The following is a 57,671-nucleotide window of genomic DNA, read 5'->3' on the forward strand; positions in this document are numbered from 1 at the left end:
GAAGAAAAGTGAACCATCTTCAGATTTTGTACCTAATTTTTTGCTTTGTTCTGTGTACCAAGCAGAATTCTCGGGTTTAGATTTTTGTACTCCAAAAACAGGGAAAGTTCTGAAATATCCCATCATGAAAGCACCATTGTGATGAAAATCGTCAAACCAAAAATCAGAAATTGGAGCTTGAGGAGAAGAAACTTTCAATGCGGGATGATTTGCTAAAGCGCCAACTGCAGCGTAAAAACCTGGATAAGAAGTTCCGTATTGACCTACATTTCCGTTATTATTTTCAATATTTTTGATGAGCCAATCAATCGTGTCATAAGTATCAGTACTTTCGTCTACATCTTTTTTGGTTTTATGGTCTACTTGAGGCGTCATGTTGGTAAAGGTACCTTCGCTCATATATCTTCCGCGAACGTCTTGATAGACGAAAATATATTTATCGTTTTGTAAAAATTTATTCGGACCAAGGCTTCTTTTATACTGATCTTCACCATAAGGCGCTACAGAATAGCAGGTTCTCTGCATTAAAAAAGGATATTTGTTTTTAGAAGAAATATCTTTTGGAATGTAGATGGAGGTGAATAATTTTACACCATCTCTCATGGTGATGTACACTTCTTTTTTGGTGTAATTGTCTTTTACAAAAGTGTTTTGAGCAGAAAGCCAAACAATACTAAAAATTGCTAAAAGCGCAAGTATTTTCTTCATAAGTCAAATAAATTTTAACAAAAATAATAATTAATCGTTATTATGATTGCTAAAACTGAATTTTATTTTAAAAAGATAAATTCTTTAATCTGCAAAATGAAAAATAGTAAGAAAATCTAGATTTTTTCCCAAATTATGACGTCTTTCTGTAATTCCAAACCGCCCAAGAGTTAAAGAAAACGGCCATTCCTAAAATGGAGATAAACTGTGGAATTAAATCTTTGAATCCAGAATTTTTGAGCATAATTAATCGAATGACTTCTATTAAATACGTAAGCGGATTAAGAAGCGTCAGTTTTTGAGACCATTCTGGCATGCTTTCAATGGGCGTGTATAAGCCGCTCATCATTATAAAAATCATCATGAAGAAAAATATAGTAAACATCGCCTGTTGCTGCGTTTCACTATAGGTGGAAATCAATAAGCCGAATCCTAAAATGGCTAAAAGATAAACTCCTACAAAGAAATAAAGCAGTGGCAAACTCCCGTAAATTTCTATCCCATAGACAAATCTGGAAACCAAAAGTCCCATGGTAAAAGCTACATTTGCCAAAATCCAAAAGGGAATAAGTTTCCCGAGGATGAAGGTAGATTTTTTGATGGGTGAAACATTAATTTGTTCAATTGTGCCAATTTCTTTCTCAGAGACAATGTTTAGCGCCGAAAGCATTCCGCCAACTAGCGTCACTAGAAATGCCAAAATACCTGGAACCAGAGCCAATCTGTAGTTGTAAAATCTATTGAACCAAAGGGTAACATTGAGTTCTAGACCTGCATTTTTTTGAAATTCTACCAATTGTGGGGAGAGTTTCGTTTGGATATTTTGGTTGTAATCTTGTAAAATTTGTGCTAGATAACTTCCTCCCAAACCTGCTTTAGTGCCGTTTATTGCATTAATAGCAACCAATACTTTTTGTTGATTTTCCCTCACCAAATTTTGTTCAAATTTTGGTGGAATTTCTAGAATAATATCTGATTTTTCGCTTTCTATAGTTTCAAAAGCTTTTTGGTAGTCTTCACCGTAATATTGTAATTTGAAATAGTTACTTGCGGTAATTTTTTGAATTAATTCCCTTGAAAAACTAGAGTGGTCATGGTCTACAACAGATAGATTGATGTTTTTTATCTCATAACTTGCTGCTAAAGGCAAGATGATGAGCTGCATCATCGGTGTAACAAAAATAATGGCCAATATAGATTTGTTCCGAAAAATTTGTCGGAATTCTTTACGAAGTAAGAAGAGTAGCTGTTTCATTTTAAATTTTAGCGTTTTGTCATTCTGAATGGAGCGTAGCGTAATGAAGAATCTATTCTATTTCTTTATTTAAAAATTTCCAATCAGGATTAACATCTTTTATCAAATTTTCTTTTTTAATCTTGTCCAACCTTTGAGTTGTTTTTCTCTTGCTATTGCAATTTCAACATTTTGATTCGTTCCTCATTTCGTTCAGAATGACAAAATGTAATTTTTTGCATCATTCTAATCTTATTTTAAATTTTTTCACAGCAATCGTGAAAAGAACCATCATCATTCCTGTTAAAATTAAAAGAGATTTCCAGATTACGGCGAGTCCTGTTCCTTTGATCATAATATTTTTAATCATGATATAATACCATTTTGCAGGGATAATATTAGACATCACTTGTATTGGAATGGGCATATTTTCGATAGGAAACATAAATCCGCTTAGCAAAATTGTAGGAAGCATGGTTCCCATCAACGAAAAAAGCATAGCTTGTTGTTGAGTTTTTGAAAAAATAGAAATTAAAATCCCGATAAGTAAATTGGTGATAATGAAAATAGTGCTCACAAAAAATAGTAAAATAATGCTTCCTTTTATGGGTAAATCCAGTAAAAAATAACTTAAAATCAAAATCACACTTAAAATTCCCATCGCTAAAATAAAGTAAGGAATTGCCTTAGAAATAATGATAAATTGAGGTTTCATAGGTGAAACCAATAGAATTTCCATCGTTCCTGTTTCTTTTTCTTTTACGATGGCAATTGCGGTCATCATCACGCAAACAATCAATAAAACGAGTGCAACAACTCCCGGAACGAAATTAGGCGCTCCTTTCAGTTGAGGATTATAGAGCATTCTAATTTCTGGAGAAACAGAAAACGTTTGCAGCGTTTCCTTTTGTTGACTTTGATAGAAATCTAGGACAATATTTTGGAAATAATTCGCGATTTGATTTCCGAGGTTTACATCTGTTCCATCCACTAAAATCTGCAATTTTGCTTTTTTTCCTTGCGTTAAATTTTCTGAGAAATCAGAAGGAATAACGAGAAGTAGCTTTGTTTTTCCGTCTTTAAAAGCGTTTTCAAAGTCCTTGTTAGAAGTCAGATTTTTTTCAATGTCAAAATATTGATTTTCATGAATTTTAGAAACCAATTGTGCTGAAAAGATGCTTTTATCTTGATCAAAAACAGCTACTTTGGTGTTTTTAATCTCCGTAGAAAGTGCAAAACCGAACAGCAATACCTGTATAATTGGCATTGCAAGAAGAATGAATAAAGTTCTTCTATCACGCAGAAGGTGATAAAATTCTTTTCGGATAAATGGGAATAACTGTTTCATTTTTTATTTTGTCATTCTGAATGAAGCGAAGCGTAATGAAGAATCTCTTATTTAAACAGATTCTTCACTTCATTACATTACGTTCAGAATGACAAGTGTTTATTTTATTTATTAATTTTCAATTCTTCATTAATCAGCACTTCTTTTTGCGCCTCTGGCTAATTGATAAAATACTTCGTCCATGGTTTTGGCTTGAAAACTTTTTTTCAAATTTTCAGGAGAATCAATTGCCGCAATTTTTCCGTCAACCATGATGGAAACTCGGTTGCAATATTCGGCTTCGTCCATATAATGCGTAGTGACAAAAATGGTAATTCCTTGTTCTGAAGCATCATAAATTAAGTCCCAAAATTGTCTTCTGGTAATAGGGTCTACACCACCAGTTGGTTCGTCTAGAAATACAATTTCTGGCTGATGAAAAATAGCGACGGAAAATGCCAGTTTCTGTTTCCAACCTAATGGAAGTTCGGAAACCATTTTGTTTTTTTCTTGTTCTAAACCTAATTTCTCAATGAGTTCTTTGCTTTTTTGTTTGATCTCCCTCATGCTTAATCCATAGATTCCGCCAAAGAATTCTAAATTTTCTAAAATGGATAAGTTTTCATACAAAGAAAACTTTTGACTCATGTAACCAATATTTTTTTTGATTTCTTCAGCGTTTTTATAGACATCAAATCCAGCAACCATCGCTTTGCCAGAAGTAGGAATAGAGAGGCCACAAAACATACGCATTGCAGTAGTTTTTCCAGCGCCATTTGCGCCTAGAAACCCGAAAATTTCACCTTTTTTTACTTCAAAGGAAATGTGATCTACCGCAGTGAAATCTCCAAATGTTTTGGTGATTTGTTCGGCTTGTATGGCGATGGTATTGTTCATTTTTTAATTAATTGAAAATTGAAAATGGAGAATTGAAAATTTTATTAAATGGAAATCTTATTTAATTTAAGATTGATAATTGAAAGTGATAAAAATAATTTTCAATTTTCAACTTTCAATTCTCCATTGTTAGAAAGCAATAAAATAAAACTATCTTCTATGGTAGCTTCTATTTTGTTGATTTCAATTTTGTTAAATCTTTTTTCTTGTAAAAATTTCTCCAAAGTTTCCTTTTTAAAATCTTTTTCTTTTTTAATCACCACATGTACAAATTCGCCAAAGGCATATGTATTTTTAGTGGTTTCGTATTCTTTAAGGATTTTGATGAGAGCAGGAATATTTTCAGTTTTTACTTCGTATAAATCTTCAGGGAAGCTATTGCAAATGTTTTGAGGAGTGTCAATTTTTAAAATTTTCCCGTTTTGCATGAGCGCAACTCTGTCACAGAGTGTGGCTTCATCCATGTAAGGAGTTGCTACCACGATGGTGATGCCTTGTTGTTTTAAGCGTTTCAGCATCTCCCAAAATTCTTTTCTCGAAACAGGATCTACTCCAGTAGTGGGTTCGTCTAGAAATAGAACTTTTGGTTTGTGAATCAGAGCGCAAGAAAGGGCTAATTTTTGTTTCATTCCGCCAGAAAGTTTCCCTGCTTTTCTGTCTTTAAATGGTTCAATCTGCTGATAAATATCTTTGATTAAATCATAATTTTCTTGAATACTTGTATTGAACACACTAGCAAAAAATTCTAGATTTTCTTCTACAGTTAAATCTTGATACAGAGAAAATTTTCCTGGCATATAACCAAGAATTTGACGAATTTTCTTGTAGTCTTTAACCACATCAAGTCCTTCAATTTCTGCAGAACCAGAATCTGGATGAAGAAGGGTAGTCAGCATTCGGAAAATAGAGGTTTTGCCACTTCCATCGGGACCAATCAACCCGAAAATTTCTCCATTTTCTACCGAAAAGGAAATGTTATCTACCGCCAGAATTTTCTGTTTTTTTTCGCCGTAAGATTTTGATATGTTTTTAACTTCTATCATTTGATTTCGCCACTTCGTGGCTTCATAAATTGTTGATTACTCATTTCATAGCGCTTCGCACTATGCTATTGATTTCGCCACTTCGTGGCTCGCTAATTTTGAAATATTTTCTATTTCTTTTTAATTATATTAGAGTAGATTCCCCTCTTTCAGAGGGGTGTCAAAATCTTTGATTTTGACGGGGTGTTAAAAAACATCAGACTTAAAGTTTCACTTCTCCGTACATTCCAATTTTTAGAAAGCCATCATTTTTAACATGTATTTTGGTAGCGTATACTAGATTGGCTCTTTCGTCTTTGGTTTGAATAGTTTTGGGAGTGAATTCAGATTTTTGTGAAATCCAGTAGATTTTTCCGTTCATTTCTTTGGTTTCGCCATTTCCTGCGTCAACCAAAATTTTTACATTTTGACCAACTTTTACTTTTGCCAATTGGTCTCCTGTAATGTAAGCTCTGAGAGTCATTTCATCTAAATTTGCCATTTTATAAATTGGTTTTCCGATGGTGGCAAACTCGCCTTTATTCATGTATTTTGTAAGTACAATTCCTTTAATGGGCGAAGAAATAACATTATGTTTCAATTGTTCATCTATTTGCAAAACTTTCTTCTCGGTAGGATTTTTTTCACTTAAAATAGCTCTATTCTGGATTTTCACTTGTTCTAGAGTAGAAGAAATCTGTTGTTTCAAAATTTCTGATTGTGATTTTGCCGATGCAATTTGTTTTTGAATTACCACAACATTTCCGTTTAAATCATCTAATTGCTTGCGCGTTGCAGCATCTGATTTTACGAGATTGGCGGTTCTGTTTCTTTCTCTCACTGCATTGTTTAATTGCTCTTGAAGCACAGTAATTTGAGAATTTTGTGTAGCTAACTGAGATTGCAGAACTGCAATTTGAGGTGCTGCATCATTGGTTTTTTGTTCGATGGCATTGATAGAAGCCAAAACTTGTTCTTTTTGTAATTCTACGCCTTTTCCGTCGATTAAACCTATGTTTTGATTGGCTTTTAATGCATCTCCTTCATTGAGATTGAGTTCAAGGATTTTTCCTGTAGCTTCCGCCGTAACGATGATTTCATCTGCTTCGAAAGTTCCAGAAGCATCATAATCTTGGTCTGCTCTTTTGCAAGAGAAAATGGTCAAAACTAGGAGAGGAAGAATATATTTTTTCATTTTTTATTTTTTGTAAAGTTGTACAATCGTGAAGTTGTTAAGAAGTTTAATTTCCCCTTTCCATTTTCAATTATTTAGTTGAGCTTTCAAATTATATTGGGTCAATAAATATTGAATTTCGTGGGTAATTTTTGTGAGAATTGCTTGTTCTTCGGCGGTTACTTCTCGCAGATAATCATTAGTATTGATAACGCCATTTTCTAATTGGGCAAGACTAGCTGTTTTGATGTTTTTTCTTAGTTCAATCAGTTCATTGTCTTTGTCAATTAAATTTTGAATCTTTTCAAGGTCATTTCTTTGTTGGATTTCAATAAAATTTTGGTTAAACAAGAAGTTTTCTCTTTGGATTTCTATTTCTTGTGACTGATTTTCTAACAAAGCCAAATCGTTTTTCTGAGTGTAAAATCCAGAAATTGGGATATTAAGTCTAATTCCGCCAATATAGAAAATGTCAAACTCATTTTTCAGCATATTGAAGCCCGGTTTTCCGTATCCACCTTGGAAAAATGCTCCTAATTTTGGAGTGTTTTTAGTATTGATGATTTTTCTTTGCGTTTCTAGAAGTTGTTTCTGTGAATCAAAAAGTTTTAGTTCTGAGCGATTATTATTATTCGTTAATAGAATTTTTTCAGGAGTTTCAAGCTGAGTGTTTTCGTCGATATTTTTCTTGATGAAGTAAGAAAGCATTTGCACGAAATTTTGCTTTATGGCTTGGAGTTCAATTTCTTTTTGTTCAATTTTTACCAATTCTGCTTTTAAAACATCTAGATTACTTCTGAAAATAACCCCATTTTTCAATTGAGCTTCTGCTTTTTTGATGCCTTCTTTGATATCAAGTTTTGTGAATTGTAGTTGAGTCCATTGTTTATTGGTTTGAAGAATCCCAAAATAGAGTTGATTAATTCGCTCTTTCAGTTTGTCTAATTCCACTTCAGTTTGTATGGTTTGAACTTCGGACTGGATTTTTGCTAAATTTTTCTGATTTCTAATGTTTCCGCCATCGTAAATGGTTTGAGAAACGTCTGCAAAAACTTTGTATTGGTCTTTACTGAGTGGTTCTACATTCACGTTTGGTAATTTCACGGGAAATTGAGTAACATCATTTTGGTAAGTAGCTTGCGCAGTAATGTTTACTTGAGGAAGCCAGCCTTTCAGTGCATTTTCTGTGGTGAATTGCTCTGCTTTTTTAATCAATTCTTGCTTTTTGATTAAAGGATAATTTTCTCGTGACCATTGGTAACATTGTTCAAGGGTAATGGTTTCTTGGGCATTGATGAGCCCTATGAATAAGAGGAAAATGTATTTAAGTTTTTCCATCGTGTTAAAGATTTTCAGTTTTTATTTCTAAAAGTTGTTTTATCCAAATTGGAACTAGTTTTCTTCTTTCGCTAATGAATTGGTGGTATTCTTCTTCATTAGTCAGTTCAAAAGCATTAAAAACAGGTTTTGCTACGAAAGGAAAAATGGTCATCGCTAAGAAATTGACTGAATAATGCAATGGATTGATTTCTGGTCTTTTTTCTTTGATTTGTTTGATGATGATAGAGTTTTCAAAAATTTTATTGATAGGAATAATCTTAGAAATGTTAGAATTTTTTTTCTGAATTTCACTGATTACAAAAAGAGGAAGATTAGGATTTTTAGACAAAATTTCGAAATATTTTTCTGAAGCTAAGTCTATTTTTTCTTCTAAAGATGTTTTCTCGTTGCTTAAAATAGGGAAAATCTTCCCGAAGAGTAGCACTACTTTTATCTTCATCACTTGTTCAAAAAGTTTTTCTTTACTTCGGAAATAGTAATTAAGTAGCGCCAGATTTATTCCTGCTTTTTCGGCAATATCTCTGGTTCTGGTTCCTGCAAATCCCTTTTCTGTAAAAACTTCTGAAGCTGCTTCTAGAATTTTTTCTTCGGTAGATTGTTCTTGTTCATTCATCTGTTTTTCACTTTTCATGAAGCAAATGTACAATTAAAAATTTGATTTAAACAAATTATTTAATCAAATGATTAAAATTTGAAAAAACAAAAACACAACCCATTTCTGAATTGTGTTTATTTTATGATTAAGACTTGCCAATTAAAGTCCAAATTGTACTTTGAAAAGGTCTGGATAAATACCAATTGCAAGAATTGCTACAATGATGAAAACTGCAATAATATTATACGTAATGCTTACTTTTTCTGAACTTTTAAATGTAGTTTCTGTATGGAAAAACATAGATATAATCAGATTTAAATAATAAGCGATACTTAGTGCAGAACCAATTACAGCAATCAAAACTAGGAAAGCAGCTCCGTTCATCGCTTGAGCAAAAATATTAAATTTCGCTACAAATCCTGCTGTTAATGGAATTCCTGCCATTGATAATAATGAAACTGCTGTTACAACTGCTAATAAAGGTTCTGATTTTGCCAAACCTTTGAAGGCTTCGAATGAGGTTTCTCTTTTTAGTTTTTCTACCCAAATTAAAGTCATAAATACTCCAACTGTAGCTAATGAATATGCGAATAAGTAAAATGCTAAATTATATACAGATAAGCTGTTTGCTCCGAAGAAAATTAAACCTAAATAACCTGCATGAGAAACAGAAGAATAAGCAAGCATTCTCTTAGCATTGGTTTGCGCTAATCCCATTGCATTGGCTAATAAAAGCGTGATGATGACTAAGACGCCTAGAATGTTAATCCATTCTTTAATGCTTCCTGCAAAAGCAAGATTCATAACCTTGAAGAAGGCAAAGAATGCAGCAATTTTTACTACAGAAGCCATGAATGCTGTAATTAATGATGGAGCACCTTGGTAAACATCTGGACTCCACATGTGGAAAGGAGCTAGAGAAACCTTAAATGCCATTGCTACCAACATTAACATGATTCCCATTACAAACATTAAATCTTTAGGATTTGCTACGCTGAAAGTATTGATTACATGAACATCAAAACTACCTGTGCTTCCATAAATTAATGCAATTCCAAAAAGAAGGAATCCTGTAGCAAATGCTCCCATTAAGAAATACTTAATTGAAGCTTCGTTTGAGCGTAAATCAGTCTTGTTGCTTCCAGCCATTACATATAGCGGAATAGATAAGATTTCGATTCCTAAGAATAGTGTAACTAAATTTGTAAAACTGAAAAGAATTACTGCTCCGATTAATGAAAATAACATTAACGAATATAATTCTGATTGGTGACTACGGTGATTGTTAAATGCAAAACCTCCTAAGAAGAAAATTAACAATGTAACCACTAAAGAAATTTTGGTAAATAAAGCCGCATTTTCATTAAAATCAAACATAGATTTGTATTGATTAAAAAATGCTAACTCAGGAGAGAAGCTTACACAAAGTGCAACCAAAAGTCCCAAAATTCCGATATATCTTGCAAATTTTCCTTGATTATAAACTCCAGAAAATAATGCTAATACTGCCGTAAGGAATAAAACTACTAAAACACTCATTATTTATAGATTTGAGATTTAAGATTTGAGATTTGAGATTCTCAAAAAACAAATTCTAAAATTTATTATTTTTTTAACCCTTAATAGAAGAGTAGATAAACTTCAACGAACTATTCACCATTTCTAAAACACCGCTTGGGAAAACTCCTAATACGATTACCACAACAGCTAAACTTGCCAATACTACAAATTCTACATTAGAAATGTCTTTTAAGGTACTTACCACTCTTTCGTCACCGGTTCCAAACATGGCTTTTCCATACATTCTTAGTAGATAAACTGCGGCTAGAATAATAGTAAGACCTGCAAAAACGACTACCACTTTATCATAATCAAAAATAGATTTTAATAAAATAAATTCGCCGATGAATCCATTCGTTAATGGAACTCCCATAGAACCAAGTAATAAAATCATGAAAAGCGTCGCAAATTTAGGAGCCGCTTTAGCGTAACCTCCCATTTGTCTGATGTCTCTTGTTTTGAATTGTTTGATTAAAATATCAGCACAGTAGAACAAACCTACTACATTAATACCGTGTGCAAAAGTTTGAACCAAAGCTCCTTGTGCTCCTTCGAAAGTGAAATTTCCTTGAGCGGTAAGAATAGCAGAAGCAAAAATACCTGCCACCATTAATCCTACGTGTGAAAGCGATGAGTAAGCGATAATTTTCTTAATATCATGGTGTACAATTGCAATAAGCGCTCCGTAAACCACTCCTAGAATAGAAAGAATCATCACGACTTGTCCAGAAGTTCCGAGTAAAGCAGTTGGCGCAATTGGTAATAAATATCTTAAAACACCATAAATAGCCATTTTAAGCATGATACCAGAAAGCAACATCGTTCCTTGAGTAGGAGAGAAGGTGTAAGTGTCTGGTTGCCAATTGTGAAGTGGGAAAATCGGTAATTTTACAGCAAAAGCTAAGAAAATTAACCAGAAAACCACTACTTGTTGTACTTCGTTTAAGTTAGCGTTGTATAAATCTGTGAGTTCAAAAGATGCAGCATGGTTGTATACATAAATTAAACCAATGAACATAAATAATGAACCTACAAAAGTATATACGAAAAACTTGGTGGTAACTTTAATTCTTTTTTCTTCGTCTCCCCAAAGTCCTGCGATGAACCAAATTGGGATAAGCGTTACTTCCCAGAAAACGTAGAATAATAATCCGTCTAGAGCAGTGAAAACACCTACTAAACCAAACTGCATTAATAGGATTAACGCGTAGAAATTATTATTGTATTTCTTGTTTTCATTGAAAGAAGAAAGAATAATTAATGGAACTAAAATGTTTGTTAATAATAACAAAAGCATACTCATTCCGTCTACACCGAAGTGTAATGTGCTTTTAATATAGGATGACCACGGTTTGATAATCTCAAATTGTAATGGAGAGTCTACCGTAGGTACATTATTAAATTGTGATAGCATGTAGAATGTTAAAAACATCTGCACGAAAGCAATTCCTACTGCTAAATATTTGCTATTAGAGTTTCTAAACGCAAAAACCAATCCTGAACCAATTAAAGGTAAAAGTAACAGTGCTTCTAACATTTGCTATTGTAATAAAAAGTTAACAATTAAAATTAAACCGATTGCCAAAGACATAATGAGAACATAATTTTCTACATTACCGTTTTGGAATTTTTTAAACGCTCTTCCAGAATCTACTGCTCCGAAACCTACAAAATTGAAGAATCTATCCATCAGTTTATCAAACATTCTGGTGCCTTTTCCAAGACCTTCTACAGGTTTCACAACCGTAGCATTATAAAGTTCGTCTATTAATAATTTTTTAGCTGAAAGTCTTTCCCAGCCTTTATAATTTTCTTCTGGTTGAGCCATTTTGTTTTTAGTAACATAAATGTTTCTTACGATGAAGAATACCGCTGCTACCATTACTAAGGTAATCGCCAAAAGAATCATTTCAATATTAAATGGAACTTCTGCATGTTTAGCTCCATATACGTAAAGTGGTTCTAGCCAATGTGCTAAATTTTGGTATTCACCATGACCTATAAAATGAGGTAAATTAATGAAACCTCCTACCACTGATAATACAGCTAATACTACTAATGGTAAAGTCATAGAGATAGGACTTTCGTGTAAATGATGTTTTTGTTCTTCTGTTCCTCTGAAATTTCCAAAGAAGGTTAAGAATAACAATCTAAACATGTAAATTCCAGTTAATGCAGCACTGAACAATGTTAAGCCCCAAATTATTGGAGATTTTGCCCAAAGTGCCACTAAAATTTCGTCTTTAGAAATCATACCAGACAATGGCGGAATTCCAGCGATTGCAAGTGTTCCGATTAAGAACGTCCAATAGGTTACAGGAATTTTAGATTTTAAGCCTCCCATAAATCTCATATCTTGTTCTCCACTCATGGCGTGAATTACTGAACCAGCACCTAAGAATAACAATGCTTTGAAGAAAGCGTGCGTCATTAAGTGGAACATAGCAGAAGTATAAGCTTCTACACCTAGTGCTATAAACATAAGACCTAACTGAGAAACAGTAGAGTAAGCTAACACTTTTTTGATATCATTTTGTCTTAAACCGATGAATGCTGCAATTAATGAAGTTGCAAGACCTATTACAAGAATAAAGTCTAAAGTACTCGGTGAAAGATGATATAAGAAATTAGAACGTACTACTAAATAAATACCAGCCGTAACCATGGTAGCCGCGTGAATTAACGCAGAAACTGGGGTAGGACCAGCCATCGCATCTGGTAGCCAAGTAAATAAAGGAATCTGTGCAGATTTACCCATAGCTCCAATGAATAAACTTAGCGTGATAAACATAATCACTACTCCGTCAAATTCAAATTTTGAAGCGTTTTGTGCTACAGAAAGATAATCTAGTGCATTGGTTTGTGAAGCGATTAGGAAAATACCAATCAATAAACCAAGGTCACCAATTCTGTTCATAATGAAAGCTTTTCTAGCAGCTTTACCATATTCTGTATTTTCGTACCAGAAACCAATCAGTAAGTAAGAACAAAGACCTACACCTTCCCAACCGATGAAAAGAATAAGGTAATTGCTTCCCATTACCAAAAGAAGCATGGAGAAAATAAATAAATTCAGATAAGTAAAAAACTTGTAGAAACCTTTGTCATGGCTCATATAACCAATAGAGTACAAGTGAATTAAAGAACCAATTCCCGTAACAATCATCATCATCATTAATGATAATTGGTCTATTTGGAACCCGAAATTCACCTGAATTCCACCAATGGTGAACCATTCAAATGCTTTTACAATAACTGGTGTTCCGTTTGCAGGAAAACCTATAAAAATACTTACAGAAATTAGAAAAGCCGCGAATACTACTAAAGTAGCTAATCCGCCAACTAAAGCTTTTGGTAAGCGCTTTCCGAATAATCCGTTGATTACAAATCCAATTAAAGGAAGTAAAACGATTGCGTATACTAAATTTTCCATCTGCATTATCCTTTTAATTTGTTAAAAATACTTACATCTACATTTCTGGTATTTCTATACATCATAGTGATAATCGCTAGACCTACCGCAACTTCTGCAGCAGCCACTACCATGATAAAGAATACCAAAATTTGTCCGTGTCCATCTCCTTTATAAGCAGAAAATGCAGCCAAAAGTAGATTTACAGAATTAAGCATTAATTCTACACATCCTAAAATGATGATGGCATTTTTACGAACGAGAACTCCTAAAACTCCTAAACAAAACAATGTAGTACTTAAAATGATGTACCAATTGAGCGGTATGTTTTGTAAAAATGAATTGACTTCCATAATTCTATAAATCTTTTTTACCAATTAATACTGCGCTTACAATACCTGCTAAAATCAGGATAGAAGCGAGTTCGAATGGTAATACATATTCGTTAAACAATAATTTTCCAAGGTTTTTAGTCAAACCGATGCTGCTATCAATATTTTGAACAACATTCGATTGAGAAAGACCTTTATAAGCTCCTAACATTCCACGAAAAGGATTCCGGCAGAAAAAATACCGATAAATTTCGTAAGGTTTTGTTTTTTGCTTTCGTCTTTAGCATTAAGATTAAGCATCATTAATACATAAAGGAATAACACCATGATGGCTCCTGTATACACGATAATTTGTACAATTCCTAAGAACTGCGCATTCAGTAAAACATATAATGCGGCAATGCTAAAAAAAGTAACAATTAATGATAAAATTGCATACAAAGGATTTCTTGCAAATACAAAGTAAACAGCACTTGCAACCGCTACTAAAGCGATAAAAAAGAATAAGAACTGTTCCATTTATTTAAGAGCTTTTTTTTGTGATTCTGTTTGTCTTTCAGAAATATCTATTCTATTTTCCATGCTTTCTACCAAAAGATCTTTGCCGTAGATAAATGAGCCTCTGTTTTGTTCTGGTTTTACAATTCTATCGGTAAGATAAATTGCAGATTTAGGACAAGCTTCTTCGCATAATCCACAGAAGATACATCTTAGCATATTGATTTCATATACTTCGGCATATTTTTCTTCTCTGTAAAGATGTTTTTGCTCTTTGGTACGTTCTCCCGCAGTCATGGTAATGGCTTCAGCTGGACAAGCTACCGCACATAATCCACAAGCCGTACATCTTTCTCTGCCTTCATCATCACGCTTCAGAACGTGTAATCCACGATAAATTTTAGAAAATTCTCTTTGCTCTTCAGGATAGCTTACCGTAGGTAGTTTCCCAGTAAGAGTCATTATCGCATGTTTTCCGGTAATTCCCATTCCTTTGATGATTGCAGGGAGATAAATTTTCTCTGCAAAAGTCATCTTTTTGTTAGAAGCTACCTTTGATCTATTGGTTAGTTTCATATAAATTAGATTTGAGATGTGAGATTTGAGATGAGATTTTTCTCTACTCAAACTTTATCTTAAATTTTTAATTTTTTTTAATTTCAAATTTCAAATAATCAATTTCAAATGATTAAATCCATTGATAATGTTGGTTCAAAAGAACTAAAGCTCCAGTTACCAACAAGTTTACTAATGCAAGCGGAATTAATGATTTCCAGCCAAGGTGCATTAATTGGTCATATCTAAATCTTGGTAAAGTCCATCTAATCCACATAAAGGTAAGGATTACGGCAATGGTTTTAGCCAAGAATGCTAAAATACTTGCAATTCCAGCAGCATTTTCTCCCCAGTTTTCACCAATCCATGCTAATCCTGGGAAATTGTAACTTCCTAAGAAAAGGGTAGTGATTAATGCCGAAGAAATGAACATATTTACATATTCTCCAAACATATATAATCCTAATTTCATTGCAGAATATTCTGTATGGAAACCTCCTACTAATTCGGTTTCACATTCTGGCAAATCAAAAGGATGTCGGTTACATTCTGCTAATGCAGCTACAAAGAAGATGATAAATGCTAATGGTTGGAAGAAAATATTCCATTTCATACCATACCATCCACTTTGAGATTCTGCAATTACCTTAAGGTCTAGAGAACTGTTCATCATGATAATAGCCAATAGAGATAGCCCCATTGCTAATTCGTAAGAAATCATTTGAGATGAAGCTCTAATTGCTCCGATTAATGAATATTTATTGTTAGAAGCCCAGCCTCCAATCATAATTCCGTAAACACCGATAGAAACCATTCCCATTAAATAGAGAACACCTACATCTAGATTGGCTACTTGTAAATCAAAAGATTGTCCGCCAATATTTAGAGATTTTCCCCAAGGAATTACAGCTCCGGTAATAAGTGAAATAAACATTACTAAACCAGGCCCGAAGAAAAATAAGAATTTTTCTGCTTTTTCTGGGATAAAGTCTTCTTTGAAGAAGAATTTTCCACCGTCAGCTAATGGCTGAAGTAAACCGAATTTCCAGGTTCTGTTGGGACCAATTCTGTCTTGCATAATGGCAGCCACCTTTCTCTCTGCCCAAGTAGAATAGGCTGCTACAGCCATAGATAGGGCGAAAAGTGATACTACAAGTATTGTTTTGAAAAGTATTAAATCCATTTCTTTATGAGATTTTAGATTTTAGATTTTAGATTTTAGATTTTGAGAATCTTTAACCATTCATCTTTCTCCAAATTATTCTAAATTATCTTTTTTGCTAATTTCTTTAGCGGTTTCATATTCTAATTTTTCCACTTCAGCATCTTCTGGTTTCTGATAGTGGTTTAGAGAAATTACAGAATGTCTGCTGATGTGTCTTGGTCCTTCTATGTTCCAGTGTTTTACGTCTTTTTTCTCGAATCTACATTCGTTGCAGATAAATTCTTCTACTTCTCCGTATTGGTCTTTTCTGGCAGTTACTCTTACGATTTCGTCTCCTTTCATCCAAAGAACTGCTTTACCAGAACATTTAGAACAAGTACAAGTAGCGTCTACTGGTTTTGTAAACCAAACTCTGCTTGCAAATCTTGCTGTTCTATCTGTTAATGCTCCTACTGGACAAACGTCTATTACGTTCCCAATAAAATCATTATCTAAAGCTTTATTAAGATAAGTAGAGATTTCTGCATGCTCACCTCTGAAAAGAATTCCGTGTTCACGAGTATTCGTCAATTGGTTAGCTACCAAAACGCATCTTGCACACAAGATACATCTGTTCATGTTCAGCTTAATGTTTGGTCCTAAATCATCAGCATCATACGTATTTTTTTCAAAATCATTTCTGGTTTGCTGAAGACCATGTTCGTAACCTAAATCTTGAAGGTGACATTCACCAGCTTGGTCACAAATAGGGCAATCTAGTGGGTGATTGAGTAAAAGGAATTCTGTAACGGCTTTTCTTGCTTCTTGCGTTTTTTCAGAAGTAAGGTTTTTCACTTCCATACCGTCCATTACTGTGGTTCTACAGCTTGCCACTAATTTTGGCATAGGACGAGGATCTGCTTCAGAACCTTTAGAAACTTCTACTAAACAAGTTCTGCATCTACCACCACTGTTTTCTAATTTGCTGTAATAACACATTGCCGGAGGAACAGATTTTCCACCAATCTGGCGCGCTGCGTTTAGAATGGTAGTACCTGGTTCTACTTCCGTAGTTTGTCCGTCAATGGTTACTTTAAATTTTTTAATTTCTTCGCTCATTTCTATGTATTATGAATTAAGCTTTAGCTTTATTAATGTCTAATATTATTGTTTTTCAACTACCGGAAGTGGATCTGCATAATGTGCAATTCCATAATTTCTGGTTAAGCATTCTGGATTATTGATATGCCATTCGAATTCATCTCTAAAATGACGAATTGCTGCTGCTACAGGCCAAGCTGCTGCATCTCCTAATGGACAAATGGTATTTCCTTCAATTTTTCTCTGAATATCCCATAGCAAGTCGATATCTTTCATTTCGCCTTGTCCTGATTCTATTTTTTTCAGAATTTTATACATCCATCCAGTTCCTTCACGGCAAGGTGTACATTGTCCGCAACTTTCGTGGTTGTAGAAATGAGCTAAGGTCATGGTGTGTTTTACCACACATTGGTCTTCATCTAAAACAATGAAACCACCAGAACCCATCATGGTTCCTGTAGCGAAACCACCATCAGAAAGAGATTCGTAGTTCATGTATCTTGGTTCGCCTGAAGCTGTTTTAAGCAATAAATTTGCTGGAACAATTGGAACTGAAGAACCTCCAGGAATACATGCTTTTAATTTTTTACCATTCGGAATTCCTCCACAATATTCATCAGAGTAGATAAATTCTTCTACGGTGATGGTCATATCTATTTCGTAAACTCCTGGTTTATTGATGTTTCCGCAAGCGGAAATTAATTTAGTACCTGTAGAACGACCTACGCCAATTTTAGCGTATTCTGCTCCTGTAATATCTATAATTGGAACTACTGCAGCGATGGTTTCTACGTTATTTACCACAGTTGGACATTGCCAAAGACCTTTTACCGCAGGGAAAGGTGGTTTTAATCTAGGATTTCCACGTTTTCCTTCTAGTGATTCTAGAAGTGCAGTTTCTTCTCCACAGATATAAGCACCAGCTCCTCTCTGAACATAGATTTCTAAATCGAAACCACTGCCTAAAATATTTTTCCCTAGGAAACCTGCTTTTTTAGCTTCGTCAATTGCTTGTTCTAAAATATCTGGAATCCATGCATATTCTCCTCTGGTGTAGATGTAAGAAGTATTAGAACCTAATGCATAAGATGCGATAATCATTCCTTCAATCAAAAGATGAGGAATAAACTCCATCAAATATCTGTCTTTGAAAGTTCCAGGTTCTGATTCGTCTGCATTTACAACCAAATATCTAGGCACACCTTCTGGTTTTGCTAGGAAGCTCCATTTCATTCCTGTAGGGAAACCAGCACCACCACGACCTCTAAGACCAGAAGTTTTTACTTCTTCTACAATTTGGTCTGGAGTCATTTTCAATGCTTTTTCTACAGACTGGTAACCTCCATGTTCTCTGTAAGTATCAAAATATCTGATACCTTCTATGTGTGCGTTTTTAAGTAAAAGTTTTTTACTCATTTTTCTATACTTTTGGCAATTCGCTTTTAGCTTATTGCTTTATTAATTAATTTACTTTTAAATATTTATCTAAAAACTCTTTCAAATTTTTGAGGTATAAATTATTTTCACAATCTAAATCCCAAAGTTTACTATCCTTAAAATCTCTACCAGAATCTTTACAATTATCTTTGTTTTCGATTAATGCTTCATGGTAAAGATATACTTTAGATTTTTTTGCAGGAATCATGTAACTTTTATTCTTGTCTAACAAACATTTTTCGAAACTGTTCCAACAATCAAAAATATCTGAATTTTCTTTGTTTATAATTTTTTCAAAAAAATCTTCAACTTCTCCTTTTTCTTCTATATTATTTGGGAAAATATATTTATCATAATTTTTCCAATTCCATTCCAACATTAAATCATCAATAAATTTTTCAGTTTTTTCTTTACCAGCTTTTTCAGCTGTTTTTTCATCATCTGCATCAAGAAAAATTAATGAGGTGAATTCAAATAATTCTTCTGTTATTTTATTTTTCAAATTTTTAAGATTTGTCCAACCTCCTAAATTATGTATAATTTCATTTTTTTTCAATTGCTTATCAGAAATTTCTATATCATAGTTTAGAAAAATGAAATCTCTTAAAAATCTTTGGTCAGAAACTCCCTCACAAAATATCCTAATATTTTCCATTTTATCGGGTTTCAGTTTCTGATTCAACTAAATATTGAAATTCATTATATGGATAAGTAATTGCCTTTATACTTTTATCTTTATTTTCTTGTAATTTTATAAGTTTTATAAGTTTTTTTATAGAGATTGATTCTTGCTCAATTGAAGTAATTAAAGCTTTTTGAAAATCTAAACTATGAGTTGTTGCAAAAATTTGAATATCAAATTTTTTACATAAGTAGATTATGTTTTTACAAAATTCTTTCATTTTTGAATAATGAATACCTGTATCTATCTCGTCAATCATTAATCTTTTTTCATTGCTACTACTTATATATAAAATCTCAACAATGTATCTGAAAATTTTTTGAAATCCATCTCCAAATTGAGTTATGGCAGAATATTCATTGTCTGATTTTGAAGCAAAACTAATCATCCCATTATAACCATGTTCTGTTGTGTGAAAATCAACCAATTCATAGTTGAAAATTTTATTTAAAATCTTGATAATCTCTTGCTTATGATTATAATTAAGATCATTTGTTTTCTGTATAAATTCTTCTCTTTTTTTATCCAGTGTTCTTAAAAAATCTTCTAAATCATTACTATATGATAAGTTAAATGTTATAAAAGGCCAATAAAAATCATTAATTTCTATATCATCTAAATACATAAATTGTATTTCTTCAAATTTAGAATTTTTATAAAATTTCAACCAATGACGTAAATTATTGAATTGATAATTATCCTTTCTTTTTAAATAATCTTTACTATTTAATTCTAATATATTCTTATATTCAATAGAAAGTTTTTCAATTTGATTATCTCCCTTTTGATAAGAAATATTTAAAGGACTATTTTTTTTAACTAAATATTTAAAATAACTTTTTTCAGGAAATTCAAATAAATTGGAATTCAAATCACCTTTGAGAAATGTTCTATAATTAATACCTCTAATATTTAAAGTCTGATGAAGGTTATGTATCCATTTAATAAAATTATCATCGAATAGTAATGCCTCAAGTAAACAAGTTTTCCCAACATTATTATCTCCAACAATTAGATTAAATTGTCCAATATCTTTTACTTCCAAAAAATCAAATTTTTTGAAATTTTCTATTTTTAGATATTTTAGGTGATTATTTTTCATTTATTTTCTTAATCCAAAGCGATTTGTCCTTGTCTGCAAAGCTCAAGGATTTCGTCTACTTTTTCTTTAGTTAAATTTTCGTGATAGAATTTTCCAAGTTGCATCATTGGTGCATAACCGCAAGCTCCAAGACATTCTGCAGGTTTTAGAGTAAATAAACCATCTGCAGTAGTTTCGCCAGCTTTGATGCCTAATTTTTCTTTGATATAATTTACGATATCATCACTTCCTCTTAACATACAAGGTCCTGTAACGCAAACTTCTAAAACGTATTTTCCTACAGGTTGCATATTAAACATGGTGTAGAAAGTAGCTACTTCATACACTTCTATTGGAGTAATTTCTAAAACACTTGCTACATAATCCATCACAGGAACGTCTAACCAACCTCCAAATTCTTTCTGCGCTATGTGAAGCACAGGAATTAATGCAGATTTTTGTTTTCCTTCTGGATATCTTGCAATGATTTGTTTTACTTTTTCTAAAGTTTCTGGTTTAAAAGCAATTGTTTCGCTCACTTCTTTAAAATTTTAAATTTTAAATTCTGAATTTTAGATTTTAAATATCTTTAATTCAAATAATTAACTATGGATTTTTTAGATTAATAATTTAAAATTTATAATCTAAAATTTATATCTTTTTATCCGTCTAATTCTCCAGCAATCACGTTCATGCTACTCATCGTAACGATTGCATCAGAGATTACGGCACCTTTAATCATTTCTGGATACGCTTGATAATAGATAAAACAAGGTCTTCTAAAGTGCAATCTGTATGGAGTTCTGCCGCCATCACTTACTAAATAGAAACCAAGTTCACCGTTTCCACCCTCTACAGAATGATAAACTTCTCCAGCAGGAATATCAGTTTCGCCCATCACGATTTTGAAGTGATAGATTAATGCTTCCATGTTATTGTATACTTCTGCTTTTTCTGGTAAGAAAAATTCTGGTACATCTGCATGGAAATCTCCTTCTGGTAAATTATTATAAGCTTGGTTAATGATTTTCAAACTTTCCCAAATTTCCTGTTGACGAACCATGAATCTATCATAAGTATCACCCGCAGTACCAATAGGAATATTGAAATCAAAATCTTGGTATGATGAATAAGGACTTGCGACTCTTACGTCATAATCTACACCAGCAGCTCTTAAGTTAGGGCCTACAAAACTGTAGTTTAATGCACGTTCTGCACTGATAGGACCAGCACCGATGGTTCTGTCCATGAAGATTCTGTTTCTTTCTACTAAATTTGAAAATTCTTGGAATCTTGCAGGGAAAGTTTTTAAGAAATCTTTTAATAATTCGTGGAATTTAGGAGTGAAATCTCTGTCGAAACCACCAATTCTACCCATGTTTGTAGTCATTCTAGCGCCACAAACTTGTTCGTAGATATCGTAAATTTTTTCTCTGTCTTGGAAAACGTAGGTGAAACCAGTTAAAGCTCCTGTATCTACAGCAATTACGGAGTTACAAACCAAGTGGTCTGCAATACGAGCCAATTCCATCATGATAACACGCATGTAATCTACTCTTTTTGGCATTTCTATACCAAGAAGTTTTTCTACTGTCATGTGCCAACCAATGTTATTGATAGGTGCAGAGCAATAATTTAAACGGTCTGTAAGAGTGGTAATTTGCGTGAAATTTCTACGTTCAGCAATTTTTTCAAAAGCTCTGTGAATATAACCTACGGTTTGTTCAGAATGAAGAATTCTCTCACCATCCATGGTTAAGACATTTTGGAAAATTCCGTGTGTAGCAGGGTGAGTAGGACCGAGGTTCAGTGTATATAATTGACCATCTACTTGCTCTTGAGCATCGTATTGGTTAAGTATATTTGATAATTGATTGTCTTTCATAATAATTTAGATTTCAGAATTTTTATCTACCGAACATAGAGTCGTCTTTGTCAGTTCTGGTTCCATCTTCTAGCGCATATTCTTTTAGAAGAGGGTGATAACCTAGTTCTTCCATGTTTAGAATAACTCTTAAATCTGGGTGACCTTTAAACGTAATTCCGTAGAAATCATATGTTTCTCTTTCCATCCAATTGGCTCCTGAATACAAGTCTGTAATAGAATCTACCTCGGCGTTATCCTTAGGGAAAAAGCTTTTGATTCTTATTCTAAAATTTTCTTGTAAATTATGAAGGTGATAGATTACTCCAAGTTCCTTCTCCTTATGGTCTGGATAATGAATACCACAAATATCTGTAAGGAACATAAAATTAAGAGAAGACTCTTTAAGGTGATGAATCACTTTTTTAAGCTCTTCTTTTTTTACTTCTACAGTAAGAAATCCATAAGGTTCAGACGAAGAAATCACTGCTTCTGGAAATTCTCTATTGATGGCTTCTAAAACAAATTCGCTTGTCATATTATTAATTTGAAAATTTGAAATCGAGGTAAATTACATCGCCTTCAAAAATTTGTTTCTATTATTGTTTCAAATTTATTTTTGATAAACGCAAGACTTGAAATTCAAATCTTTACATTTTCAAATTACTTAATTCCGTAGCTTTCTAATAAAGCTTTGTATTCTGGTAAGTCTCTTCTTCTTAAGCTTTCGTTTTCTGCCAAAGCTTGTACTTGCATGTAGCCTTCTAGAATTTGTTCTGGTCTTGGTGGGCATCCTGGAACATATACATCTACAGGAATAATTTTATCAATTCCTTGTAAAACAGAATAAGTATCAAAAATACCACCGCTACTTGCACAAGCACCTACAGCAACTACCCATCTTGGTTCTGCCATCTGTGTATAAACTTGTTTAAGAACTGGAGCTAATTTTTTAGAAATAGTACCACAAACCAGTAGGATATCTGCTTGTCTTGGCGAGAAACTCATTCTCTCTGCCCCGAATCTAGATAAATCATAGTTAGGAGCCATAGTTGCCATAAATTCGATACCACAACAAGAAGTAGCAAATGGTAATGGCCAAAGCGAAAACTTACGCGCCATACCAATAATATCGCTTAATTTTCCTGCGAAAAAACCTTCACCTTCTATTCCTGGAGGCGCAGGTGCATTAGTATTGATTACAGGTTTATTATCTGACATTTTTAATTTTTTTAAAGTTTTTTTTGAAAAATCTTACTCTAATGTGTAAAACACTTTAGCGGTATAAATTTACTTATTCCAATCTAAAGCTCCACGTTTTAGTACATAGAAAAATCCTATGAAGAAGATTGCTATAAAAGTAGTTACCGCAAGGAATCCTTCAAATCCTAATTCTTTAAAATTTACAGCGTAAGGATAGAAAAAAACAATTTCTATGTCGAATAAAACGAATAAAATAGCGGTAAGAAAATATTTTACAGAAAACGGAGTTCTTGCATTTCCTTCTACTTCAATTCCACACTCGAAAGTGTCATCTTTAGTAGCTCCAGAAGTGTGTCTTTTAGGACCCCAATTGTGTGATGCGTATAAAGTAAATAACACAAAACCTAAACCTACTGCCGCCTGAATAAGAACAGGGATATAATTATCAGGTAAATTCATCTCTATTAAGTATTTCTAACTGGCAAATTTACGAAATATAAATAGAAATGAGAAGTATTTTTAAACACTTTTCTTTCTAAAAAAGGGTTTTCTCTAATTTAGAATCAATAAAAACAACTACTTGTTCTTGAGGTTTTTTAAAACCTTAAACGCAATGAATGCAATGTACCCAAAAAGAAAACTCGCAAACAAAATATTAATAATAGCATTAGTTTTCTCATCTTTTACTTGGAAAAACTGATTGTACATCACGTACATGATGATAATGCCAATGTAATAATAAAGTTGAGTTTTCATTTTTAAATTTTTAAAATTCTAAAGTGTAAGTTCTACGTCTCTTGTGGTTTACAGGATTATAATCTTGCCAAAGTAATTGGATGTTTTTGTTCTCTTCTAATTCTGGATTGGTCTCTAAAAATTTCACCCCTTTTTTCTTGAAAGTTTTCCAAATTTCTTTGAAAATAATTGCAGTTACTCCTCTTCTTTGGTATTCTGGATGAATCCCGATTAAATAAAAGTTCGCTCTTTCGTTTTTTCTGCCTGCGTTTAGTAAATGATACCACCCGAATGGTAATAAACTTCCATTGGCTTTTTGCAAAGCTCTAGAATATGAAGGCATGGTAATCGCAAAAGAAATCAACTTGTCATCCTTATCCGTGATGCAGATAATGTAATCTTTGTCTATAAAACCGAAGTATTTTTCTTTGTAATGCAAGATTTGCTCATCGGTAATAGGGGTGTAAGTAGAAAGATTTTTGTATGTTTCGTCTAGTAACTTAAACATCGGTTCTACTAAAGGAAGAATTTCTTCTTTAGAATTGAATTTTATAGTTTTTAGTTGATATTTTTCTGCGATGAGTTGGCTAAATTTTTCAACTTTATCTGGTAAAACATCAGGAAACATAATTTCGAATTCTACCCATTCTTTTTCTTTCACCAATCCCAATTTTTCTAAATGTTTTGGATAATAGTTGAAATTGTAAATGCCAATCATCGTTGCCAATCTGTCAAACCCGAAAGTGAGCATTCCTGCCTTGTCTAGATTGGTAAAACCCATCGGTCCTTCTATTTTTTTGATATTTTTTTCTTTAGCATAAGCTATAGCAGTATCAATGAGAGCTTTAGAAACGGCTTCATCATCTATAAAATCTAACCACCCGAATCTTACTTTTTCTATGCCAAGTTCTTGTGCTTCTTTGTGATTAATCATCACCGCAATTCTTCCTACGATTTCATCATCTCTGTAAGCCAAAAATTGCTTAGCTTCAGAATAAGCAAGAGCAGGGTTTTCTTCTTTGTTCCAAATGCTTTTCTCATCTTTGATTAAAGATGGTACATAATTTTGATTATTTTTGTACAGATTCATCGGAAATTTGATAAAATCTGATAATTGTTTTTCGGTAGTAACTTGAATGATTTTTACTTCAGACATGTTGATAAAAATTAGAAAAACAAAGATAGCGTAAAAGATGACAATGCCCAAGTTTGGCACAGTTTTTACTTCAAAAAGGGTAAATAAAATAAAAAAGAAAATAAAAATATGACAGGTTATTATTTAATTTTAGGAGCGTTAATGCTCGTGAGTTGGTTGGTTTCGGCCAGATTGAAGTCGAAATTTCAACATTATTCCAAAGTCCATCTCAGAAATGGTATGTCTGGTAAAGAAATTGCCGAAAAAATGCTTCGCGATAATGGAATTCATGATGTGCAAGTGATTTCGGTTCCTGGTCAATTAACGGATCATTATAATCCAGTAAATAAAACAGTAAATCTTTCTGAAGGAGTTTACATGCAGAGAAATGCAGCAGCAGCAGCAGTTGCCGCTCACGAATGTGGTCATGCTGTACAACATGCAGTTGGTTACTCTATGTTGCAACTTCGGTCTAAATTGGTTCCGTTGGTAAATATTAGTTCTACGCTTTCTCAGTTTGTAATTTTTGCGGGGATTTCTGTGATGATTGCTTCTAGAAGTATTCAGAATCCGCAAGGGAATACTACAGTTTTGGCAATTGGTGTTTTACTTTTTGCGGTAACTACACTTTTTGCGTTCATCACTTTACCAGTAGAGTATGACGCGAGTAAAAGAGCGCTAGCTTGGTTAGAAAATTCAGGAACATTAGGTAGAGAAGAGCATGCTGCGGCTGAAGATTCACTAAAATGGGCGGCGAGAACTTATGTAGTAGCAGCACTTGGTTCATTAGCACAATTGCTTTATTGGGCATCAATGCTTTTCGGAGGAAGAAGAGATTAATTTAATCTAAAAAATTAAATGTTACATATTGAATCTCGGACAAAAGTTCCGAGATTTTTTCTTTTTCGGACAAATTGAATCTTGCTGTTATCATACAATCTTCCTGTGCATCAAAATTCAAAACTTTTGCATCAAATTTATTGAGAAGAGAAAAAATGATGTTTTGTTGAGAAAATTTAAAATGGATTTCTAGTTCGGTTTCTAATTCTTTGGTGATAATTTCTGCGTGTTCCAAAGTATATTTGGTGCTTTCTTTATACGTTTTTACTAAACCAGAAACGCCTAATTTGGTTCCGCCATAATAACGAATGATTACCACTAAAACATTGGTAAGATTGTGAGCGAGAAGTTGATTGTAAATAGGTAAACCAGCACTTCCTGAAGGTTCGCCGTCATCATTTGCGCGGTAATTTTCACCATTAATTCCTATTCTGAAAGCATAACAATGATGAGTAGCTTTTGGATGTTCTTCTTTTAAATTTTCTAGAGCAGTTTTGAGTTCCTTTTCGTTATTGACAGGAAATGCAAAACCGATAAATTTGCTCCCTTTTTCTTTGAGCAAAATATCTCGAACTTCAGATTTTATGGTGGTGTAATTGTATTGCATAAAAAACACCTCAAAAGTATGAGATGTTTTTTGTTTTATAAAATTTAATTTTAGTTTTTAATCAATTTTAATGTTTCTGAGTTGGTTTTTAGTAAATAAATTCCAGTATTAAGGCTAGAAACATCAAAGTTGTTTTGTCCTTTTTTAAGGTTAAACTTTTTAACTAATTTTCCTTGAGAATCAAATAACTCAGCATCTTGATTAAGAGGAGAAAGAATATCAAGAGAATTTTTTACCGGATTAGAAGTCAGTAAAAGTTTATTTTTTGATAATTCTTCTATGCTCAGATTGGTGCTTTGTACTGCTCCGGTAAGTGTTCCGTTTCCTGAAGTGAGATTCCCTCCACAATTTCCTTCTGTAACAGCGATGTTTTCTGTCCAAACTCCTAATGTTAAATTTGGTGGATTGGGTATAGAAGCAGAAGTATTATGATAAATGAGATATGGATTAATAAAATCTCCATTTCCAGTATCCGCTAAAAATTCCCATCTGTTATCATTGTTGTTCCAAGAAATTTGGAATTCGCAAGTTCCTAACCCGCCACATTCCTGTGCACCATCTATTGGAGTGGTTTGGTAAACGTTTCGCCCGTGAACATCAGTGCTTATTTTATTGAAAACATAAGTTTGGGTTTCAAATAAGTTAGTACAACCCGAAAATGTTATCGTTTGTGAATAAGCTAATGATGTAAAAAAAAATAAAAATAATAACTTTTTCATACTCAATTAATTTCTTGATGGATAAATGCCTTCTAAAGCAATGTAATAGCCTATTGATAGATAAGGTTGCATATTATTTACAGGAGTTCCGTTTCCTGTATTACCTACCATTGTTGGGTTCATTGTAGTGTTTGCGGTAGCACTAGAATATTCTTTGTCTAATGTTTTAGTATCTGCAGGAAGATTGTTGGTTGGCGAATTTTGATTTCCTTCAGAAGTAACAGCTTTAATGGCATGATTGTGAGGAGGTAGATTAGTAACTAATAAAGTATTAGTTTCTGTACCAGACATTTCTCCTAAAGTTTTAGGGGTTAAACCAGGTCCATTACCAATACCTACTACTATTCTTCCTCTTAAATCTGGTAAAGCAAAAGTAGTTCTTCCATCACCACCATAGGTTGTGCCTAAAAGTGAAAATAATGCAGTGTTCTGAGCTATAGGTAATAGTCTTCCATCGCATAAAGCCCAACCTCTAGGTTCAAAGTTGTAAGGGAAAATAGTTATTTGCCCGATATAAGGCTCCACTTGTGCTTTCATTGTAGATGTACTGCTAAAAAATACAAATACAAAAAATAATAGAATTTTTTTCATGAGTAAAAAAGTTTTTGGTTACTCAACAAAAATAACTCATTTTTATTAAAGTTTTTTAAAAATAATGTTAATTCTATTATTAATTTTGAAATATTAGTGTGGATTCCGTTTCTATTAGAGCTTGTAAAGAGATTAACAATACAGTTGTTGAAATAGGTAATTAATAGTTTTTTCTCAATATTAAATTATGAAAAAAAAGAAACTACATTATCTCTCATTGTCTTTTTTTGAGTCAGTTTTCCATTAAATTTAGGAGCTTTTGTGCCATTTTCTAATAGGAGATTTTCGTTTTTAATGATAATGATTTCATCCCAAAGATTTTGGTCAATAAAAGTTTGTAAAGTTCTGCTTCCTCCTTCTACTAAAACCGATTGAATCTGATTTTCGTAAAGTTTCTGCATGAGTTCTTCCATGAAATTTTCTTTAGAAATTTTGATGAATTTTACATTTCCTTCTTCTACTTCTTTTTCTTGATTGAAAACCAAAGTAGGCGCTTCATCATTATAAATTTTAAAATTTCTAGGAACTTTTAAATCAAAATCAATCAAAATTCTCACAGGGTTTCTACCTTCCACTAATCGAGTAGTTAAGCTAGGGTTGTCATTCAAAGCGGTTTGAGTTCCCACCAAAATAGCATGCTCCTCGCTTCTGATTTGATGTACAAATTGAGAAGCCAATTCGTTGGAAATTTTTGTAGGTTTAAAATCTTGGTCGATAAAACCGTCTTTGCTTTCTGCCCATTTTAGAATCAGATAAGGACGTTTTTTCTCATGGAAAGTGAAAAATCTTTTGTTTAAATCTCTGCATTCTTCTTCCAAAATTCCAGAAATGGTTTCTATTCCTGCATCCATAAGGATTTTTTTGCCTTTTCCGTTTACTTTATCATGGCTGTCCATTGCACCAATTACCACTTTTTTAAAACCAATTTCTTTTAATTTCAATGAACACGGAGGTGTTTTCCCGAAATGTGCACAAGGTTCAAGTGAGACATAAATCGTAGACTCGGGTAAAAGTTCTGGATTTTGTACAGAATTAATCGCATTGATTTCTGCATGAGCTTCACCTGCTTTTTGGTGAAAACCTTCGCCGATGATGACATCGTTATGAACAATTACTGCGCCAACTAAAGGATTTGGATAGGTTTTTCCAGTCGCTTTTTTGGCAAGTTCTATGCAGCGTTTTATGTAAGTTTCGTGATTCATTTTATTTGAAAAAAAATTCCGAAAAAAATTCCGGAATTAGTTAGTTTTTAGAGTTACAGAAGGAATGGTCATGGTAATAATTCCTTCTAAAAGTTTATTTCTTTTTTTGCCTATTGATTTTTGAAAACCTTTAGCATCTTCAGTAGATTTTTCTTTGTAGGCAATAATCATAAATGTACTTTCTTCGCCTAACAGTGTATTTCTGAATCTGTAGATGTTATAATCAGCAAATTCTTCTTCTGGTGCTTCCGCTTTTTTGTCTTTTGGAACATTGGTGGTAATAAAATCTACTACGAATTCGGTTCCATTAGGATTTTCGGTAACATTGTAAGTGCAATACTTGTCAGTTTCGGCTCTTCGGTCGAGTTCTTCTGTTTTTTGATAAGTAGCTTCTTTAGCGTCTATATTTTTATTGAAAAAATAAATGGTAATGACCGCTGAAGCAACTTCTATTCTTTCGTCTTCTAAAATATATTCCTGTACAAATTGGACTTTAGATTTTTGTTGTGCAGAAACCAAAACATATTTACTTTCGTTAAAGGTAAGTTCTGGCACACCAATTAAGTCTTCGGTGTTTTGTGAATAAAAAATCCCCGAAAATAGTAAAAGTACAACGATCGAAAACAGTTTACGAATCATCTTATTCTCCCGAAATAATATGGTGAAGGCTTTGTTTTAACATTTCTAACTGAGCTTTTTTGTCATCAATTTTATCAAAAGTATCTTTCAATAAAGGATTATCACGAGATACTTTGCCAAAGAAGCCTAAGTTGTTTTCTAATTTTACAATTTCTGCTTCTAAATCAGCCACTTGATTTTTGATTTTTCTAGCTTTATCAGTCAATTGAGATTCAGTAAGACCTTCTTCTTTCAAATCAAATTCATTGATTTTGTTCAGTCTTAATTTCTCTCTCATCGTTTTATTAAACTCAGTATTGATAGCCATTTTATCTCTTGGTACTTTTCCGATGTTGTTCCAAGCAGTTTTAATGTTTTCAATTTTTTCTACGCTTCCTTCTTCGTCGCCAATTTCTTTTAATTCATCTAAAAGCGCACGTTTTTGTCTGTAATTTTCTTTCCAGTCGTCTGTTACAGCATTGTTTTTAGTTCTGTAATTATTAAAAAACGTGTTGCAAGCTTCACGGAAATCATCCCAAACTTTATTGGTCATACTTCTAGGAACGTGACCTATTTTTTTCCAGTCTTCTTGTAATTTTTTGAACAATGGAACTGCAATTTCCCAATCTTCAGAATTCATATTATCTTGAGCGGTTTGTATAAGCTTCAGTTTTTCTTCTAAATTGGTATGCTGAGAGTTTTTAAGGCCTTTGTAGAATTCATTTTTCTTCGCGTTGAAAGCTCTAAGCGCTAATTTGAATTCGTTCCAGTTTTGGTTAGAAATTTTTCTAGGAACGCTTCCTAATTTTAAGAAATCTGCTCTTAGACTTTCTACGGTGTTGATGGCGTTTTGCCAATAATTATGATTCGGAGCTTTATCAGGGGAAGTCAGTTTTTTAATCGTATCGATGATTTGATTTTTCTTCTCAAGATTAGCTTGCTGTTCGCCATCGATTACGGCTAATAATTCTGATTTTCTTTCGTGAATTTTATTAGAAATTTCTTTGAATTCTTCCCAAGTTTTATCACGAAATTCTTCAGCAACTGGTTCTGCTTCTTCTTTCCAAAGCTTGTGCAAAAACTGTAATTCGTTTAATGCTTTTTGTACTACAGGTTCGTTTTGTAATTCTTTGGCTCTGGCAATAATATGCTGTCTTTTTTCTAGATTATGTGCATATTCTTGCTCTCTGTATTCTTTATTTAAGTCTAACATTTGATAGAAATTATTCAAATGGTAGAAATAATTATTGTTAAGATTTTTGAATTCTGATTTTGCTACTTGTCCAGCGTTGCTCCATTCTTCTTTAATTTCTCTGATGGCGCGGAAAAGATTGGTGTTCGGTTCAGAATGCGTGTAAAGATTTTTTAATTTTTCTATAATTGAGATTCTCTTTTCGAGATTGTCTTTTTGCTCAGATTCTTGTTTTCTGTGGAAAACATCATATTTTTCTTTGAAAATATTGCTCAGTGCAGAAATTTTTGATTGAAGAGGATGTTCATAATGTGCATCTGCTTCTTTTTGGTCTTCACTTTCTAGGTTTATTTTGTGAAGAAGCATTTCTTTTACTGCATTAAATTTTTTATGATTAGCTCCTGAATCTTCTGCATTAATCAGTGCTTCTAACTTAGTCATTAATTCTCCCGAAGTCATTTTTTCATGTTCGTGGTGTTCTACCATATCATGAGTTTCTTCTTCATGAACTTCTGAATCATGGCTTTCTTGAGGAGCAACAGATTGATTAGCAGTTTCTTCGTTTGGATTTACAATGTTCTCTTGAGCTTCAGAATTAGGGTTATCTGTAATCATAGCAAATTAATTTTAAAAGTAATATGCTTTTTCAAACACTTTTTTTGAATGTTTGAACGCATTTCGGCACTAAATTAAGGGTTTTTTATGAAATATGCAATTTTTTTGAAAGCGATAATTGTGCTCACTTTTAAAAAAATACATCAGTCTAAATCTTTGATGGCTCAGAAGTGTTTACTGTTCTTCATTCCAAATTTCCCAAGCTTTTTCGGCTTGTTGTTCTAGCATGAAATAACCGTTAATGGTTTTTGCACCTTTTTCGGCAGCATTTTTTAAAAATTTAGAAAGAGTAGGGTTGTAAATTAAATCGATAACGAGATGATTTTCTGTAATATTTTCAAATGGGAAGTGAAGCGTTTCTTCTACATTAGGAAAAGTCCCTACTGGTGTACATTGTATGATGATGAGGTTTTCTAGGACTTGATTTTCAGTGAGATTCTGATAATTAATTTCTGTAGTTCTAGAAACGGTAATAAAAGGAATATTATTCTTTTTCAATACAAATTGAACGGCTTTTGCAGCACCGCCATTTCCTAAAACAATGGCAGATTTTTGGTGTGGTTTTTTGTGCAGAAGAAGTGTTTTTTCAAATCCAAATGCATCAGTATTGAAACCTTTTGTTTTTCCGTTTTTGATGGAAATACAGTTGATGGCGCCTATTTCTTGAGCCTCTTCGCTCAATTCATCTAAATAAGGAATAATTTGCTCTTTGTATGGAATGGTCACATTAAGTCCTACAAGATTTTCAGTTTGAAAAATAGCAGGAATATTCTGAAGATTTTCGATGTCAAATACTTCATAGGAATGGTCTTTCAAGAAAAGTTTTTGAAATTTCTGTTCGAAATATTTTTTTGAAAACGAGTAGGAAATATTTCTTCCTACCAAACCTAATTTTACTGATTTTTCCATAATTCAAAGGTAATAAAAAAGGCTGGAAATGTTTCCAGCCTTGCAATGATTTGTATCAAGTTTATTCTACTAAAAATTTGTACGAATTATTATCAAATTTTAATAGATACATTCCTTTAGTAGTATTTTTAAGTGAAATGAAATTTTTATTGCTAAAAGGCTTTTCAATTACTTGAACTAAAATTCCATTTACGTTATAAATTTCTACTCTTTTAATTTTTTCAATATTTTTTCCTGTTACATAAAGGGTATTATTTTTAACAGGATTAGGGTAGATGCTGAACTTGTTAACTGTTGTTTCATCTGTTCCTAAGCCGTTATAGCAAGTCCAACTTAAATCATCAAAAGCCACTCTGTTAGAGGTTGTGCTATTATTTTGTATGCTAATCGTTACATTCCCAGAAACATTGATGTTTGAAATGGTAGTGGTAGTTACAGTGTCTGAGTATGGGATTGTTCCTTTTTCAACACCATTAATAAATAATTTAAAACTTCCATTTGTTCCTGAAAATTTTAATTGGGTTTTAATGGTTAAGCTACTAATTCCTCCTGATATAGTTGAAGAACTAAGCGTGCCATTTCTTACAGTAATTGCTTTATTATTAATTGTTTGGTCGGATCTAGAATCCGTTGCTGTCCATGTGATTTCATTGTTGTTCCATGTTACAGTTTTATAGGTGTTAACAGCTCCGCTAACTCCTTCAAAGTCTTCTGTTCCACAGCTTGTAGTAGAGCCGCCATCATTGCCGCCAGTATTCTCTGTGGTGGTTCCTGTTGTGGTATTGCTTTGGCTAGATGTGTTTCCAGCTGCATCTTTAGCTTTTACATAAAAAGAATAAGTTGTAGATGGATTAAGACCCGTTACAGTAATACTGTTAGAAGAGGAAGAAGTTTTAAGCGTTCCGTCTAAATATATGTCATAAGTAGCTACCATAATGTTATCTGTAGAAGCGGTCCAAGATAAAGATATTGTACTAGAGGTGCTTCCTGTAACTATTAGGTTAGTTGGTGTAGAAGGAGCTTCTGTATCTGGAGTAGTAGTTCCCCATATTAAAGCTACATATTCTGGATGGTCTATAAATGGGTTTCTATTGCCTTGAAACGAATAAGCGGCATTGTTTCTGTCAATTTCTTTTTCAGATACGGGGTCATTTGTGTGCCATTCTTTTAGAACTGCCAATTCCCAAGCTTCTACTCCAGGAAATGCAGAATTTGTTAAAATATCATTGTCTTTAAAAGAAGATAGTTTAGATTCATATCTTGTTGCAAAATATAAAATCATTCTTGCGACGTCTCCTTTAAATTCATCAATGGGTTCAAAAACAGTTCCACTATAGTTAGGTGATGCGCTAGTTCCTCTTTTAGAGCCGTTTTCTGAAATGAAATTTGCAGATCCTACTTTTCCGAATGGAAAATTACTTCTATATCCGTTGACTTTTCCATCAGTTGGGACAATATGGTGTATATCAGAAACCATAGGAGATGCAGAATTGAAGTATCCTTGTGGGAAAATGTGCTCTCTGTTATAGCAATCACCTTCTACTTTATAACTGCCACATTGTTTAGAGCCATGTTGATAGACATATGGGTCTGTTCCTTTAGGATTTTCTGAATATATGTCTAAAACAGAACCGTCTTTTTCGTAATAATTATCTGAATCCGTTGATGGATATCCGTTGTATAGGTTATCATAAGATTTGGTTTGGTGCCCACTTGTAATGATTTGGCTAAGTTTTGTTTTAAGTGCAGCGCCTGTTAAACCAGTTGTTCCGTCATAGTAACCAGTAGGAATTTGAGCAAAGATATTTGCTACAGAAAATAGTAGTCCTACAATAAGTAAAGTTTTAATCTTCATAATGTTAAAGTAATAAAAAGGGACACAAAGTTAGCATAATTATCAATAGGATAATTAATTATTTTCAATTATGTTCTCTTTATTAATTTTAGAAAAAATCCAAGAAACAGAAATTCCAAAGAAAAGTCCTATTAAAGCCACATAGAAATAATTAGGCCAGAAAATTTTAACAGGAAAAGGTAACGTTTCAGTAGCTTTGAAAATGCCAGTCTGTATTTGGATAACACAAATAATCGTCCCCAAAATCAATCCAGAGATTACCCCAAACAGTACAATAAGTAAACCAGTGTTGAAATAAGTCTTTCTTAAATCACTAATTGTAAAACCTAAAGAAATCAATGATTTAGCTTGATCTTTTTTATCCAATTGAAGAATAATAATAGCGCCTGCAAGGTTAAACGTAGTAATAAAAATCACCAAAGCAAAGATGAGGTAAATCATCAGTTTTTCGGTGTTAATCATTTTCCAGAAGGCAGCGTTTTCTTCTGCTTTTGTTTTTATGGTAACTTGATTGCCGAGTTTATTTTGTAAATCTTCTTTTATAGCATTTGCTTTTTCAGGATTTTTTAGTTTTATGGCAATCTCGTAAGCTGAGTTTTTAGGCAAGTTCAGTAACTCCGAAGTCAGTTCAAGCGGAGCGATAATATAATTGTTCAGTTGGTCATTTCCAGGGAAAATTCCAGTAACGTAAATGTCTCTTTTATTGAAAATATCTTCTTCTTTATTGATGATTCCTTTACCAGGTTTTGGCATGAAAAGCGTAGCTACGTTTACATCATTAGCTACGGGAATTGCCAATCTGTTGTTCAGTTGAGCTTCCATAATCACTTCATTCATAAATTTAAATGAAGGATAACTTCCGTAGAAAATATTTTTGTCAATAGGATTCACTTTTACATAAGCAGAGTCTACGCCTCTTATGTAAGCAATTTCTCCTGTGTTTTTGTAATCGATATAGACTTTTTCTTCAATCAATTTAGAAAAATGACTGATTTCGTTTTCAGATTTCAGGGTAGAAGTTACTTTTTGAATATTGGGAATAACTTTTCCTTGAGTGCTTTTTAGGGTAAGATCTGCATGAAGATTAGAAATAAAATCCTTGTTGAGGTCTTCTAATCCAGAAAAAACCGAAATAATAATAAACATGGCGGCTACCGCTACCATCATAGCAAAAGCAGCCAATCCTGTAATAAAACTTACAGCTTGGCTTCCTTTTTTAGCAATGAGATATCTTCTCGCGATATAAAAAGCGGTATTTCCTTTGGCCATTTTTTATAAAATAGGATTATCTCCCAGACCTTTTAGTTCTTTTTCTATACGTTCTACATCATCTAATGTAGTGTCTAAATAGAAATTAAGTTCAGGAATAATTCGCACTTGTTTTGCCATTTTCTGGCCAATAAAATTTCTGTAGAAAGACTTATTTTCGTCTATCTCCTTCATAATTGGCGTTCTAAATTCTTGCGGAAAGATGCTCAAATAAATTTTAGCAATGCTTAAATCAGCCGTTACCTTTACATCAGAAACGGTGATTAGAAAATTTTGTTTGCTCTCTGAAGCGAGTTTTCTAAAAAGTTCAGCAAAATCTTCTTGAATAATCTGTGCTACTTTTCTTTGTCTGTTACTTTCATTCATGTTGCAAATTTAGTATTTTTGTTTGAGATTTTGGGCGTGTCCTTTTCTTTTTGCCAATCGCAAGGTCTTGACCATAAAAAGAAAAGGTCGGTATTCGGCTCCCACTTTTTTCTAAATTTTTTATCAAAACCTATGCCCTTGCATAAAAATTTAGAAAAAGAGTTCCGCCTACTCCCTCACGCAAACTAAGATTTTAATAGAAATTAAGAAAACAATTACCACATCATCATGAAAATAGAACACTTAGGAATCGCCATTAAAAGTCTAGAAACATCAGACAATCTTTTTGCAAAACTTCTTGGGAAAAGCAGTTACAAACAAGAATCAGTAGAAAGAGAAGGCGTAACTACTTCTTTTTATCAATTAGGAGAAAGCAAAATAGAACTTTTGGAAGCCACAAATCCAGAAAGTCCTATCGCGAAGTTTATCGACAAAAAAGGAGAAGGAATTCACCATATTGCTTTCGGAGTAGAAGATATTAGAGCAGAAATAGAAAGATTAAAAGCAGAAGGATTTGTTTTTATTTCCGAAGAGCCCAAAGATGGTGCAGATAATAAGTTGGTGGTTTTCTTACATCCTAAGTCTACAAATGGAGTTTTGGTAGAATTGTGTCAAGAAAAACCTTAATTTTTTTTTTGAATTTTCCGAAAAAATCTTACATTTGCACACCCAATTGAAATAAAGATATTTTATCATAAATGTTTGGCCTTGTAACTCAGTTGGTTAGAGTAGCTGACTCATAATCAGCAAGTCCTTGGTTCGAGCCCAAGCTGGGCCACAAAATCCTCAGAATTTCTGAGGATTTTGTTATTTTTGTATAAATGAAACATTTTGTTTATATATTATTTTCTGAAACAGCCAATAAATATTATATTGGCGAGACAAATAATTTAGAAAGAAGATTAGAAGAGCATTTAAGCCATTTTTTTGAAAATTCTTTTACAAAAATTGCGGAAGATTGGGAATTGTTTTTAAAAATAGAGTGTAAAGATATTTTTGAAGCAAGAAAAATAGAGCGCCACATAAAGAAAATGAAAAGCAAAAAATATTTAGAAAACCTCAAAAAATATCCAGAAATTATTAAAAAATTAAAAGAAAAATAATCAGCAAGTCCTTGTCCCGATAACTATCGGGACGAGCCCAAGCTGGGCCACAAAATCCTCAGAATTTCTGAGGATTTTGTTTTTTGAGAGAAATTTTTTTAACCCTAATTGTAATTAAATTTGTTACAATTGAAAATTTACATATCTTTGCATCAGAAATGAACAATACTAGATTTTCCACAGCGCTTCATATTATGACTATTCTTGGTTCTAAACCAGAAGAATGGCATACTTCTGAGTGGCTAGCTGGAAGCATTAATGTGAATCCGGTAGTCGTAAGAAAAGAAATTTCTGTATTGAGGGAAGCTGGTTTGGTAGAGTGTAAAAAAGGTAAAGAAGGCGGCACTAGATTAGGGAAAAACCTCAACCAAATTACAATTGCCGAAATTTACAATGCTGTAAAAAACTCAGAGATTTTAGGTAAAAAAAATCAACATCCTAATCCACAATGTGAAGTAGGAAAAGTGATTAATCAGCATTTAGATCTTCTTTTTTCTGAAACAGATGAGGTAGTGGTGAATTTCTTAAAAGAAAAATCTTTGAAAAATTTTATAGAACAATTCAAATAAAATTTTTTAAGTATAAATGTAACATAAATTATTACAATTTAAATTATAGAAAAATGAAAAAAGTCGCAGTCATTGGTGCAACAGGTTTTGTTGGCACTCAAGTAGTAATAGAATTAGCAAATAGAGGATATTTCGTAAATGCTTTGGCTAGAAATACTTCTAAAATAGAAGAATCAGAAAATGTAAAAGCAGTAACTGCAGATATTTACAATACAGCTGAATTATCAGAAATCCTAAAAGGAAATGACGCTGTGATTAGCGCATTTAATCCGGGTTGGACGAATCCTAATATTTTCGAAGATTTCTTAAAAGGAGCGACTAGCATAGAAAAAGCGGTAGAAGAATCTGGTGTAAAAAGATTTATTACAGTAGGTGGAGCAGGAAGTTTATACATTGCTGAAAACCTTCAATTAATAGATACTCCTGAATTTCCAGCGGAGATTAAACCAGGCGCAGAAGCAGCCAGACAATATTTAGAAATCATTAAAAAGAATGAGAATCTAGAATGGACTTTCTTTTCTCCAGCCATAGAAATGCATCAAGGAACAGCAGGTGTAAGAAAGGGAACTTACAGAACGGCGCTAGAAAATCCTGTTTTTGATGAAAACGGAAGAAGTGTTCTTTCTGTAGAAGATGTAGCCGTAGCTTTGGTAGACGAATTAGAAAATAATCAGTTTGTAAAACAAAGATTTACTGCGGCTTATTAATTCATTAAATATTTTGAAACTGATTCACTAGAGTCAGTTTTTTTATTGGTATTCGTCTCTTATTTCTTTACTTTTTGCAAAGCAAACTGGCGAAGAATTTTCATTGATAATGATTTCCTTCTTTTCCTTGGAATTCTTTTTTGTAGACTTCTGTTTGTCTTTTTTAGGAACTTTGTCTTTTTTCATGACCCAAAATTTTCACTAAAGTTAAATAAAAAAAGCATCCAATCAAGTGGATGCTTTCTTCAAATTTTATATTTCGATTTTATAAATTCAGAAATAATTTAGGGTTTACAGGCGTATTGTTCTTATGAACTTCGTAATGCAAATGTGGACCAGTACTTCTTCCAGAATTACCAGATTGTGCAATTACTTCTCCTGCTTTTACATTTTGGTTGGCTTTTACGTTAATTTTAGAAAGGTGGGCGTAAAGCGTTGCTAAACCGTTGCCATGACTGATGATTACACAGCTTCCGTAGCCACTTTTTTGACCAGCAAAAATCACTTTTCCCGTAGCGGTACACATTACATCGCTACCATAACTTACGCCATAATCTATTCCTTTGTGGAATTGCATTTGGTCTTTTTCAGCAGGAGCTGCGTTTTTTGATGCTACGTTTACGTTACTTTTGTTGATTACATTTCCAGCGCTGTCTTTTTCTATTTTTTCAGATGAAATAGCAAGAGGTCTTGCAGAAGCGAGTAGGATTTTCTTAGACGGAATAGGATTTTTTCTCATCCCGAAATTAGAAGATAGAAAGCCATTGTTTATAGGATGTCCAACTGGAACTTGTTGTAAACGTTTTTCTAATTCTACGAGATATTCAGAATATCTAGAACTCTGATTGGACAGATAAACCGAACTAGATAAGCTGTCTCTAGATAGAGCTTCTATGCTTAGATTAGAGGCGTTTTTTGCCTTTAAATAATTGTTGATTGTTCTTACTGTATTGTCTACAGCGGCTAAATCATTTTTTAATTTAAAGAAATCTAAGCTGTCTTTTTGGGTGTTGATTTTTACTAAATTGACTTGATAGTTTTTGTCATCTTTTTCTGAATATAATTTTGCAATAACAAAACTTTGCAGAAGGATAACGAAAAGAAGAGCGCCCATAAATAGCTGAACATTCTTCTTTTTTATAAAAAATTTCTTCATTACTTTTTTCTCAGTTTTTCAATTTTTAGCGACGCCAAAATTAATTAAAATATTTTAAATCAATGTTTTTGCTCATCCAAAAACGATGAATTATGATAAAAATTATGCCAAAGTATTGTTAATAAAAGTATAAAATTGTTAAAAATAATGGATTATGATTGCTTTTATTATACTTGAAACTCAGTAGGTAAAGTCAATCTGTGAAATCTATTTTTGTTAATATGATTTTTTTAAGGTTTAGCTTCTCACTATAATTTGTATCTTTGTTTTTCTACCAAATTTTTTAAAATGGCTAAAAAGAAAGGCAAAACATTGCCAACTGTTGGGGTTGTAGGAAGCGGCAGTTTCGCTACGGCAATTGTAAAAATGCTATTAGAAAATGCAAAATTGGTGCATTGGTGCGTAAGAAATGAGTTTGTAAAAGGAGCTCTAGAATTGCGCGGACATAATCCTAATTACCTTACTGCGGTTGCTTTTGATGTAAAAAAACTAAAAATCACTACAGATATTAATGAGTTGGTTTCTGCTTGTGATATCGTAGTTTTAGCAACTCCTTCTATCTATCTTGCAGATGCAATAGAAAAAATGACTTGCGATTACGAAGGGAAATTATTCGTTTCCGCAATCAAAGGTATTGTTCCTAAACATAATGATGTGGTAGCGCATTATTTAAGAGATGTTTTTAAAATTGGTTTCAGAAGTCAAGCGGTAATTGCAGGGCCTTGTCATGCAGAAGAAGTGGCGATGGAAAGATTGTCTTATCTTACGATTGCAGCAGCAGAAAAAGAACATATTGATGCGCTTAGAGAACTTTTTACTTCGGATTATATCAAGGTAAGCTGTTCCAAAGATATTTTAGGCAATGAATACAGTGCTATTCTTAAAAATATTTATGCTATTGCAGCAGGAATTGCAAGTGGATTAGGTTATGGTGATAACTTTAATGCGGTTTTGGTTTCTAATGCGATTAGAGAAATGGAATTGTTTTTAGATGCAATCTATCCTGAGCACAGAGAAGTGAATGATAGTGCATATTTAGGAGATTTATTGGTAACTGCTTATTCACTTTTTTCTAGAAATAGAAATTTAGGAAATCTTATCGGTAAAGGTTATACCGTGAAATCTGCGGTACAATCTATGAGCATGGTTGCAGAAGGGTATTACGCCACTCGTGGAATTTACGAAATTGCTTACGAAAAGAAATTGAAAACGCCAATCATCAACACAGTTTTCAGTATTTTATACGAAGGAAAAGATGCCGAAAAACAATTTAAAAAATTAACGGAAAAATTAACGTAAAATAAAGCCTTATCGCTTTTTTCAAAATTCATTAACTTTGCCACACTTTCTAATTTTCATACAATGACAACTAAATACGAACAAATTTCTAGTTCACTTTTTATCAAAAATCGTAAAAAGTTTGTAGAAAAAATGCAGCCTAATTCTTTGGCTATTTTTAATTCTAATGACATCTATCCAATAAGTTCAGACTCTACAATGCCTTTTGCGCAGCACAGAGATATTTTTTATCTGAGCGGAGTAGATCAAGAAGAAAGCATTTTGTTGATTTTTCCTGATGCTTACAATGAAGAACACCGCGAAATTCTTTTTTTAAGAGAAACCAATGAACATATCGCTGTTTGGGAAGGCGAAAAATTAACCAAAGAAAAAGCAACTGAAGTTTCTGGAGTGAAAACAGTGCTTTGGTTATCAGATTTTGATAGAATTTTCTATAATTTGATGAACGAAGCCGAGAATATTTATCTCAATAGAAATGAGCATTATAGAGCAGTTTTAGAAGTGCAAACTCGTGAAGACAGATTTATAGAAAGAGTAAAAAGAGAGTTTCCACTTCATGAAATATTGAGAAGTAATCCTATTCTTCAGCATTTGAGAAGCATCAAAGAGCCGGAAGAAATAGAATTATTACAAAAAGCATGTAACATTACCGAAAAAGGCGTGAGAAGATTGCTTTCTTTCGTGAAACCTGGAGTTTGGGAATATGAAATTGAAGCAGAACTCATGCACGAATTTTTGAGAAATAGAAGTAAAGGTTTTGCATATACACCCATTATTGCAAGTGGCGAAAACGCTAATGTATTGCATTATATTGCCAATAATATGCAATGTAAAGATGGAGGTGTAATTTTACTAGATGTAGGTGCAGAATATGCCAATTATTCATCTGATTTGACCAGAATGATTCCTGTGAATGGTAAATTTACAGCGAGACAAAAAGAGATTTATAATGCAGTTCTAGACATGAAAAACTTTGCGACTTCTCTTTTAGTTCCTGGAAATAATTGGTATGATTATCATAAAGAATGTGGAGAATTCTACACATCTAAATTCTTAGAATTAGGACTTCTTGACAAAGCTGATGTTCAGAACCAAGATAAAAATTGGCCAGCTTACAAAAAATACATGATGCACGGAACGTCTCACCATTTAGGTCTTGATACCCATGATTACGGAATTCTAAAAGATAAATTTGTAGAAAATATGGTGTTTACTGTAGAACCGGGAATTTATCTTCCTGCAGAAGGTTTCGGGGTGAGAATAGAAGATGATTTGGTCATTCAGAATTCTGGTCCTGCTTTTAATCTGATGAAAAACATTCCGATTGAAGTAGAAGAAATAGAAGAATTGATGAATTCTTAAAAAATAAAAAGGTGTTTCTGATTTAGAAACACCTTTTTTTATGATTTAAAGAAATTAATTAAATCCATGTAATTTTTTTGATTCACGCCATGTCCGTTCATGTATTCTCTAAAAGTGAAAAATGCACCCAGTTCATACAAGAAATCTGCTGCTTTTCTTCCCCAATCTAATGGGATTACAGCGTCTTCGGTTCCATGAGAAATAAAAAATCTAAGATGCTGAATTTCTTTTTTGCCTTTAATATTTTTAAGGATTTTAGGTTCAGGATAAGCACTTAAACAAGCGATTTTCTGAAAATATTCCGGGTAAGTAAGCGTCATGGCATACGTAAGAATTCCGCCTTGCGAAAATCCCATCATATTGGTTTTCCCTTCTAACTGATAATGATGTTTTAGATTGTCAATAGATTTCATAATCGCTTTCATAGAATCTACCGCCTGTTCTACATCTATAAATTTTTCAGCATCGTTAAAATCAATATCATACCAAGAAAAACCATTGTAGTCGGTCATTTTTGGAGCTCTATAACTCACGATAATCCAATCTTCTGGTAAATCATGACGAAAAGAAAATAAATCTTCTTCATTACTTCCATAACCATGAATCATCACCAAAAGTTGAGTATTTGGCGTAATATTTTCGGGTTCTCTTACGATAAATTGTAAATCCATATTGCAAAGATAATTTTTTAAAATTTGATAAGGAGCAAGACGTTTTGTAAATTGTTTCAAACGCAGTCCAGCTTTCCGCTGCAATCTTTTTTCAAGAAAAAAGGATTTTCGCTGCAATCTGGGCTATAAATTGGCTTCCGTTTCTTTTCACTTTACCAATATTTTGCCAAATAAAAAAAACTGACACAAGGTTAGTTTTATAAATTATCAAAATTAATTTTTTAAAGAGTAAATGTTTTATAACATAGCGTTCCTACGGAACGCAACCAATATATGGCAAAAGTTTTTATACACATCACGTTTCTACGGAACGCCTTTGATATCGTTATTATTAATTTCTACACACATTGCGTTCCTACGGAACGAAAAATCACCCAATTATCACATTATCAAATCATCACATTATCAAATCACCAAATTATCACATCATCAAATTATCACATCATCTCATTATCACATCAAAATCCCCACTTTTACCATACAAGTTTTCATTTTTTGGTAAGTTCTTTCAATGTCATGGTCTAAACCAATTGAAAATCTAATCAATCCATCAGAAAGTCCCATGGAAATTCTCTCTTCTTCAGGAATTTCAGATGAGGTAGAACTTCCGCTGCAAGAGAATAATGTTTTATAAAAACCTAAACTTACGGCAAGGTAACCCAAGTTTTCCTGTTGCATCATTTCCATTAATTCATTGGCTTTGTCTACGGTTCCAGCATCTAAAGTTAATAAACCACCAAAACCATATTCCTGGTGCATCATAGATTTCATAAGTTCATGATTTCTGTGAGATTCTAAACCAGGATAATTTACTTTCAGACCATATTTTTCGAAATTTTCAGCGAGATACATTGCATTTTCGCTGTGTTTTTTCATTCTGATATGCAAAGTTCTTAAGTTTTTCAAAATACTTGCCGAACGAAAACTGTCCATAGTTGGACCGAGAAGCATACAACTTCCGTTATTTACATTTTTGGTGTCGTCTATAAATTGTTGAGAAGCGCAATAAACGCCGCCAACTGTATCGCTGCTTCCGTTGATGAATTTCGTTAAACTGTGAATCACAATATCTGCACCTAATTGTATAGGCGAAATCTGAAGTGGAGAAAACGTATTGTCTACAATCAACTTTAAATTATGTTTTTTACAAATTTCAGATAGTTTTCTCAAGTCTGCTACTTCTAATAAAGGATTGCTCACGCTTTCGCAATAAATTACCTTTGTATTAGGTTTGATGGCGTTTTCTATCGCTTCAAAATTATTGATGTCTACAAAACTTGTTTCAATGTTAAAAGGAGGTAGGAAGTTTTTCAAAAACGCGTAAGTTCCGCCATAAATCGTTCTTGCTGAAACAATGTGGTCACCACTTTTACAGATTTGAAGTAGAGTACAAGTAATTGCGCCCATTCCAGATGCGGTAACATTCGCTGCTTCTGTTCCTTCCATTTTTGCTAAAGCTTGAGCTAAATACAAATTCATCGGAGATGAATGTCTGGAGTACAAATAGCAACCTTCGGCATTGCCTTCGAAAGTATCGAACATGGTTTTTGCAGATAAAAAAGTGTAGGTAGAACTATCTGAAATAGAAGGGTTTATTCCACCGAATTCTCCGAAATATTGTAAGTCTTGAATAGCATTTGCTGCATCGAAATTTTCCATAATATTGAATTTTAATGTAAGAAATTTTCCGTCCTTTAGGATTGAGGAAAAGAAAATTTCTGGTAATAAAATTCTAAAAATTCCAACTTTTTTACAATGATTATTTTTAATTATAGAAAATAAATCTGTTAATTTTAAAATTAATAGAAAAATTTATGATTATATTTGGTTTTTGTAAACTTTTGCCAAAAAATAATCTATGGAACTCGACTCAATTGATAAAAAATTGCTCTATTTTCTTCAGGAAGATAGCAAACAAACGACTAAAGAATTGTCTCACAAGTTAGATTTGTCTGTGACGGCGGTTTATGAACGCATTAAAAAATTAGAAAAGCAAGGTGTTATTTCTAAATATGTGGCGCTGATTGATAAACATAAAGTGGAGAAAAACTTCATTGTGCTCTGTCATGTGAAATTAACGCAACATAAAAAAGAATACGTTTTACAGTTTGAAAAAGAAATTATGACTTTGCCAGAAGTAACGGAATGTTTCCACGTGAGTGGCGATTACGATTATATCTTAAAAATCTGTGTAAAAAACATGGAAGAATACAGAAATTTCATGGTTACTAAACTCACTACTTTACAACATATTGGTTCCACACACAGTTCTTTTATGATTGCCGAAGTGAAAAATACTACAACGATTGAGGTGTAGAAAAACCTTCAAGGATTCAAAATCCTTGAAGGTTTGGTTAGATAAAAAAAACACGCAAATTTGCGTGTTTTCTATTTTGTAAATTTTAGATTTCTCTTTTTGGAGTGGCCATCACTCGGTTCATTTTAATCCAACCTAATTTTTCTAAGAGCAACATAATCATGTACGTAACATCTATTTCGTGCCATCTCACGCCACCGAAATTAGCTCTTCCTCCGAATTTATGATGATTGTTGTGGTAGCCTTCACCAAGCATTAACCAATCAAAACGGAATAAATTTTTAGAAGTGTCATTCACTTTGAAATTGACATATCCGTAAATATGACCAAACCAATTGATGATCATTCCGTGGATTGGAGCCATTAAAATAGCTACAGGTAATAATAGCCAATGCCACCAATATTCTGCAAAAATAATAAAGAAGACGGTGTAGAAAGCTCCCCAACCAATTCTTGAGTACCATGAACTGGCAAACTTATCAAATGATTTCCATTGAGGTACATTTTTCGTGAATTTTTCTTCGATGGCAATTTTTTGCTTATTGATTTGTTGATAAATATTTTTGGTTCTCCACATCATTGCAAGTGGATTTGGGTCGTATTTTGGTGAATGAGGGTCTTTTTCTGTATCGGCAAAAGCGTGATGCATTCTGTGCATTACACCATATCCATAAGCTGAAAGATAATTAGAACCTTGGGTAATCCAAGTAAGAATAAAACACAGTTTTTCACCAAATTTAGACATGGTGTAAGTTTGATGCGCTGCGTAACGATGTAGGAAAAAAGTTTGAAAAAATAGTCCTGAATACCATAGAACTATGATGAAAATAATAATAACCATTAATAAGAATTTATAAAGGCACAAATGTAGACATTTGAAAACCAAATGATAAGAAAAAACACGCTCTAGAGCGTGTTTTATAATTTATTTAACTATGCAAAGCGTTGTAAATTTTATTTTAGACTGCTTTCACAATAAAATATTGTTTTTTACCTTTTTGAAGGAGTAAAAATTTGCCGTCGATTAGATTTTTTTCATCAGCTACGAAATCGTCTTTTACTTTTTCTTTGTTAACAGAAATAGCATTTCCTTGTAATTCGCGTTTTGCTTCGCCTTTAGACTTTAGGAAACCAGATTTTTCTGATAATAAATCAATAATGTTGCTTCCTAAAACGTCTGATTTAGCTACTTCAGCTTGTGGAACTCCATCAAAAATCTGTAAAAATAATTCTTCATCTAAGCTTACCAAATCTTCCGCTGTACTTCTGCCGAAAAGGATTTCAGAAGCTTTTAATGCTTTTTCGTATTCTGCTTTTCCATGAACCCAAATCGTAACTTCTTCAGCTAATTTTTTCTGCAATTTTCTTTCGTGTGGAGCAGTTTGATGCTCTTCAACCAAAGCTTCTATTTCTTCTTTTGGTAAAAATGTGTAGAATTTAATAAATCTTTCAGCGTCTTCATCCGTTGCATTTACCCAAAATTGATAAAATTTATATGGAGAAGTTTTCTTTGCATCGAGCCAATAATTTTCCCCAGCTTCAGATTTCCCGAATTTAGAACCATCAGCTTTCGTAATTAATGGAACAGTTAAAGCAAAGGCTTCACCTTGCGCTTTTCTACGGATTAATTCTGTACCTGTGGTGATGTTTCCCCATTGGTCAGAACCTCCCATTTGTAGTTTTACACCATTATTTTGGTAAAGATGTAAAAAGTCGTAACCTTGTAATAATTGGTAAGTAAATTCTGTAAAACTCATTCCGTCAATTCCAGCTTCGCCAGAGAAACGTTTTTTCACAGAATCTTTTGCCATCATATAATTTACGGTAAGGTGTTTCCCAATATCACGCACGAAATCTAAAAACGTAAACGTCTTCATCCAATCGTAATTGTTCACCAATTCTGCTTTATTGGGTTCGTTTCCTTCAAAATTTAGAAATCTGGAAAGTTGTCCTTTTATGCAATCTACATAATGATTAAGTGTAGCTTCATCTAGCAAATTTCTCTCTGAAGATTTACCAGAAGGATCACCAATCATACCAGTTGCACCACCAACTAGAGCAATTGGTTTATGACCGTGCTGCTGAAAATGCGCCAAAATTTTTATCTGAATCAAACTTCCGATATGAAGCGAATCTGCGGTAGGATCAAAACCAATATAAGCAGTCGTCATTTCCTTATTCAGTTGTTCATCAGTTCCTGGCATCATATCAGCGTACAAACCGCGCCATTTTAGTTCTTCAATAAAAGCGTTCATTTTCTTAAAAATTTTGAATGGCAAAGATAGGAAATTTGCACGAAGTAGGAAGCTGGAAGCTGGAAGTTTTTCAGAAGCACACGTTTCTGTATTTTTTCACTTTCAGACACGCTTTCCGCACTCGCTTTTTAATTTTTTTGCCAACGCTCAATCCTCAAAAAAATTAAAAGAGCTCAAACAATGCTCCAATCGTGGCTAATTTTCACGGGCAGTTTTTCTTTTCAATTTTCTTAAAGTTTGTTTATTCAAACCTTCAAGGATTTAAAATCCTTGAAGGTTTAATTACTTTGAAAACAATCGCCGCTCGTGAAGTTTATATTGAGCTTGTCGAAATGCTCGCGCCATAAATCTTATAGACAAAATCTAATCATTTTTTACTTGGCTCTTTTTATTTGGCTCTTACAAAATCCTTATCTTTGCACAGCAATGGAAAAACCAGAACTTCTACAACTCATCTTCTTGGCCAAAGAAAAAAATCAGAAAGCGCAGACCAAACTGATTAACCAATTTTGGACAGACGTTTTTTCTTTCGTGATGAAAAAAGTTCATGATGAAAACGCCGCAGATGAATTGACGGTTTCGGTGTTTTCTAAAGTATTGGCAAAATTAGATTTGTATGATGAGAATTTCCAGTTTAAAACGTGGGTTCTTACCATCGCTCAAAATACAGTAATAGATTATTGGCGCAAAAAAAATCGTGAAACAGAAGAAACAATGGACGGTTTTCAGGATTTTAAAAATCAATTCGAAAAATCTCCTGAAGAAATTATGATTTCTGTGCAGGAAGAGAAAAAAATCATCGATGCGGTTGCCAAAATGGACCACAATTATCAAAAAATTATCCATTTGAGATTTTTTGAAGAAAAAAGCATCAAAGAAATTGCAGAAGAACTCAATCTTTCTGTTGCCAATACCAAAGTGAGAATTATGAGAGCCAAAAAAGTTTTGGCAGAATTGTTAAACGAAAATGAGTAGAATCTCTCGCTGATTATGTAGATTGAGCAGATGAAAATCGGCCAAATCAGTTACATCTACGAGAAAAATTTTAGATATTTATGGAAAATCAAATTCAAGATACCACTACCAATAAACCAAAATGGATTCGTGTAAAACTTCCTACAGGAAAAAATTACAGAGAATTAAGAACTTTGGTTGATAAATATAAACTGAACACCATTTGTCAAAGTGGTTCTTGTCCTAATATGGGCGAATGTTGGGGAGAAGGAACCGCAACTTTTATGATTTTAGGAAATATCTGTACCAGAAGTTGTGGATTCTGTGGAGTGAAAACAGGTAAACCACTTGATGTAAACTGGGACGAACCCGAAAAAGTAGCACGTTCTATTAAATTAATGAAAATTAAACATGCGGTTTTAACTTCTGTTGACCGAGATGATTTGAAAGATATGGGTTCTATAATTTGGGCAGAAACTGTAAATGCAGTTCGTAGAATTTCTCCGGGAACGACTATGGAAACGCTGATTCCAGATTTTCAAGGAATTCACAAACATATCGATAGATTGGTAGAAGTAGCGCCAGAAGTGATTTCTCACAACATGGAAACCGTAAAAAGATTAACCAGAGAAGTGAGAATTCAGGCGAAGTACGAGCGTTCTTTAGAAGTATTAAGATATTTAAAAGAAGCTGGACAAAACCGTACCAAAACAGGAATTATGCTCGGTTTGGGTGAAACCAAAGAAGAAGTTTTTGAAACCATTCAAGATGTGAGAAATGCGAATGTAGATGTAATTACGATTGGGCAATATCTTCAGCCAACCAAAAAACATTTGCCAGTAAAACGTTTTGTAGAGCTAGAAGAATTCGAAGAATACAGAATTTTTGCAGAACAGTTAGGTTTCCGTCATGTGGAAAGTTCGCCTTTGGTGAGAAGTTCTTATCATGCAGAAAAACATATTCATTAATTGAGTTACGGGATTCGAGTTATGAGATTCGCATTTGGTAACTCGGAACTCGGAACTCGAAACTCGAAATTTTTATGAAAAACGCGGTCCTTATTACGATAGGAAACGAGGTTCTGTCTGGAACTACAGTAGATACTAACTCTAATTTTATTGCAAAAGAATTATCAAAAATTGGGATTTCTGTTTCGCAGATTTTTACCATTTCAGATGAAATAGAAATTATTAAAAATACATTACAATCTGCCTTTCAATTGACTGATTTGGTGATGACAACAGGCGGACTTGGCCCGACTAAAGATGATAAAACCAAGAAAGCTTTTTGTGAATTTTTCAATGATGAAATCGTTTATGACGAAGAAACTTTTCAGCATCTGAAAACCAGATTAGAACGCATCGGAAGGTTAGAAATTATCGAAAGAAACAGAGAACAAGCCATGATTCTTTCAAAAGCTAAAGTTTTCCAAAATCATAACGGAACTGCGCCGAGTTTGATGGTAGAAGAGAAAGGTAAAATTGCGATTTGTCTTCCTGGTGTTCCTTATGAAGTGAAGCCTCTAGTGAAAGACCAAATTATTCCTTATCTACAAAAAGAATTTGAATCTAATTTTTTGAAAATTAAAACCGTTTCTGTGGTGAATTATCCAGAAAGTTTATTGTCTGACGCTTTAGAAGACTGGGAACTGAATTTGCCTAAAAATTTTTCACTTTCGTATTTGCCAATCGCCAATAGAGTGAAGTTGAAATTAACGGCTTCAGGAAAGGATTTAGATGCTTTGGAAATTCAATTAGAAGAAGAAATTTCTAAAATAAGACCGTTACTGAAAGCGCACATTATTTCTGAAAATGGCGACAAAATAGAAGAAATTCTGCACGATTTTTTAATTTCTAGAAGCTTGACGATTTCTACTGCCGAAAGTTGTACTGGTGGAGAGTTATCACACTTAATTACAAGTGTTTCTGGAAGTTCTAATTATTTTTTAGGGGGAATTTGCACCTATCAAACGGAGAAAAAAACGAAGATTTTAGGTGTTTCTGAAGATTTAATCAAAGAGAAAACAGTGGTTTCTGCAGAAGTTGCGGAAGCGATGAGTTTGGGTTGCCAGAAATTATTTAAAACAGATATTGCACTTTCTACCACTGGAGTTGCAGGACCAAATTCAGATGAGTTCAATTCAGAAATTGGCACTGTTTTTTATTCGATTAGAGTAAAAGATTTCGAAAAAACTTTCAGATTGTATCTTCCTCATTTAGAGCGCAAAGATTTTATGAATTTTGTTTCGCAGAAAGTTTTGCAGGATTTAATTCAGATTTTAATTCAAGAAAATCTTTAAAAATCGCATTTCTCATGTAATAAAATGGCGCAAACAGTTGTTATATCTTTAAAATAATGTAGAATGAAATCGCCCTGATGAAAAAGTTCAAACATCAATGAATGTTCAGCGATTGCATAAGACCTTAAAAAAATAAATATCTATTTATGAAAAAAATAATTTTTAGTTTCCTACTTCTTTTGGTTCAGGTTGCATACTCTCAAACTTCCAAAAATTTTGGAGATTTCAGCGCAGTAAAGGTTTATGATAGAATTAATGTAACCCTTGTAAAATCCAGTGAAAATAAAATTCAGGTAAAAGGTGATGATCCAGATGTGGAAATTGTCAATAAAAATGGAGAACTCAAAATCAGAATGATTCCTACTAAGATTATGCAAGGCGACAAATCTGAAGTGACTGTTTTCTATGAAGATATAAACGAAATTCAAGCGAGTCAAGGTTCTAAAATCACTTCTGATGGAACTATTGATAGCAAAATGCTCAGCATTACTTCCAACGAAGGTTCTACGCTAAATTTACAAGTAGATGTGAATTTATTAAACTCTAAAGCCAATTCTGGAGGTGTCATTAATGTGTCTGGAACTGCCGAAATTCAAGATATTTTGGTGAATTCTGGCGCACAATTTTACGGAAGAGATTTAGACTCAGAAACCGTTACCATCACTGCAAATGCAGGTGGATTTGCAGAAGTAAATGCTTCTAAAATTCTTAATGCCACAACTAGAGCAGGCGGAAATATAGACGTCTATGGTTCTCCCAAAGACAGAAATACCAAAAATGTTTTAGGCGGAAAGATCACTTTCAAATAAAAAAATCGAAGCCAGAGTTTTAAACTTTGGCTTTTTTGATTTTAAAACGTAACAATTTCTTATAAATTTGTACTTATTCATCATTAATTAATCATATGTACATGAAAAAAATATCAATCGCTGTGTTGGCTTTTTCAGGAATGCTCATTTTAGATTCTTGTGGCGCTCAGAAACAAGCAACTACAGAACCTACACCTGCTCCAATTGAAGAATTAAAACCAGCAGAACTTCCAGAAAACGGAATTGCCATTGAACTGATGGACAAATCTGTTCGTCCGCAAGACGATTTTTACAACTACGTAAACGGAACTTGGATGAAAACTGCTCAGATTCCTGCGGATAAAGCAAGTTGGGGAAGTTTCAATGAATTAAGAGAAAAAACAGACCTTAATTCTCTTAAAATTTTAGACAATTTATTGAAAGAAACTTACGCTAAAGGAACTGAAGGTCAAAAAATTCAGGATATTTACGCTACTTACATGGATATGAATAAGCGTAATGCAGACGGAATTGCTCCTATTAAAGGTGATTTAGCGAAAATTGATGCCATTAAAACGATGGCAGATTTACAAAAATATTTAGTAGAAGCTACCAAAACTGGAGATAATCCATTTTATGGATGGGGAGTTTACGCAGACCTTAAAAATTCTACGGATAATGCAGTTTACATGGGAGATGTAAACCTTGGTTTAGGAAGAGATTATTATCAGAAAACCAATGATGAAAACACTAAAACCATCGGTCAATACAAAGATTATTTAACCAAATTATATACAGTTTTAGGATATAAAAATCCTGAAGTTGCTGCTCAGAAAGTAGTTGACTTTGAAAAAACTGCCGCTCAAACTTTAATCCCTAATGAAAAAATTAGAGATTCTAATCTTCAATACAATCCGAAGACTTTACCAGAGTTAAAATCTTTAGTGAAAAATGTAGATTTACCATCTTATCTTAAAAACGCTGGTGTAAATACAGACAGAGTAATCATCGGTGAATTAGAGTATTATAAAAATTTAGATAAATTTTTGAACGCTAAGAACTTACCATTCATCAAAGATTTCTTAAAAGTGAAATTATTGAACGGAAGCGCTTCTGTTTTAGACCAAAAATTAGACGATTTACAGTTTGATTTCTACGGAAGAACTTTGAGTGGACAAAAAGAACAACGCGCGATGAACAAACGTGCACTTTCTACCATTAATGGTGTTCTTGGTGAAGCTTTCGGGAAATTATATGTAGATAAATATTTCTCTGCCGAAGCTAAAGCAGAAATGGTTACCTTAATCGATTATCTTAAAAGATCTTACGTTCAGCATATTTCTAATCTTTCTTGGATGAGTGATGAAACCAAAACGAAAGCTTTAGATAAATTATCAAAATTCACGGTAAAAGTAGGTTATCCAGATGAGTGGAAAGACTATTCTAAATTACAAGTACTTTCTAAAAATGAAGGTGGAACATTATACGGAAACCTGAAAAATGTAGCAGATTGGGCTTACCAAAGAGAATTAGATAAAGTAGGCAAGAAAGTTGACAAAAAAGAATGGGGAATGACTCCTCAAACGGTAAATGCTTACTACAACCCAGTAAATAATGAAATCGTTTTCCCAGCTGCTATTTTACAAGCGCCTTTCTTTGATTTCAAAGCTGATCCTGCAGTGAATTTTGGAGGAATCGGAGCGGTAATTGGTCACGAAATTTCTCACGGATTTGATGATTCAGGAGCAATGTTCGATGGAGACGGAAACCTTAAAAATTGGTGGACTGATGCTGATAAAAAGAACTTCGAAGAAGCGACTAAAAAATTAGCAGAACAATACAGCAAATATGAACCAGTAAAAGGAACTTTCGTAAACGGTTTATTTACCAATGGCGAAAATATTGCAGATTTAGGTGGAGTTGCCATTGCTTATGACGCATTACAAATGTATCTTAAAGACAAAGGAAATCCAGGATTAATCAGTGGTTACAACCAAGACCAAAGATTTTTCTTAAGTTGGGGAACCATCTGGAGAACTAAATCTACAGAAAAATACATGATTAATCAGGTGAAAACAGATCCGCATTCACCAGGTTTATACAGAGCTTTTGGTCCGTTGGTAAATGTAGAAGCATTCTACAACGCATTCGAAGTGAAAGAAGGTGACCAACATTATAAAAAACCAGAAGAAAGAATCAAAATCTGGTAAGAAACCAAATTTTTCTCAACATAAAAACCTCAAAACCACAGAATTTTCTGTGGTTTTTTATTATTTATGAAGTCTATTGAAACAAATTCAAATTTTTATCAACTAATCATAATAAAACTGATGATTTTATTAAATTTGAACAATTAATAATGAACTATATATGAAATCGCCGTGCTGAAAAATACAAACATCAACGAATGTTCAGCGATTGCATATGACCTTTAAAAAAATAATAAATAACTTCATATGAAAAAGGTACCTTTTCTAGTGATGGCTGCAGCTGCTGTGCTTACAGTAAGTTCATGTGCATCACAAAAACAATTACCAGAAAACGGAATTGCTCTTCAATTTATGGATACTTCAGTTCGTCCACAAGATGATTTCTTCACTTATGTAAACGGAAACTGGGTAAAAACAGTAGAAATTCCTTCGGACAAAGCAAGTTGGGGAAGTTTTAATGAACTTCGTGAGAAAACAGACGAAAACTCTTTAGCCATTTTGAATAATATTTTGACGGAGAAATATGCAGAAGGAACTGAAGGCAAAAAAATTCAAGATTTGTATTCTTCTTTTATGAATTGGGACAAGAGAAATGCAGACGGAATTAACCCTATTAAAGCAGATTTAGCGAAAATTGACGCGATAAAAACGGTAGCAGATTTACAAAAATATTTGGTAGAAGCTACTCCAAATGGTGATAATATTTTCTACATGTGGAGAGTAGGAGCAGACCTTAAAGCGTCTAATGATAATGCGATCTATCTTGGGGGTCCAGCTTTAGGTTTAGGAAAAGATTACTATCAAAAAGAAAACGAAGCCAATACCAAAACCCTTGCAGAATATACCAAATATGTTTCGAGCATGTTGACAGTTTTGGGGTATCAAAATGCAAATGAAACTGCAGCTAAAATTGTAGACTTAGAAAAAAGATTGGCTAAAACTTTATTAACCAACGAAGAAGGAAGAGATGCTAATAAGCGTTACAATCCTAAAACTGTTTCAGAACTTTCTGGTTTGGTTAAAAATGTAGATTTAGCAGGATATTTAAATCAAGTTGGCGTAAAAACCGATAGAGTAATTCTAGGAGAACTAGGATATTTTAAAAACTTTGATGCTTTCGTAAACGAAGCGAATCTTCAATTGTTAAAAGATTACATGAAATACCACATGCTTTCTGGAAACGCAGGAGTTTTAGACAAAAAATTAGACGATATGCGTTTTGATTTTTACGGAAAATTCCTTCAAGGTCAAAAAGAACAACGTGCCATGAACAAGCGTGGACTAGAAGTAGTCAATGGTATTTTGGGTGAAGCTTTCGGTAAATTATATGTAGAAAAATATTTCCCTGCAGAAGCCAAAGAAGAAATGGTAACTATGGTAGATTATCTTAAAAAAGCTTACCATGACCATATCTCAAACCTTGATTGGATGAGTGACGAAACTAAAGTAAAAGCATTGGATAAATTATCAAAATTCAAAGTGAAAATCGCTTATCCAGATAAGTGGGAAGACTATTCTAAATTAACGGTAAGTCCAGATTCTTATTTCCAAAACAGACAAAACATCACGACTTGGAATTATGAGAAAAATTTAGAAAAAATTGGTAAAAAAGTAGATAAAACAAAATGGGGAATGACTCCTCAAACCGTAAACGCATATTACAGTGCTTCTAATAACGAAATCGTTTTCCCTGCTGGAATTTTACAAGCGCCTTTCTTTAATTTCAAAGCAGATCCTGCAGTAAATTTCGGAGGAATCGGTGCGGTAATCGGTCACGAAATTTCTCACGGATTTGATGATGGTGGTTCTAGATTTGATGGAGATGGAAACCTTAACAATTGGTGGACAGACGAAGACAGAAAGAAATTTGAAGCCGCTACTGCTAAGTTAGATGCTCAATATTCTGCTTACGAACCGGTAAAAGGAAGTTTCGTAAACGGTAAATTTACTATGGGCGAAAATATTGCAGATTTAGGTGGTGTAAATATCGCTTTTGATGCACTTCAAATGTACCTTAAAGACAAAGGAAATCCAGGTAAAATCAGTGGATTTGACCAAAATCAAAGATTTTTCTTAAGTTGGGCAACCGTTTGGAGAACCAAAGGAACTGAGAAATTCTACATCAACCAAGTGAAAACAGATTCGCATTCTCCAGGAATGTACAGAGCATTTGGTCCGCTGGTAAACACCGAAGCTTGGTATAAAGCATTTGGCGTAAAAGAGGGCGACAAACATTACAAAAAACCAGAAGACAGAATTAAAATCTGGTAAAAGTATAAAGTAGGGATTGAGAAGCTTCATCCTGCTTTCGCTACTCGCTTTTTTCTGCGGCGGCGAAGCCGCCGCAGAAAAAGAGCTCAAACATACCGCTCAAACCTAACAAAGTGGTTCAACGACTTAAAGGAGTTAATCAGGGCTATAAAACCACCGAAATTTCGGTGGTTTTTTTATTCCCCTCTTTTAGAGGGGTGGCAAAATTTGACAAAATTTTGACGGGGTGTTGCTTCTTATTTTTATAAATTTACAACTATGAAATTTACAGTAGAAAAAAATATCGTTTTAGAAAATCCTGCAACCAAATCTTTTTTGGTTGATGCTCTTGTTCCAGAAAAAGAAGGGAAATTACCACTCGTGATTTTTGCTCATGGTTACAAAGGGTATAAAGATTGGGGCGCTTGGAATTTGATGGCGGAAAAGTTTGTTAAAAACGGATTTTATTTCGTGAAATTTAATTTCTCGCACAATGGAGCTTCATTGGAGCATCCAAGTGATTTTGCAGATTTAGAAAGTTTCGCACAGAATAATTATTCTAAGGAATTGAGCGATTTAAATTTCGTAATAGAGCATTTTAGCAAAGATAATCGAGTAGATGCAGAACATATAACCTTAATCGGACATTCTAGAGGTGGCGGAATTTCCATTGTTTCTGCCTCGGCAAATTCTAAAATCAAAAACCTCATCACATTAGCAAGTGTAGACACATTGAATAGATTTCCTGTTGGCGAAAAATTAGAAGAATGGAAAAATCAAGGTGTTTACTACAATTACAACAGCCGAACCAAGCAACAAATGCCTCATCATATTCAGTTTCTGGAAGATTATTTAGCAAATGAAGATAGATTTTCCGTAGAAAAAGCTGTTAAAAATTTTAAAGGAAATTTCTTAATTATTCACGGTTCAGAAGATGAAGCAGTTCCGTATTCTTCTGCCGAAAATTTACATTCTTGGGCAAGAAACTCAGAATTAATTCTGGTGGAAAAAGGCAATCATACTTTCGGTGCCAAAGAACCTTGGTTAGATTTTAAATTGCCCACTTTGCTGAATGCTGTAGTGAATGATTGTATCAAATTTTTGAAATAAAAAACTTCGCCAAAGTTTTAAACTTTGGCGAAGTTAGAGTCAATTAATTTTTTAAAATGGCATTTTTTTCAATGTCTTTAATTATTTTCTTCAAATTCTTTTTAGATAAAGTCTCTGAAGTATAATGAAAACTTGGCCCTTTTGTTTTTTCTTCGCGAGTTTGTAAAGAACTTGCTTTTTGCAAATAAATCTTTTTCATTTTTTTGATGTCATAAACTTCTATAATTGCAAAAGCTTCATTACTTGCATATCTTGTTTGTTCAGTAGGCTCTATTAATGAAAGATTATTCCTCACTTTTTTAGTATAAATGTTTACTAAATAATCAAAATCTGTAGCGTTTTTGAGTTGTTCAATTTCTTCTATTTCAGGGGAAAAAGATATTTTACCAGCTATTAAATTTTCGCTTCTTGCCTTTTCTAAAGTGTATGCGTTTCCTTTTGATAATTCATTGAATTTTTCAAAAATTTTCTTATTCAGTTCATCTCTATCATAAGAATTTAAATCTGTATATATATTATTGATGAGCCATTTTTTATTTTGTTCAAAAACTAAATTTCTGCTATATCCATTATAATCTTGTTTAATATTTACAATACAACTTTGTAAAAATAAAATCGTAAGTAATGCTATTATTTTTTTCATAATTTTTATTGAGTTAAAAGAACTTTCCAAGCTTCTTCTATTTTGCCTTCTAAAAGCAGTTTTTGCGCTTCTAGATGCACTTTTTCATCTGCTGAAAAATTTCCTTCTGGGAGTTGTTCTACGTTTGCTAGCATTCCTAAATCATTTCCTGTGAAAAT

58 protein-coding genes, 1 tRNA gene and 1 pseudogene (2 of these 60 only partly in view) are annotated in these 57,671 nt (G+C 33.1%); 16 read left to right on the forward strand and 44 right to left on the reverse strand.

Going from position 1 to position 57,671, the window contains the following annotated elements; translation table 11 throughout:
- From EB819_RS01430 to EB819_RS01555, 26 genes and pseudogenes are all read right to left on the reverse strand, one after another.
- Positions 1-708, reverse strand: the 5' end (the start) of a protein-coding gene (locus EB819_RS01430; protein ID WP_069797202.1) for a CocE/NonD family hydrolase. It extends 1,152 nt beyond the left edge of the window; only the first 708 of its 1,860 coding nucleotides appear in the window; it begins with the start codon at positions 706-708; its stop codon lies beyond the left edge, outside the window.
- 133 nt (positions 709-841) lie between these two features.
- On the reverse strand, positions 842-1,963 hold the full coding sequence (locus EB819_RS01435; protein WP_069797201.1) for an ABC transporter permease: 1,122 nt from the start codon (positions 1,961-1,963) through the stop codon (positions 842-844).
- Between the two features lie 220 nt (positions 1,964-2,183).
- Entirely contained in the window at positions 2,184-3,290 is a 1,107-nt protein-coding gene (locus EB819_RS01440; RefSeq protein ID WP_069797200.1) for an ABC transporter permease, read from the reverse strand.
- Positions 3,291-3,419: 129 nt separating this feature from the next.
- The gene (locus tag EB819_RS01445) at positions 3,420-4,166 is read right to left on the reverse strand and encodes an ABC transporter ATP-binding protein (RefSeq protein ID WP_074650871.1); all 747 of its coding nucleotides are present in this window, start codon (positions 4,164-4,166) and stop codon (positions 3,420-3,422) included.
- Positions 4,167-4,267: 101 nt separating this feature from the next.
- Positions 4,268-5,209: an ABC transporter ATP-binding protein gene (locus tag EB819_RS01450; protein WP_069797199.1), complete on the reverse strand. Its 942-nt coding sequence runs from the start codon at positions 5,207-5,209 to the stop codon at positions 4,268-4,270.
- A gap of 202 nt (positions 5,210-5,411) precedes the next feature.
- The gene (locus EB819_RS01455; protein WP_069797198.1) at positions 5,412-6,383 is read right to left on the reverse strand and encodes an HlyD family secretion protein; all 972 of its coding nucleotides are present in this window, start codon (positions 6,381-6,383) and stop codon (positions 5,412-5,414) included.
- Positions 6,384-6,449: 66 nt separating this feature from the next.
- Positions 6,450-7,700, reverse strand: a complete 1,251-nt coding sequence (locus tag EB819_RS01460; RefSeq protein ID WP_069797197.1) for a TolC family protein — start codon at positions 7,698-7,700, stop codon at positions 6,450-6,452.
- A gap of 4 nt (positions 7,701-7,704) precedes the next feature.
- Positions 7,705-8,334: a TetR/AcrR family transcriptional regulator gene (locus EB819_RS01465; RefSeq protein WP_069797196.1), complete on the reverse strand. Its 630-nt coding sequence runs from the start codon at positions 8,332-8,334 to the stop codon at positions 7,705-7,707.
- Between the two features lie 123 nt (positions 8,335-8,457).
- Positions 8,458-9,837 carry an NADH-quinone oxidoreductase subunit N gene (locus tag EB819_RS01470; protein ID WP_069797195.1) on the reverse strand — a complete coding sequence of 460 codons (1,380 nt, stop codon included), beginning with the start codon at positions 9,835-9,837 and terminating at the stop codon, positions 8,458-8,460.
- 73 nt (positions 9,838-9,910) lie between these two features.
- Complete coding sequence (locus EB819_RS01475; protein WP_069797194.1) at positions 9,911-11,395, reverse strand: complex I subunit 4 family protein; 1,485 nt, start codon at positions 11,393-11,395, stop codon at positions 9,911-9,913.
- Between the two features lie 3 nt (positions 11,396-11,398).
- Positions 11,399-13,291: an NADH-quinone oxidoreductase subunit L gene (gene nuoL, locus EB819_RS01480; RefSeq protein ID WP_069797221.1), complete on the reverse strand. Its 1,893-nt coding sequence runs from the start codon at positions 13,289-13,291 to the stop codon at positions 11,399-11,401.
- Between the two features lie 5 nt (positions 13,292-13,296).
- Positions 13,297-13,623: an NADH-quinone oxidoreductase subunit NuoK gene (nuoK, locus tag EB819_RS01485; protein WP_069797220.1), complete on the reverse strand. Its 327-nt coding sequence runs from the start codon at positions 13,621-13,623 to the stop codon at positions 13,297-13,299.
- A gap of 4 nt (positions 13,624-13,627) precedes the next feature.
- Positions 13,628-14,121, reverse strand: a pseudogene (locus EB819_RS12945) (NADH-quinone oxidoreductase subunit J family protein).
- Positions 14,122-14,676, reverse strand: coding sequence for a NuoI/complex I 23 kDa subunit family protein (locus tag EB819_RS01495; protein WP_069797219.1), 555 nt, complete (start codon positions 14,674-14,676; stop codon positions 14,122-14,124). It lies immediately after the preceding pseudogene.
- A gap of 112 nt (positions 14,677-14,788) precedes the next feature.
- Positions 14,789-15,838: an NADH-quinone oxidoreductase subunit NuoH gene (nuoH, locus tag EB819_RS01500; RefSeq protein ID WP_069797192.1), complete on the reverse strand. Its 1,050-nt coding sequence runs from the start codon at positions 15,836-15,838 to the stop codon at positions 14,789-14,791.
- Positions 15,839-15,913: 75 nt separating this feature from the next.
- The gene (locus EB819_RS01505; protein ID WP_069797191.1) at positions 15,914-16,918 is read right to left on the reverse strand and encodes an NADH-quinone oxidoreductase subunit G; all 1,005 of its coding nucleotides are present in this window, start codon (positions 16,916-16,918) and stop codon (positions 15,914-15,916) included.
- Between the two features lie 45 nt (positions 16,919-16,963).
- Positions 16,964-18,316 (reverse strand): NADH-quinone oxidoreductase subunit NuoF, encoded by a 1,353-nt coding sequence (gene nuoF, locus EB819_RS01510; RefSeq protein WP_069797190.1) that lies wholly within the window; start codon positions 18,314-18,316, stop codon positions 16,964-16,966.
- 46 nt (positions 18,317-18,362) lie between these two features.
- Positions 18,363-18,992 carry a DUF3226 domain-containing protein gene (locus tag EB819_RS01515; RefSeq protein ID WP_069797189.1) on the reverse strand — a complete coding sequence of 210 codons (630 nt, stop codon included), beginning with the start codon at positions 18,990-18,992 and terminating at the stop codon, positions 18,363-18,365.
- 1 nt (position 18,993) lies between these two features.
- Positions 18,994-20,121 carry an AAA family ATPase gene (locus EB819_RS01520; protein WP_069797188.1) on the reverse strand — a complete coding sequence of 376 codons (1,128 nt, stop codon included), beginning with the start codon at positions 20,119-20,121 and terminating at the stop codon, positions 18,994-18,996.
- A gap of 8 nt (positions 20,122-20,129) precedes the next feature.
- The gene (locus EB819_RS01525; RefSeq protein WP_069797187.1) at positions 20,130-20,639 is read right to left on the reverse strand and encodes an NADH-quinone oxidoreductase subunit NuoE family protein; all 510 of its coding nucleotides are present in this window, start codon (positions 20,637-20,639) and stop codon (positions 20,130-20,132) included.
- Positions 20,640-20,761: 122 nt separating this feature from the next.
- Complete coding sequence (locus EB819_RS01530; protein ID WP_069797186.1) at positions 20,762-21,985, reverse strand: NADH-quinone oxidoreductase subunit D; 1,224 nt, start codon at positions 21,983-21,985, stop codon at positions 20,762-20,764.
- A gap of 22 nt (positions 21,986-22,007) precedes the next feature.
- Positions 22,008-22,502, reverse strand: a complete 495-nt coding sequence (locus EB819_RS01535; protein WP_069797185.1) for an NADH-quinone oxidoreductase subunit C — start codon at positions 22,500-22,502, stop codon at positions 22,008-22,010.
- Positions 22,503-22,627: 125 nt separating this feature from the next.
- The gene (locus tag EB819_RS01540) at positions 22,628-23,185 is read right to left on the reverse strand and encodes an NADH-quinone oxidoreductase subunit B (protein ID WP_069797184.1); all 558 of its coding nucleotides are present in this window, start codon (positions 23,183-23,185) and stop codon (positions 22,628-22,630) included.
- A gap of 69 nt (positions 23,186-23,254) precedes the next feature.
- Entirely contained in the window at positions 23,255-23,626 is a 372-nt protein-coding gene (locus EB819_RS01545; protein ID WP_069797183.1) for an NADH-quinone oxidoreductase subunit A, read from the reverse strand.
- Between the two features lie 117 nt (positions 23,627-23,743).
- Positions 23,744-23,923, reverse strand: a complete 180-nt coding sequence (locus EB819_RS01550; protein WP_069797182.1) for a hypothetical protein — start codon at positions 23,921-23,923, stop codon at positions 23,744-23,746.
- Between the two features lie 10 nt (positions 23,924-23,933).
- Positions 23,934-25,058: a GNAT family N-acetyltransferase gene (locus EB819_RS01555; RefSeq protein ID WP_069797181.1), complete on the reverse strand. Its 1,125-nt coding sequence runs from the start codon at positions 25,056-25,058 to the stop codon at positions 23,934-23,936.
- 108 nt (positions 25,059-25,166) lie between these two features.
- On the opposite strand from EB819_RS01555, the gene EB819_RS01560 reads away from it, so the two are divergent.
- On the forward strand, positions 25,167-25,877 hold the full coding sequence (locus EB819_RS01560; protein ID WP_069797180.1) for a zinc metallopeptidase: 711 nt from the start codon (positions 25,167-25,169) through the stop codon (positions 25,875-25,877).
- A 1-nt stretch (position 25,878) separates the two neighbouring features.
- On the opposite strand, the gene EB819_RS01565 is transcribed toward EB819_RS01560, so the two are convergent.
- The 10 genes from EB819_RS01565 to rbfA all read right to left on the reverse strand — a co-directional run bounded on the left by EB819_RS01565 (position 25,879) and on the right by rbfA (position 35,820).
- Positions 25,879-26,484, reverse strand: a complete 606-nt coding sequence (locus EB819_RS01565) for an IMPACT family protein (RefSeq protein WP_069797179.1) — start codon at positions 26,482-26,484, stop codon at positions 25,879-25,881.
- 50 nt (positions 26,485-26,534) lie between these two features.
- Positions 26,535-27,203: a T9SS type A sorting domain-containing protein gene (locus tag EB819_RS01570; protein WP_069797178.1), complete on the reverse strand. Its 669-nt coding sequence runs from the start codon at positions 27,201-27,203 to the stop codon at positions 26,535-26,537.
- A gap of 6 nt (positions 27,204-27,209) precedes the next feature.
- A complete protein-coding gene (locus EB819_RS01575; RefSeq protein WP_083250137.1) occupies positions 27,210-27,794 on the reverse strand; it encodes a phage tail protein in 585 nt (194 codons plus the stop codon).
- A gap of 185 nt (positions 27,795-27,979) precedes the next feature.
- Positions 27,980-28,996 carry a bifunctional diaminohydroxyphosphoribosylaminopyrimidine deaminase/5-amino-6-(5-phosphoribosylamino)uracil reductase RibD gene (ribD, locus tag EB819_RS01580; RefSeq protein WP_069797176.1) on the reverse strand — a complete coding sequence of 339 codons (1,017 nt, stop codon included), beginning with the start codon at positions 28,994-28,996 and terminating at the stop codon, positions 27,980-27,982.
- Between the two features lie 36 nt (positions 28,997-29,032).
- Positions 29,033-29,635, reverse strand: a complete 603-nt coding sequence (locus tag EB819_RS01585; RefSeq protein ID WP_069797175.1) for an HI_0983 family protein — start codon at positions 29,633-29,635, stop codon at positions 29,033-29,035.
- Position 29,636: 1 nt separating this feature from the next.
- Entirely contained in the window at positions 29,637-31,421 is a 1,785-nt protein-coding gene (locus EB819_RS01590; protein WP_069797174.1) for a DUF349 domain-containing protein, read from the reverse strand.
- Positions 31,422-31,595: 174 nt separating this feature from the next.
- On the reverse strand, positions 31,596-32,330 hold the full coding sequence (locus EB819_RS01595) for a shikimate dehydrogenase family protein (protein WP_069797173.1): 735 nt from the start codon (positions 32,328-32,330) through the stop codon (positions 31,596-31,598).
- A 61-nt stretch (positions 32,331-32,391) separates the two neighbouring features.
- On the reverse strand, positions 32,392-34,185 hold the full coding sequence (locus tag EB819_RS01600; protein ID WP_069797172.1) for an endonuclease: 1,794 nt from the start codon (positions 34,183-34,185) through the stop codon (positions 32,392-32,394).
- A 54-nt stretch (positions 34,186-34,239) separates the two neighbouring features.
- On the reverse strand, positions 34,240-35,454 hold the full coding sequence (locus tag EB819_RS01605) for an ABC transporter permease (protein ID WP_069797171.1): 1,215 nt from the start codon (positions 35,452-35,454) through the stop codon (positions 34,240-34,242).
- A gap of 3 nt (positions 35,455-35,457) precedes the next feature.
- Entirely contained in the window at positions 35,458-35,820 is a 363-nt protein-coding gene (rbfA, locus tag EB819_RS01610; protein WP_069797170.1) for a 30S ribosome-binding factor RbfA, read from the reverse strand.
- Between the two features lie 228 nt (positions 35,821-36,048).
- On the opposite strand from rbfA, the gene mce reads away from it, so the two are divergent.
- The 5 genes from mce to EB819_RS01635 all read left to right on the forward strand — a co-directional run bounded on the left by mce (position 36,049) and on the right by EB819_RS01635 (position 38,199).
- Positions 36,049-36,447, forward strand: coding sequence for a methylmalonyl-CoA epimerase (gene mce, locus EB819_RS01615; RefSeq protein ID WP_069797169.1), 399 nt, complete (start codon positions 36,049-36,051; stop codon positions 36,445-36,447).
- A 77-nt stretch (positions 36,448-36,524) separates the two neighbouring features.
- Positions 36,525-36,598, forward strand: a tRNA-Ile gene (locus EB819_RS01620).
- Positions 36,599-36,641: 43 nt separating this feature from the next.
- Positions 36,642-36,923 carry a GIY-YIG nuclease family protein gene (locus EB819_RS01625; protein ID WP_069797168.1) on the forward strand — a complete coding sequence of 94 codons (282 nt, stop codon included), beginning with the start codon at positions 36,642-36,644 and terminating at the stop codon, positions 36,921-36,923.
- Positions 36,924-37,081: 158 nt separating this feature from the next.
- Positions 37,082-37,492: an Rrf2 family transcriptional regulator gene (locus EB819_RS01630; protein ID WP_069797218.1), complete on the forward strand. Its 411-nt coding sequence runs from the start codon at positions 37,082-37,084 to the stop codon at positions 37,490-37,492.
- A 53-nt stretch (positions 37,493-37,545) separates the two neighbouring features.
- A complete protein-coding gene (locus EB819_RS01635; RefSeq protein WP_069797167.1) occupies positions 37,546-38,199 on the forward strand; it encodes an NAD(P)-dependent oxidoreductase in 654 nt (217 codons plus the stop codon).
- A 42-nt stretch (positions 38,200-38,241) separates the two neighbouring features.
- Here the strand turns inward: EB819_RS01635 and EB819_RS12730 are convergent, their stop codons facing one another.
- Together EB819_RS12730 and EB819_RS01640 are read right to left on the reverse strand one after the other, a co-directional pair.
- Complete coding sequence (locus EB819_RS12730) at positions 38,242-38,385, reverse strand: hypothetical protein (protein ID WP_158005944.1); 144 nt, start codon at positions 38,383-38,385, stop codon at positions 38,242-38,244.
- A 79-nt stretch (positions 38,386-38,464) separates the two neighbouring features.
- Positions 38,465-39,355 (reverse strand): M23 family metallopeptidase, encoded by an 891-nt coding sequence (locus tag EB819_RS01640; protein WP_083250136.1) that lies wholly within the window; start codon positions 39,353-39,355, stop codon positions 38,465-38,467.
- Between the two features lie 288 nt (positions 39,356-39,643).
- Between EB819_RS01640 and EB819_RS01645 the strand changes: the two genes are divergently transcribed.
- Positions 39,644-40,654 carry an NAD(P)H-dependent glycerol-3-phosphate dehydrogenase gene (locus EB819_RS01645; RefSeq protein ID WP_069797165.1) on the forward strand — a complete coding sequence of 337 codons (1,011 nt, stop codon included), beginning with the start codon at positions 39,644-39,646 and terminating at the stop codon, positions 40,652-40,654.
- 63 nt (positions 40,655-40,717) lie between these two features.
- Positions 40,718-42,016 carry an aminopeptidase P family protein gene (locus EB819_RS01650; RefSeq protein ID WP_069797164.1) on the forward strand — a complete coding sequence of 433 codons (1,299 nt, stop codon included), beginning with the start codon at positions 40,718-40,720 and terminating at the stop codon, positions 42,014-42,016.
- Positions 42,017-42,054: 38 nt separating this feature from the next.
- Here the strand turns inward: EB819_RS01650 and EB819_RS01655 are convergent, their stop codons facing one another.
- Together EB819_RS01655 and EB819_RS01660 are read right to left on the reverse strand one after the other, a co-directional pair.
- Entirely contained in the window at positions 42,055-42,687 is a 633-nt protein-coding gene (locus tag EB819_RS01655; protein ID WP_069797163.1) for an alpha/beta hydrolase, read from the reverse strand.
- A 453-nt stretch (positions 42,688-43,140) separates the two neighbouring features.
- Positions 43,141-44,346 carry an aminotransferase class I/II-fold pyridoxal phosphate-dependent enzyme gene (locus tag EB819_RS01660; RefSeq protein WP_069797162.1) on the reverse strand — a complete coding sequence of 402 codons (1,206 nt, stop codon included), beginning with the start codon at positions 44,344-44,346 and terminating at the stop codon, positions 43,141-43,143.
- Positions 44,347-44,545: 199 nt separating this feature from the next.
- Here EB819_RS01660 and EB819_RS01665 point away from each other — a divergent pair, with 199 nt between their 5' ends.
- Positions 44,546-45,004: an Lrp/AsnC family transcriptional regulator gene (locus EB819_RS01665; protein WP_069797161.1), complete on the forward strand. Its 459-nt coding sequence runs from the start codon at positions 44,546-44,548 to the stop codon at positions 45,002-45,004.
- An 85-nt stretch (positions 45,005-45,089) separates the two neighbouring features.
- Here the strand turns inward: EB819_RS01665 and EB819_RS01670 are convergent, their stop codons facing one another.
- Complete coding sequence (locus tag EB819_RS01670) at positions 45,090-45,845, reverse strand: acyl-CoA desaturase (RefSeq protein ID WP_069797160.1); 756 nt, start codon at positions 45,843-45,845, stop codon at positions 45,090-45,092.
- A 118-nt stretch (positions 45,846-45,963) separates the two neighbouring features.
- Positions 45,964-47,259 (reverse strand): tyrosine--tRNA ligase, encoded by a 1,296-nt coding sequence (tyrS, locus tag EB819_RS01675; protein WP_069797159.1) that lies wholly within the window; start codon positions 47,257-47,259, stop codon positions 45,964-45,966.
- A gap of 426 nt (positions 47,260-47,685) precedes the next feature.
- Here tyrS and EB819_RS01680 point away from each other — a divergent pair, with 426 nt between their 5' ends.
- The 7 genes from EB819_RS01680 to EB819_RS01710 all read left to right on the forward strand — a co-directional run bounded on the left by EB819_RS01680 (position 47,686) and on the right by EB819_RS01710 (position 56,870).
- Positions 47,686-48,234, forward strand: a complete 549-nt coding sequence (locus tag EB819_RS01680; RefSeq protein ID WP_069797158.1) for an RNA polymerase sigma factor — start codon at positions 47,686-47,688, stop codon at positions 48,232-48,234.
- Positions 48,235-48,314: 80 nt separating this feature from the next.
- The gene (gene lipA / locus EB819_RS01685) at positions 48,315-49,181 is read left to right on the forward strand and encodes a lipoyl synthase (protein WP_069797157.1); all 867 of its coding nucleotides are present in this window, start codon (positions 48,315-48,317) and stop codon (positions 49,179-49,181) included.
- A gap of 74 nt (positions 49,182-49,255) precedes the next feature.
- Positions 49,256-50,512, forward strand: a complete 1,257-nt coding sequence (locus EB819_RS01690; RefSeq protein ID WP_069797156.1) for a CinA family nicotinamide mononucleotide deamidase-related protein — start codon at positions 49,256-49,258, stop codon at positions 50,510-50,512.
- A gap of 146 nt (positions 50,513-50,658) precedes the next feature.
- The gene (locus EB819_RS01695; RefSeq protein WP_069797155.1) at positions 50,659-51,321 is read left to right on the forward strand and encodes a head GIN domain-containing protein; all 663 of its coding nucleotides are present in this window, start codon (positions 50,659-50,661) and stop codon (positions 51,319-51,321) included.
- A 101-nt stretch (positions 51,322-51,422) separates the two neighbouring features.
- Entirely contained in the window at positions 51,423-53,510 is a 2,088-nt protein-coding gene (locus EB819_RS01700) for a M13 family metallopeptidase (RefSeq protein WP_069797217.1), read from the forward strand.
- A 270-nt stretch (positions 53,511-53,780) separates the two neighbouring features.
- Positions 53,781-55,781, forward strand: coding sequence for a M13 family metallopeptidase (locus tag EB819_RS01705; protein WP_394337970.1), 2,001 nt, complete (start codon positions 53,781-53,783; stop codon positions 55,779-55,781).
- Positions 55,782-56,039: 258 nt separating this feature from the next.
- Positions 56,040-56,870: an alpha/beta hydrolase family protein gene (locus EB819_RS01710; RefSeq protein ID WP_069797153.1), complete on the forward strand. Its 831-nt coding sequence runs from the start codon at positions 56,040-56,042 to the stop codon at positions 56,868-56,870.
- 43 nt (positions 56,871-56,913) lie between these two features.
- Here EB819_RS01710 and EB819_RS01715 read toward each other — a convergent pair whose 3' ends face one another.
- Positions 56,914-57,513: a hypothetical protein gene (locus EB819_RS01715; protein ID WP_124878642.1), complete on the reverse strand. Its 600-nt coding sequence runs from the start codon at positions 57,511-57,513 to the stop codon at positions 56,914-56,916.
- Between the two features lie 5 nt (positions 57,514-57,518).
- Positions 57,519-57,671, reverse strand: partial view of a flavin reductase family protein gene (locus EB819_RS01720; RefSeq protein ID WP_069797151.1) — the final stretch only. The gene runs 672 nt beyond the window's last position; the window shows 153 of its 825 coding nt (coding positions 673-825); its start codon lies beyond the right edge, outside the window — the gene reads right to left on this strand; it ends in the stop codon at positions 57,519-57,521.

This window comes from Cloacibacterium normanense (assembly GCF_003860565.1).
GTDB classification, from domain to species: Bacteria; Bacteroidota; Bacteroidia; order Flavobacteriales; family Weeksellaceae; genus Cloacibacterium; species Cloacibacterium normanense.

Excerpts from the sequence above, each read along its gene's own strand:
- EB819_RS01550 (WP_069797182.1), bottom strand. The coding sequence starts at position 23,923 with ATGAAAACTCAACTTTATTATTACATTGGCATTATCATCATGTACGTG.
- EB819_RS01710 (WP_069797153.1), top strand. The coding sequence starts at position 56,040 with ATGAAATTTACAGTAGAAAAAAATATCGTTTTAGAAAATCCTGCAACC.
- EB819_RS01625 (WP_069797168.1), top strand. The coding sequence starts at position 36,642 with ATGAAACATTTTGTTTATATATTATTTTCTGAAACAGCCAATAAATAT.
- EB819_RS01695 (WP_069797155.1), top strand. The coding sequence starts at position 50,659 with ATGAAAAAAATAATTTTTAGTTTCCTACTTCTTTTGGTTCAGGTTGCA.
- nuoK (WP_069797220.1), bottom strand. The coding sequence starts at position 13,623 with ATGGAAGTCAATTCATTTTTACAAAACATACCGCTCAATTGGTACATC.
- EB819_RS01475 (WP_069797194.1), bottom strand. The coding sequence starts at position 11,395 with ATGTTAGAAGCACTGTTACTTTTACCTTTAATTGGTTCAGGATTGGTT.
- EB819_RS01705 (WP_394337970.1), top strand. The coding sequence starts at position 53,781 with ATGGCTGCAGCTGCTGTGCTTACAGTAAGTTCATGTGCATCACAAAAA.
- EB819_RS01680 (WP_069797158.1), top strand. The coding sequence starts at position 47,686 with ATGGAAAAACCAGAACTTCTACAACTCATCTTCTTGGCCAAAGAAAAA.
- EB819_RS01595 (WP_069797173.1), bottom strand. The coding sequence starts at position 32,330 with ATGGAAAAATCAGTAAAATTAGGTTTGGTAGGAAGAAATATTTCCTAC.
- EB819_RS01700 (WP_069797217.1), top strand. The coding sequence starts at position 51,423 with ATGAAAAAAATATCAATCGCTGTGTTGGCTTTTTCAGGAATGCTCATT.
- EB819_RS01635 (WP_069797167.1), top strand. The coding sequence starts at position 37,546 with ATGAAAAAAGTCGCAGTCATTGGTGCAACAGGTTTTGTTGGCACTCAA.
- EB819_RS01545 (WP_069797183.1), bottom strand. The coding sequence starts at position 23,626 with ATGAATTTACCTGATAATTATATCCCTGTTCTTATTCAGGCGGCAGTA.
- EB819_RS01535 (WP_069797185.1), bottom strand. The coding sequence starts at position 22,502 with ATGACAAGCGAATTTGTTTTAGAAGCCATCAATAGAGAATTTCCAGAA.
- EB819_RS01445 (WP_074650871.1), bottom strand. The coding sequence starts at position 4,166 with ATGAACAATACCATCGCCATACAAGCCGAACAAATCACCAAAACATTT.
- EB819_RS01645 (WP_069797165.1), top strand. The coding sequence starts at position 39,644 with ATGGCTAAAAAGAAAGGCAAAACATTGCCAACTGTTGGGGTTGTAGGA.
- EB819_RS01555 (WP_069797181.1), bottom strand. The coding sequence starts at position 25,058 with ATGTCTGAAGTAAAAATCATTCAAGTTACTACCGAAAAACAATTATCA.
- EB819_RS01530 (WP_069797186.1), bottom strand. The coding sequence starts at position 21,985 with ATGAAAGACAATCAATTATCAAATATACTTAACCAATACGATGCTCAA.
- EB819_RS01460 (WP_069797197.1), bottom strand. The coding sequence starts at position 7,700 with ATGGAAAAACTTAAATACATTTTCCTCTTATTCATAGGGCTCATCAAT.
- EB819_RS01590 (WP_069797174.1), bottom strand. The coding sequence starts at position 31,421 with ATGATTACAGATAACCCTAATTCTGAAGCTCAAGAGAACATTGTAAAT.
- EB819_RS01690 (WP_069797156.1), top strand. The coding sequence starts at position 49,256 with ATGAAAAACGCGGTCCTTATTACGATAGGAAACGAGGTTCTGTCTGGA.
- EB819_RS01450 (WP_069797199.1), bottom strand. The coding sequence starts at position 5,209 with ATGATAGAAGTTAAAAACATATCAAAATCTTACGGCGAAAAAAAACAG.
- EB819_RS01570 (WP_069797178.1), bottom strand. The coding sequence starts at position 27,203 with ATGAAAAAGTTATTATTTTTATTTTTTTTTACATCATTAGCTTATTCA.
- rbfA (WP_069797170.1), bottom strand. The coding sequence starts at position 35,820 with ATGAATGAAAGTAACAGACAAAGAAAAGTAGCACAGATTATTCAAGAA.
- EB819_RS01585 (WP_069797175.1), bottom strand. The coding sequence starts at position 29,635 with ATGATTCGTAAACTGTTTTCGATCGTTGTACTTTTACTATTTTCGGGG.
- EB819_RS01455 (WP_069797198.1), bottom strand. The coding sequence starts at position 6,383 with ATGAAAAAATATATTCTTCCTCTCCTAGTTTTGACCATTTTCTCTTGC.
- mce (WP_069797169.1), top strand. The coding sequence starts at position 36,049 with ATGAAAATAGAACACTTAGGAATCGCCATTAAAAGTCTAGAAACATCA.
- nuoL (WP_069797221.1), bottom strand. The coding sequence starts at position 13,291 with ATGGAAAATTTAGTATACGCAATCGTTTTACTTCCTTTAATTGGATTT.
- EB819_RS01575 (WP_083250137.1), bottom strand. The coding sequence starts at position 27,794 with ATGAAAAAAATTCTATTATTTTTTGTATTTGTATTTTTTAGCAGTACA.
- EB819_RS12730 (WP_158005944.1), bottom strand. The coding sequence starts at position 38,385 with ATGAAAAAAGACAAAGTTCCTAAAAAAGACAAACAGAAGTCTACAAAA.
- EB819_RS01470 (WP_069797195.1), bottom strand. The coding sequence starts at position 9,837 with ATGAGTGTTTTAGTAGTTTTATTCCTTACGGCAGTATTAGCATTATTT.
- EB819_RS01435 (WP_069797201.1), bottom strand. The coding sequence starts at position 1,963 with ATGAAACAGCTACTCTTCTTACTTCGTAAAGAATTCCGACAAATTTTT.
- nuoH (WP_069797192.1), bottom strand. The coding sequence starts at position 15,838 with ATGGATTTAATACTTTTCAAAACAATACTTGTAGTATCACTTTTCGCC.
- EB819_RS01560 (WP_069797180.1), top strand. The coding sequence starts at position 25,167 with ATGACAGGTTATTATTTAATTTTAGGAGCGTTAATGCTCGTGAGTTGG.
- EB819_RS01465 (WP_069797196.1), bottom strand. The coding sequence starts at position 8,334 with ATGAAAAGTGAAAAACAGATGAATGAACAAGAACAATCTACCGAAGAA.
- EB819_RS01670 (WP_069797160.1), bottom strand. The coding sequence starts at position 45,845 with ATGGTTATTATTATTTTCATCATAGTTCTATGGTATTCAGGACTATTT.
- EB819_RS01650 (WP_069797164.1), top strand. The coding sequence starts at position 40,718 with ATGACAACTAAATACGAACAAATTTCTAGTTCACTTTTTATCAAAAAT.
- EB819_RS01505 (WP_069797191.1), bottom strand. The coding sequence starts at position 16,918 with ATGAGCGAAGAAATTAAAAAATTTAAAGTAACCATTGACGGACAAACT.
- lipA (WP_069797157.1), top strand. The coding sequence starts at position 48,315 with ATGGAAAATCAAATTCAAGATACCACTACCAATAAACCAAAATGGATT.
- tyrS (WP_069797159.1), bottom strand. The coding sequence starts at position 47,259 with ATGAACGCTTTTATTGAAGAACTAAAATGGCGCGGTTTGTACGCTGAT.
- EB819_RS01540 (WP_069797184.1), bottom strand. The coding sequence starts at position 23,185 with ATGTCAGATAATAAACCTGTAATCAATACTAATGCACCTGCGCCTCCA.
- EB819_RS01520 (WP_069797188.1), bottom strand. The coding sequence starts at position 20,121 with ATGAAAAATAATCACCTAAAATATCTAAAAATAGAAAATTTCAAAAAA.
- EB819_RS01640 (WP_083250136.1), bottom strand. The coding sequence starts at position 39,355 with ATGAAGAAATTTTTTATAAAAAAGAAGAATGTTCAGCTATTTATGGGC.
- EB819_RS01660 (WP_069797162.1), bottom strand. The coding sequence starts at position 44,346 with ATGGAAAATTTCGATGCAGCAAATGCTATTCAAGACTTACAATATTTC.
- EB819_RS01565 (WP_069797179.1), bottom strand. The coding sequence starts at position 26,484 with ATGCAATACAATTACACCACCATAAAATCTGAAGTTCGAGATATTTTG.
- EB819_RS01665 (WP_069797161.1), top strand. The coding sequence starts at position 44,546 with ATGGAACTCGACTCAATTGATAAAAAATTGCTCTATTTTCTTCAGGAA.
- EB819_RS01495 (WP_069797219.1), bottom strand. The coding sequence starts at position 14,676 with ATGAAACTAACCAATAGATCAAAGGTAGCTTCTAACAAAAAGATGACT.
- EB819_RS01605 (WP_069797171.1), bottom strand. The coding sequence starts at position 35,454 with ATGGCCAAAGGAAATACCGCTTTTTATATCGCGAGAAGATATCTCATT.
- ribD (WP_069797176.1), bottom strand. The coding sequence starts at position 28,996 with ATGAATCACGAAACTTACATAAAACGCTGCATAGAACTTGCCAAAAAA.
- EB819_RS01715 (WP_124878642.1), bottom strand. The coding sequence starts at position 57,513 with ATGAAAAAAATAATAGCATTACTTACGATTTTATTTTTACAAAGTTGT.
- EB819_RS01600 (WP_069797172.1), bottom strand. The coding sequence starts at position 34,185 with ATGAAGATTAAAACTTTACTTATTGTAGGACTACTATTTTCTGTAGCA.
- EB819_RS01515 (WP_069797189.1), bottom strand. The coding sequence starts at position 18,992 with ATGGAAAATATTAGGATATTTTGTGAGGGAGTTTCTGACCAAAGATTT.
- EB819_RS01440 (WP_069797200.1), bottom strand. The coding sequence starts at position 3,290 with ATGAAACAGTTATTCCCATTTATCCGAAAAGAATTTTATCACCTTCTG.
- EB819_RS01630 (WP_069797218.1), top strand. The coding sequence starts at position 37,082 with ATGAACAATACTAGATTTTCCACAGCGCTTCATATTATGACTATTCTT.
- EB819_RS01655 (WP_069797163.1), bottom strand. The coding sequence starts at position 42,687 with ATGGATTTACAATTTATCGTAAGAGAACCCGAAAATATTACGCCAAAT.
- nuoF (WP_069797190.1), bottom strand. The coding sequence starts at position 18,316 with ATGAGTAAAAAACTTTTACTTAAAAACGCACACATAGAAGGTATCAGA.